The 53,479-nt window shown below is 66.6% G+C and carries 60 protein-coding genes and 1 tRNA gene; 3 read left to right on the plus strand and 58 right to left on the minus strand.

Features of this window, described 5'->3' with window-relative positions; genetic code table 11:
• Both DFQ59_RS19880 and DFQ59_RS19580 read left to right on the plus strand, forming a co-directional pair.
• The coding region (locus tag DFQ59_RS19880; protein WP_170142156.1) for a hypothetical protein at nt 1–952 on the plus strand (952 nt) is incomplete at its 5' end.
• A gap of 273 nt (nt 953–1,225) precedes the next feature.
• On the plus strand, nt 1,226–1,525 hold the full coding sequence (locus DFQ59_RS19580) for a hypothetical protein (RefSeq protein WP_147275251.1): 300 nt from the start codon (nt 1,226–1,228) through the stop codon (nt 1,523–1,525).
• Nucleotides 1,526–1,664: 139 nt separating this feature from the next.
• Here the strand turns inward: DFQ59_RS19580 and gspD are convergent, their stop codons facing one another.
• The 14 genes from gspD to DFQ59_RS13025 form a co-directional block, all read right to left on the minus strand.
• Complete coding sequence (gene gspD, locus DFQ59_RS12960; RefSeq protein ID WP_170142157.1) at nt 1,665–3,836, minus strand: type II secretion system secretin GspD; 2,172 nt, start codon at nt 3,834–3,836, stop codon at nt 1,665–1,667.
• A 50-nt stretch (nt 3,837–3,886) separates the two neighbouring features.
• A complete protein-coding gene (locus DFQ59_RS12965; RefSeq protein ID WP_114280131.1) occupies nt 3,887–4,453 on the minus strand; it encodes a hypothetical protein in 567 nt (188 codons plus the stop codon).
• Nucleotides 4,450–5,037 carry a type II secretion system protein GspM gene (gene gspM / locus DFQ59_RS12970; RefSeq protein ID WP_114280132.1) on the minus strand — a complete coding sequence of 196 codons (588 nt, stop codon included), beginning with the start codon at nt 5,035–5,037 and terminating at the stop codon, nt 4,450–4,452. Before gspM ends, DFQ59_RS12965 begins: the two co-directional genes overlap by 4 nt.
• Nucleotides 5,034–6,152, minus strand: a complete 1,119-nt coding sequence (locus DFQ59_RS12975; protein ID WP_114280133.1) for a PilN domain-containing protein — start codon at nt 6,150–6,152, stop codon at nt 5,034–5,036. The genes gspM and DFQ59_RS12975 overlap by 4 nt, the downstream gene beginning before the upstream one ends.
• 24 nt (nt 6,153–6,176) lie before the next feature.
• Entirely contained in the window at nt 6,177–7,169 is a 993-nt protein-coding gene (locus tag DFQ59_RS12980; protein ID WP_170142158.1) for a type II secretion system minor pseudopilin, read from the minus strand.
• 17 nt (nt 7,170–7,186) lie between these two features.
• On the minus strand, nt 7,187–7,843 hold the full coding sequence (locus tag DFQ59_RS12985; protein WP_114280135.1) for a prepilin-type N-terminal cleavage/methylation domain-containing protein: 657 nt from the start codon (nt 7,841–7,843) through the stop codon (nt 7,187–7,189).
• A complete protein-coding gene (locus DFQ59_RS12990; RefSeq protein ID WP_211314931.1) occupies nt 7,840–8,232 on the minus strand; it encodes a type IV pilus modification PilV family protein in 393 nt (130 codons plus the stop codon). The genes DFQ59_RS12985 and DFQ59_RS12990 overlap by 4 nt, the downstream gene beginning before the upstream one ends.
• Nucleotides 8,222–8,800 carry a GspH/FimT family protein gene (locus tag DFQ59_RS12995; RefSeq protein WP_114280137.1) on the minus strand — a complete coding sequence of 193 codons (579 nt, stop codon included), beginning with the start codon at nt 8,798–8,800 and terminating at the stop codon, nt 8,222–8,224. Before DFQ59_RS12995 ends, DFQ59_RS12990 begins: the two co-directional genes overlap by 11 nt.
• A gap of 61 nt (nt 8,801–8,861) precedes the next feature.
• On the minus strand, nt 8,862–9,293 hold the full coding sequence (gene gspG / locus DFQ59_RS13000) for a type II secretion system major pseudopilin GspG (protein ID WP_114280138.1): 432 nt from the start codon (nt 9,291–9,293) through the stop codon (nt 8,862–8,864).
• Nucleotides 9,294–9,354: 61 nt separating this feature from the next.
• Nucleotides 9,355–10,563, minus strand: a complete 1,209-nt coding sequence (locus DFQ59_RS13005; protein ID WP_114280139.1) for a type II secretion system F family protein — start codon at nt 10,561–10,563, stop codon at nt 9,355–9,357.
• A 2-nt stretch (nt 10,564–10,565) separates the two neighbouring features.
• Entirely contained in the window at nt 10,566–12,272 is a 1,707-nt protein-coding gene (gene gspE, locus DFQ59_RS13010; RefSeq protein ID WP_114280140.1) for a type II secretion system ATPase GspE, read from the minus strand.
• 296 nt (nt 12,273–12,568) lie between these two features.
• Complete coding sequence (locus DFQ59_RS13015) at nt 12,569–14,335, minus strand: oxygen-binding di-iron domain-containing protein (RefSeq protein WP_114280141.1); 1,767 nt, start codon at nt 14,333–14,335, stop codon at nt 12,569–12,571.
• A 208-nt stretch (nt 14,336–14,543) separates the two neighbouring features.
• Nucleotides 14,544–15,011 carry a single-stranded DNA-binding protein gene (gene ssb, locus DFQ59_RS13020; RefSeq protein WP_114280142.1) on the minus strand — a complete coding sequence of 156 codons (468 nt, stop codon included), beginning with the start codon at nt 15,009–15,011 and terminating at the stop codon, nt 14,544–14,546.
• Between the two features lie 69 nt (nt 15,012–15,080).
• Complete coding sequence (locus DFQ59_RS13025) at nt 15,081–16,457, minus strand: MFS transporter (protein WP_211314932.1); 1,377 nt, start codon at nt 16,455–16,457, stop codon at nt 15,081–15,083.
• A gap of 113 nt (nt 16,458–16,570) precedes the next feature.
• Here DFQ59_RS13025 and uvrA point away from each other — a divergent pair, with 113 nt between their 5' ends.
• Entirely contained in the window at nt 16,571–19,402 is a 2,832-nt protein-coding gene (uvrA, locus tag DFQ59_RS13030; RefSeq protein WP_114280144.1) for an excinuclease ABC subunit UvrA, read from the plus strand.
• Nucleotides 19,403–19,581: 179 nt separating this feature from the next.
• Here the strand turns inward: uvrA and DFQ59_RS13035 are convergent, their stop codons facing one another.
• From DFQ59_RS13035 to tuf (DFQ59_RS13250), 44 genes are all read right to left on the minus strand, one after another.
• The gene (locus tag DFQ59_RS13035) at nt 19,582–20,763 is read right to left on the minus strand and encodes a pyridoxal-phosphate-dependent aminotransferase family protein (RefSeq protein WP_114280145.1); all 1,182 of its coding nucleotides are present in this window, start codon (nt 20,761–20,763) and stop codon (nt 19,582–19,584) included.
• Entirely contained in the window at nt 20,744–21,532 is a 789-nt protein-coding gene (locus DFQ59_RS13040) for an SAM hydrolase/SAM-dependent halogenase family protein (protein WP_114280146.1), read from the minus strand. Before DFQ59_RS13040 ends, DFQ59_RS13035 begins: the two co-directional genes overlap by 20 nt.
• Before the next feature lie 66 nt (nt 21,533–21,598).
• Nucleotides 21,599–21,982 carry a 50S ribosomal protein L17 gene (gene rplQ, locus DFQ59_RS13045; protein ID WP_114280147.1) on the minus strand — a complete coding sequence of 128 codons (384 nt, stop codon included), beginning with the start codon at nt 21,980–21,982 and terminating at the stop codon, nt 21,599–21,601.
• Nucleotides 21,983–22,047: 65 nt separating this feature from the next.
• Nucleotides 22,048–23,055, minus strand: a complete 1,008-nt coding sequence (locus tag DFQ59_RS13050) for a DNA-directed RNA polymerase subunit alpha (RefSeq protein ID WP_114280148.1) — start codon at nt 23,053–23,055, stop codon at nt 22,048–22,050.
• 19 nt (nt 23,056–23,074) lie between these two features.
• Nucleotides 23,075–23,695 carry a 30S ribosomal protein S4 gene (gene rpsD / locus DFQ59_RS13055; protein WP_114280149.1) on the minus strand — a complete coding sequence of 207 codons (621 nt, stop codon included), beginning with the start codon at nt 23,693–23,695 and terminating at the stop codon, nt 23,075–23,077.
• Between the two features lie 15 nt (nt 23,696–23,710).
• A complete protein-coding gene (rpsK, locus tag DFQ59_RS13060) occupies nt 23,711–24,100 on the minus strand; it encodes a 30S ribosomal protein S11 (RefSeq protein WP_114280150.1) in 390 nt (129 codons plus the stop codon).
• Nucleotides 24,101–24,128: 28 nt separating this feature from the next.
• Nucleotides 24,129–24,485: a 30S ribosomal protein S13 gene (rpsM, locus tag DFQ59_RS13065; protein WP_114280151.1), complete on the minus strand. Its 357-nt coding sequence runs from the start codon at nt 24,483–24,485 to the stop codon at nt 24,129–24,131.
• 162 nt (nt 24,486–24,647) lie between these two features.
• Nucleotides 24,648–24,761 carry a 50S ribosomal protein L36 gene (gene rpmJ / locus DFQ59_RS13070; RefSeq protein WP_114280152.1) on the minus strand — a complete coding sequence of 38 codons (114 nt, stop codon included), beginning with the start codon at nt 24,759–24,761 and terminating at the stop codon, nt 24,648–24,650.
• Between the two features lie 45 nt (nt 24,762–24,806).
• Nucleotides 24,807–26,144, minus strand: a complete 1,338-nt coding sequence (gene secY, locus DFQ59_RS13075) for a preprotein translocase subunit SecY (protein ID WP_114280153.1) — start codon at nt 26,142–26,144, stop codon at nt 24,807–24,809.
• Nucleotides 26,145–26,582 carry a 50S ribosomal protein L15 gene (gene rplO / locus DFQ59_RS13080; protein ID WP_114280154.1) on the minus strand — a complete coding sequence of 146 codons (438 nt, stop codon included), beginning with the start codon at nt 26,580–26,582 and terminating at the stop codon, nt 26,145–26,147.
• A gap of 2 nt (nt 26,583–26,584) precedes the next feature.
• Nucleotides 26,585–26,770 carry a 50S ribosomal protein L30 gene (gene rpmD / locus DFQ59_RS13085; protein WP_114280204.1) on the minus strand — a complete coding sequence of 62 codons (186 nt, stop codon included), beginning with the start codon at nt 26,768–26,770 and terminating at the stop codon, nt 26,585–26,587.
• A gap of 5 nt (nt 26,771–26,775) precedes the next feature.
• Nucleotides 26,776–27,282: a 30S ribosomal protein S5 gene (gene rpsE / locus DFQ59_RS13090; RefSeq protein ID WP_114280155.1), complete on the minus strand. Its 507-nt coding sequence runs from the start codon at nt 27,280–27,282 to the stop codon at nt 26,776–26,778.
• A gap of 11 nt (nt 27,283–27,293) precedes the next feature.
• Nucleotides 27,294–27,647, minus strand: coding sequence for a 50S ribosomal protein L18 (gene rplR / locus DFQ59_RS13095; RefSeq protein ID WP_114280156.1), 354 nt, complete (start codon nt 27,645–27,647; stop codon nt 27,294–27,296).
• Between the two features lie 9 nt (nt 27,648–27,656).
• Nucleotides 27,657–28,190: a 50S ribosomal protein L6 gene (gene rplF / locus DFQ59_RS13100; protein WP_114280157.1), complete on the minus strand. Its 534-nt coding sequence runs from the start codon at nt 28,188–28,190 to the stop codon at nt 27,657–27,659.
• 16 nt (nt 28,191–28,206) lie between these two features.
• Nucleotides 28,207–28,602 (minus strand): 30S ribosomal protein S8, encoded by a 396-nt coding sequence (gene rpsH, locus DFQ59_RS13105; protein ID WP_114280158.1) that lies wholly within the window; start codon nt 28,600–28,602, stop codon nt 28,207–28,209.
• A gap of 59 nt (nt 28,603–28,661) precedes the next feature.
• The gene (gene rpsN, locus DFQ59_RS13110) at nt 28,662–28,967 is read right to left on the minus strand and encodes a 30S ribosomal protein S14 (RefSeq protein ID WP_114280159.1); all 306 of its coding nucleotides are present in this window, start codon (nt 28,965–28,967) and stop codon (nt 28,662–28,664) included.
• Nucleotides 28,968–28,983: 16 nt separating this feature from the next.
• Nucleotides 28,984–29,523, minus strand: coding sequence for a 50S ribosomal protein L5 (rplE, locus tag DFQ59_RS13115; RefSeq protein ID WP_114280205.1), 540 nt, complete (start codon nt 29,521–29,523; stop codon nt 28,984–28,986).
• Between the two features lie 15 nt (nt 29,524–29,538).
• The gene (gene rplX, locus DFQ59_RS13120) at nt 29,539–29,856 is read right to left on the minus strand and encodes a 50S ribosomal protein L24 (protein ID WP_114280160.1); all 318 of its coding nucleotides are present in this window, start codon (nt 29,854–29,856) and stop codon (nt 29,539–29,541) included.
• 14 nt (nt 29,857–29,870) lie between these two features.
• A complete protein-coding gene (gene rplN / locus DFQ59_RS13125; RefSeq protein WP_114280161.1) occupies nt 29,871–30,239 on the minus strand; it encodes a 50S ribosomal protein L14 in 369 nt (122 codons plus the stop codon).
• A 137-nt stretch (nt 30,240–30,376) separates the two neighbouring features.
• Nucleotides 30,377–30,637 (minus strand): 30S ribosomal protein S17, encoded by a 261-nt coding sequence (rpsQ, locus tag DFQ59_RS13130; protein ID WP_114280162.1) that lies wholly within the window; start codon nt 30,635–30,637, stop codon nt 30,377–30,379.
• Nucleotides 30,634–30,831 carry a 50S ribosomal protein L29 gene (gene rpmC, locus DFQ59_RS13135; protein ID WP_114280206.1) on the minus strand — a complete coding sequence of 66 codons (198 nt, stop codon included), beginning with the start codon at nt 30,829–30,831 and terminating at the stop codon, nt 30,634–30,636. Before rpmC ends, rpsQ begins: the two co-directional genes overlap by 4 nt.
• Before the next feature lie 5 nt (nt 30,832–30,836).
• Nucleotides 30,837–31,250 (minus strand): 50S ribosomal protein L16, encoded by a 414-nt coding sequence (gene rplP, locus DFQ59_RS13140; protein ID WP_114280163.1) that lies wholly within the window; start codon nt 31,248–31,250, stop codon nt 30,837–30,839.
• An 11-nt stretch (nt 31,251–31,261) separates the two neighbouring features.
• On the minus strand, nt 31,262–31,936 hold the full coding sequence (gene rpsC / locus DFQ59_RS13145; protein WP_114280164.1) for a 30S ribosomal protein S3: 675 nt from the start codon (nt 31,934–31,936) through the stop codon (nt 31,262–31,264).
• A gap of 11 nt (nt 31,937–31,947) precedes the next feature.
• Nucleotides 31,948–32,280: a 50S ribosomal protein L22 gene (gene rplV / locus DFQ59_RS13150; protein WP_114280165.1), complete on the minus strand. Its 333-nt coding sequence runs from the start codon at nt 32,278–32,280 to the stop codon at nt 31,948–31,950.
• Between the two features lie 11 nt (nt 32,281–32,291).
• On the minus strand, nt 32,292–32,567 hold the full coding sequence (gene rpsS, locus DFQ59_RS13155) for a 30S ribosomal protein S19 (RefSeq protein WP_114280166.1): 276 nt from the start codon (nt 32,565–32,567) through the stop codon (nt 32,292–32,294).
• Nucleotides 32,568–32,584: 17 nt separating this feature from the next.
• Nucleotides 32,585–33,412: a 50S ribosomal protein L2 gene (rplB, locus tag DFQ59_RS13160; RefSeq protein WP_114280167.1), complete on the minus strand. Its 828-nt coding sequence runs from the start codon at nt 33,410–33,412 to the stop codon at nt 32,585–32,587.
• Between the two features lie 13 nt (nt 33,413–33,425).
• Nucleotides 33,426–33,722: a 50S ribosomal protein L23 gene (rplW, locus tag DFQ59_RS13165; protein WP_114280168.1), complete on the minus strand. Its 297-nt coding sequence runs from the start codon at nt 33,720–33,722 to the stop codon at nt 33,426–33,428.
• Complete coding sequence (rplD, locus tag DFQ59_RS13170) at nt 33,719–34,321, minus strand: 50S ribosomal protein L4 (protein WP_114280169.1); 603 nt, start codon at nt 34,319–34,321, stop codon at nt 33,719–33,721. The genes rplW and rplD overlap by 4 nt, the downstream gene beginning before the upstream one ends.
• Before the next feature lie 14 nt (nt 34,322–34,335).
• Nucleotides 34,336–34,980: a 50S ribosomal protein L3 gene (rplC, locus tag DFQ59_RS13175; RefSeq protein WP_114280170.1), complete on the minus strand. Its 645-nt coding sequence runs from the start codon at nt 34,978–34,980 to the stop codon at nt 34,336–34,338.
• 149 nt (nt 34,981–35,129) lie between these two features.
• Nucleotides 35,130–35,441 carry a 30S ribosomal protein S10 gene (gene rpsJ / locus DFQ59_RS13180; RefSeq protein ID WP_114280171.1) on the minus strand — a complete coding sequence of 104 codons (312 nt, stop codon included), beginning with the start codon at nt 35,439–35,441 and terminating at the stop codon, nt 35,130–35,132.
• A 7-nt stretch (nt 35,442–35,448) separates the two neighbouring features.
• On the minus strand, nt 35,449–36,639 hold the full coding sequence (gene tuf / locus DFQ59_RS13185) for an elongation factor Tu (RefSeq protein WP_114280172.1): 1,191 nt from the start codon (nt 36,637–36,639) through the stop codon (nt 35,449–35,451).
• Between the two features lie 90 nt (nt 36,640–36,729).
• On the minus strand, nt 36,730–38,829 hold the full coding sequence (gene fusA, locus DFQ59_RS13190) for an elongation factor G (protein WP_114280173.1): 2,100 nt from the start codon (nt 38,827–38,829) through the stop codon (nt 36,730–36,732).
• A gap of 26 nt (nt 38,830–38,855) precedes the next feature.
• A complete protein-coding gene (gene rpsG, locus DFQ59_RS13195; RefSeq protein WP_114280174.1) occupies nt 38,856–39,329 on the minus strand; it encodes a 30S ribosomal protein S7 in 474 nt (157 codons plus the stop codon).
• An 88-nt stretch (nt 39,330–39,417) separates the two neighbouring features.
• Nucleotides 39,418–39,792 carry a 30S ribosomal protein S12 gene (rpsL, locus tag DFQ59_RS13200; RefSeq protein WP_114280175.1) on the minus strand — a complete coding sequence of 125 codons (375 nt, stop codon included), beginning with the start codon at nt 39,790–39,792 and terminating at the stop codon, nt 39,418–39,420.
• A gap of 148 nt (nt 39,793–39,940) precedes the next feature.
• Nucleotides 39,941–44,149, minus strand: coding sequence for a DNA-directed RNA polymerase subunit beta' (rpoC, locus tag DFQ59_RS13205; protein ID WP_114280176.1), 4,209 nt, complete (start codon nt 44,147–44,149; stop codon nt 39,941–39,943).
• A 114-nt stretch (nt 44,150–44,263) separates the two neighbouring features.
• The gene (rpoB, locus tag DFQ59_RS13210) at nt 44,264–48,415 is read right to left on the minus strand and encodes a DNA-directed RNA polymerase subunit beta (protein ID WP_114280177.1); all 4,152 of its coding nucleotides are present in this window, start codon (nt 48,413–48,415) and stop codon (nt 44,264–44,266) included.
• A gap of 274 nt (nt 48,416–48,689) precedes the next feature.
• Entirely contained in the window at nt 48,690–49,070 is a 381-nt protein-coding gene (rplL, locus tag DFQ59_RS13215) for a 50S ribosomal protein L7/L12 (protein WP_114280178.1), read from the minus strand.
• Between the two features lie 73 nt (nt 49,071–49,143).
• The gene (rplJ, locus tag DFQ59_RS13220; RefSeq protein WP_114280179.1) at nt 49,144–49,671 is read right to left on the minus strand and encodes a 50S ribosomal protein L10; all 528 of its coding nucleotides are present in this window, start codon (nt 49,669–49,671) and stop codon (nt 49,144–49,146) included.
• A gap of 267 nt (nt 49,672–49,938) precedes the next feature.
• The gene (gene rplA, locus DFQ59_RS13225) at nt 49,939–50,634 is read right to left on the minus strand and encodes a 50S ribosomal protein L1 (RefSeq protein ID WP_114280180.1); all 696 of its coding nucleotides are present in this window, start codon (nt 50,632–50,634) and stop codon (nt 49,939–49,941) included.
• Nucleotides 50,635–50,637: 3 nt separating this feature from the next.
• Nucleotides 50,638–51,069, minus strand: a complete 432-nt coding sequence (gene rplK / locus DFQ59_RS13230; RefSeq protein ID WP_114280181.1) for a 50S ribosomal protein L11 — start codon at nt 51,067–51,069, stop codon at nt 50,638–50,640.
• A 90-nt stretch (nt 51,070–51,159) separates the two neighbouring features.
• Complete coding sequence (nusG, locus tag DFQ59_RS13235; RefSeq protein WP_114280182.1) at nt 51,160–51,693, minus strand: transcription termination/antitermination protein NusG; 534 nt, start codon at nt 51,691–51,693, stop codon at nt 51,160–51,162.
• A gap of 3 nt (nt 51,694–51,696) precedes the next feature.
• Nucleotides 51,697–52,074, minus strand: a complete 378-nt coding sequence (secE, locus tag DFQ59_RS13240; RefSeq protein WP_114280183.1) for a preprotein translocase subunit SecE — start codon at nt 52,072–52,074, stop codon at nt 51,697–51,699.
• Nucleotides 52,075–52,153: 79 nt separating this feature from the next.
• Nucleotides 52,154–52,229 (minus strand) — tRNA-Trp (locus DFQ59_RS13245).
• A gap of 59 nt (nt 52,230–52,288) precedes the next feature.
• A complete protein-coding gene (gene tuf / locus DFQ59_RS13250) occupies nt 52,289–53,479 on the minus strand; it encodes an elongation factor Tu (protein ID WP_114280172.1) in 1,191 nt (396 codons plus the stop codon).

Consider the following 53,479-nt stretch of genomic DNA (forward strand, 5'->3'; position numbering starts at 1 on the left):
GACCCGCACGGTGCAGGCCGGTGACCCGGATCCGCTGCCCAACACGGTGACGGTGCACTACAACCCGGACGGGTTCCCGAATGACATCAGCGACAGCGACGGTCACTCGGTCAACCTGTTCCAGCCGGGCGTGGACGTGGCGAAGGTGTGCTACGACCCCAGCGGCCCCACCGAACCGCCGTATGACACGGTGGTTGTCCACGGTGACCCGCTGGAGTACCGGTTCACCATCACCAACGACGGGTCTTCCGACTCGCCCAGCCTGGTCCTCGCCAGCGTGCTCGACCAGGTGACGGTGGGCAGCGATCCGCCGCTTCCGGCCGACAACCTCACGGCGGCGGCCACGGCGGCAGGATGCGCCAGCCTGGCCTACGGTGAGAGCTGCAGCTTCACGGTGCAGTTCGACACCTCGGGCGTGATGGCCATGGACGATGTGACGGTCTCCGACCGGGTGGATGTGCTCTACAACCCGGACGGCTTCCCGAACAACATCACCGACTACGCCACCGCGAGCTGCACGGTGACCCCGGGACTGGAAGGGTGCACGCCCGGCTTCTGGCAGGGCGGATACGGGAGGAATCTGTGGAATGAGCCCACGGATCCCGACTGGCCCGACCGCACGGGCGAGGGCGGAACCGCCACCAACCCGTTCACTCACGATACGCTCTTCTGCGACTACTTCGGCTGCAAGGTCGGCACGAAGCTCGCGGGTCTGACGATGATCGAGATTGTGGGCACGGGCGGCGGCGAGATGCCTGAGCGCAAGGCAGCGCGCAACGTCATCGCGGCCTACCTCAACACCGCGTGGAGCATGCGCTACGACTTCGGTCTGTACGACGAGCCGGGCGAGATCGCGGCGCTGTGGACCAGTGCAGTGAGCGGCGGCATCAGCTACATGGATGTGCACCTGCTGCTGGGCGGCTACAACAACCAGGAGTGCCCGATTCCGTAAGGATTCAGGCGCGGGTTCCGGCGGCCGGGTGCGCCGGCCACCGGAACCCATATCTCCGGTAGCCTGAACCGGGCGGCCTGGCGACAGGCGCCCGGTTTTTTATTCGCCGGCAGGGCGCCCGGGGCCTGGAAAGGATGAATAATCTCTCTCGCGAAGGCGCAAAGATCGCCAAGAACGCCCGCACCACACAGGATGGGGCGGCGTGACGGTTGTTCGGTCTTTGCTCTGCGGGCGAAGAGTTGATGCAATCCCAATCCGCCCCGAAGCATCCTCATGGGCAGCTACAGCGAACACTCCGGGCCCTGCCAGGGCCCTTTCGCCGCCCGATGTGGTCTTGCGCTTCTACTGCTGCTTCTGCCGATCTTCGCGGCTGCCGAGCCAGCGGGGAAAAGCGGCGGACAGAGCCGCGCCGCGGCCCTCGCCGCATTGGCCGAAACACGAGGTTTCTCCCTCTCCGGAGCCGAGCGGCTGGGTGATGCCTCCGCGCCGGTCATGGAGGACGATCTGGCACTCGGGCAGCGCCTGCGCCTCCTGCTGCTGCGGGAGCCGGAATCACCGACTGGCGACGAATGAGGCCGGCCCGCACCGTGCAAGGACGCCCTGCCGCGGAGATCCCTCCTCCACCGCAGGAGCGGCTTCCAGCCGCGATTCACGCCCTGTGCCGCGGCCGTCGCGGCAGGAAGGCTGTTCTACACCGGGAACCGGCACCGCTTCAGCGGCGCAGCGCCTGTTCCGTCTCATGCTGGAGGTTCTTCAACCGGCGGCGGAACTCCTCGGTGATCTCGGTGGCGTCCTGCTGGCTCTCCACCACCTGGGGGGTGAGCAGCACCAGCAGCTCGGTGCGCTTGGTGGACTGCTCGGTCGCACCGAACAGCTTGCCCAGGACGGGAATGCGGTAGAGGCCCGGGATGCCGCGCTCGGAGTCGAGCTTGTTCTCGGTGATGAGGCCCCCGAGCACGATGGTCTCGCCGCTCTGCACCGCCACGGTGCTCTGGATGTTCCGCTGCAGGAACCGCCGCGACTGGGAGTTCTCGCCCACGATCTCGATGTCGCCCACGTCGGTCACCTCCTGGTTGATCTCCATGGTCACCAGGCCGCCGGCATTCACGCTCGGGGTCACCGAGAGCAGCACGCCGGTGTCGCGGTACTGCACCGCCTCCAGCACCGTGTCGCCGGTGGTCACCTCGCGACCGGTGGTGACGGGGACCTGCTCGCCCACCCGGATCTCGGCGGTGCGGTTGTCCAGCACCATGAGCGAGGGGCTGGAGAGGACATTCACCTTCGAGTCGGTGGCCAGGGCGTTCAGCACGGCGTTGACCGCGCCGGCGGAGTCCACCAGGGCATAGGAGAAGCCCGGGATGATGGAGCCGATGCCGTCACCCTTGTTCAGGTCCAGCAGCCCCACGCCGTCCTGCCCCCGGGCCAGGGAGTTGTTCTTGAAGAACCACTCCAGGCCGTAGCTCAGCTCGTCCTCCAGGGTCACCTCCACGATGGAGGCCTCCACCAGCACCTGCAGCGGCAGCACGTCGAGTTTCTTCAGCGCCGCCTCCACCACCAGGTACTCCGCGGCGGTTGCCAGCACCAGGACGGCGTTGTTCTGCTCGTCGGCCACGATGCGCACGTCGGTGCCCTCCAGCAGGGTCACCCCGGCATCCCCCCCGCCGGCCCCGCCCGCCGCCGGTGGCGTTGCCGGGGCCGCCGGCTCGCCCTCGCCCGCGGGGGCGGAGGCCAGGGCGACCGCCGTCATGCCCGGCGCGGTGCGGGGCGCGGCCGGCTCGCGCTGCCCGCGCCGGCCGGAGAAGACTTCGCTGAGGATGCCGGCCAGGTCGCCGGCCTTGCGGTTCCTGACCCGGTAGACGTGGAGCTGTGACCCGGGGCCGGTATCGGCCCGATCCAGGCGGGTGACCCAGGTCTGCACCTCGTCGAGGTAGCGGGGCTGGGGCGTCACCACCAGCAGCGCGTTGAGCCGCTCGATGGGCTCCACGCGAATCACCCCGCCCTTCTCGCCCACGCTCTCGCCGATGATCTGTTCCAGCTCGCCGGCGATGGTCTTGGGGGCGGCGTTCTCCAGCGGGAAGATCCCCACCGAGTAGCCCTTGAGCCAGTCCACGTCGAAGATGTCGATGGTGGCGAGCCAGCTGCGGATGTCCTGGCTGCTGCCGGAGAGGATCAGGACGTTGCGCCGCTCGTCCACCCGCATCAGGCCGGTCTCGCCCACGAATGGCTCGAGGATCTTCTCCATCTCGGTGGCGGCGATGTACTGCAGGGGCACCACCTGGACGTGGTAGCCGGGCCCGGCGTGGAGCCGCTGGCGACCGATGCGCGACTTCACCGCGCCCTGGGGCGCCTTGGAGAGGGGCACCACGCGGTAGAGGCCGTTGTCCTCCATCAGGGCGGCCCCGTTGACCCGCAGCATGCTCTCCACCAGGGGCAGCAGGGCCTCCCGGCTCACCGGGCGGCTGGTCTGCACGCTCACCGTGCCGCTCACCTCCGGGTCGATAACGTAGTTGACCCCCAGGAGATCACCGAAGATGACCCCCACCACCTCCTGCACGTCGGCGCGCTCGAAATTGAGGGTGATGTCCCCCTCGGCGGGACCCGTCGCCTGCACCGGCTCGGCGCCGCGGTTGCCCACCAGCATGCCGGTGCCCTTGCGGATGATGGGGCTGCGTCGAACCGGCGCCGCCGGCGCCTCCACGACCGGCCGGGGTGTCGCCGGCGCGAGCACCGGGCTGCCGGCGCTCGCCTCGCCGCCGCCGTAGTAGGCGTCCCGTTCCGGCCCGGTCTGCGGCTGCTGCGCGGCGCAGGCCGCCAGCAGCGCGGCGGCGAGCGCGGCGGCGATCGGCTTGAGCATGGTCGTGACCTCGGTCGTACCCTGGATCATGGCGATATATCCTCGGCGTCCCCGTTATCGTTGTAGGTGTGCAGCGATGTTCAATCGCCGGGCGCTTCCTGGCGTGGTGGCCGCGGTTCCTGGCGTGGCGGCCGCGTCTCCGGCGGGCGGGCGGCGGCGGGGGGCGACGAACGTTCCAGCGACAGCTCGGTGGTGTTCGGCCCCCGTCTCAACATGACCCGGTCCGGCTCGATGGACTCGATCATCCAGCCCTCGATCCAGGACTCCAGCCCCCCCCTGGCGACCTCGTTCCGCCGGGAGAGCTGGAACAGGGCCTCCTTTTTCTCCGTGGTAATGACGACCCCGATCAGGCGGAAATTCACATCCGGCGCCGGCCCCGCCTCGTGGGGCGCCGCCACCGTCGGCCGCCGATCCTCGTTGAACAGGGGTCTGTCGATGATATCAGCATATTGCCCGAGGGGCGGCAGCGTGAAGCGGGGCAGATCCCGCTCCGCGGCGGCGGGCTGGCGGGGGCTGTTGCCGGCAGTTGCGACGGGCTCCGGCTGTTCGCGCCAGCGCAACTCCCAGGCGAGCACGCCGACAAGCACGAGATTGAGCGCCACCAGCAGCAGCGCCAGTCCCCGGCTTCCGTCTCTCGCACCGCTCACGTTCCCGACCCTCCGTGAATGAACCCAGTCAGGGTGAAACGGACATCCAGCTGCCAGTCGAGCTCCACCCCGGGAGAACCGGGACGGCGGCGCTGGGGACGCCGGTTGACGGAGACATCCTCGACCAGGACCAGGGGCCGGCCGGACTCGAGACGATGGAGGATTGCCTGCAGGGCCCCGATGGAGCCGGTCATGCGCACCCGCACCGATACCCGGCTGGAAGCCTCCTCCCCCTGCTCCACCGTCAGTGGCTGGGTACTCACCAGGCTGCCCTCGGCCCCCTCCACCGTTTCGCGGGCGTAGGCCTGGAGCTCGGCCGCGGCCAGGGCGCGCGAGCTGTTGCGCAGGAAGAGATCCTCCTGCTCCCGTTCGGACCCGGCGTTTTCCAGCGCCTGCTCCAGCTGCGGCCGCTGGGCGGCCACCCGCTGGTAGCCGGCCAGCCGCTTACGCAGCACCTGCAGGGACTCTTCGCTGTCCCGGTAGGCGACCAGCAACGGGTCCACCACCACCAGGTAGACAGCGGCCAGGAGCGCGGCCAGCAGAGCGATTGCGAGTCCCTTGCTGAGCGGGGGGCTGAGTGTCATGGCGGGCCCCCTGCGGTAGCGCTGACGCTCACGACCACCTGGAAGCGGTAGCGGCCGCTGCGCGGGTCACGGATCACGGGCGAGCGGAAGGTGGCGTTCTCGAACAGCGCCGAGCCCTCCAGCAGGCCGATGAGCGCGGAGGCGTCGGCGGAGATGCCCTGGATGCTCACCTGGCCGTCCTTGAGTTCGAAGCGCTCGAGCCAGGTGTCGTCCGGTATGAGCGCGGTCAGCTCGCGCAGCACCTCGATGACGATGGCCGTCTGCCGCCGCTGCCGCAGCAGCGACCCGGTCTCGGAAACCCGCCGGTCGATATCGTCGCGGAGCGACTGGGCGGAGCGGGCATCGGCGGCTACCGCCTCGATGCGGCGCTCCACCTCGGCGATGCGCAGCTTCTGCACGGCCAGGGGCAGCGCCGCCACGGACACGGCCAGCAGCAACGCCAGGATGCCCAGGATCCTGTTCAGGCGGCCCCAGCCCGTGCTCCGGCGTTCCTGGCGGCCGGGTCGCCAGAGGTTGAATGCCGGGGGCGCGCAGGGATGCGCGGCGCCCCCGCTGCCGCTCTCGTCGAAGGTGACCGCCGTGAGGGACAACCCCCACTCCTCCACCCGTTCCCGCGCCCGATCCAGGTGACTCCGGGGAACCACGACCAGCGTGACCCGCAGCCGTCCGTCCTGCTTGTCGATGCCCTCGTTGCGATAGTCGTAGTAGACCTGATCGGCCGGGAAGGGCGTCTGCCGGTCCATCTCGAAGCCCAGCACCTCGCGCAGGTTCTCCTCCGCCTCCGCCGGCAGGGCGACCGTTTTCACCAGCACCTGGGCCCGGGGCAGCCGCACGACGACCTCGATGCGCTCCCGGCGCAGCCGCCGCAGCAGCAGCTGCAGATCGGCGGGCACCTCGCGCCGTTCGGGAGCCAGGACAAAGCGGCCGAGCTCCGAGTCACGCATTCCCCGGCACTCGGTGGCCCGCAGGTGCCCGGTCTCCATGTCCAGGATCACCCGGTGGCCTGCAGCCACGGCCTGCCCCCGCGACAGGGACGGCAGCAGGGAACGCAGCTCCGCCAGCCACCAGTGGAGGAATCCGGAGATGACACCCTGCCGTGTTGCGCTAGCGGCCAAACCGGCCCCTCCTTCCGTCGAGAATCATCCGCCCGCCACCATCGATGCCCCATCCCCGGCCTGCTGGCCGGGTTGCGGCGGCAGGGCGCGGGTCCAGCTCAGCACCTCGTAGGGCTGGCCGTTTCCGGTGCGGGCAGCCGCTCCCAGGCGCACCACCGCCAGGAGCGTCTCCACCGCCCCGCCCTCCGTCTGCGCCTCCACGCGGATGCTGTAGACCGGCCCCGACACCTCGGAGAAGTAGCGTCGGTCCGCCAGCGTCGGCAGGGGCGGCGGCAGGCCTTCGGCGGCATTCAGTTCCCGGGCGCGGATGTACTCGTCCACCTGGGCCGAATCCACGTCGGGAAGCGCCAACAGTACCCGGCGGGTCGCAACCAGCGGATTGATACCTGAAACATACGCATACAGCGTCACGGAATCCCTCAGGCAGTAGTAAAGATCTGTGTCCACCCCGAATACCAGCGCCAGTTCCTCCAGGCTCTCGAAGGGAGCGTCCTTGGCCCCGTAGCCGAGACCGGCGCGCCGGTAGTCGTCGTCCTCGGCGCCGTTCAGGTGCACCAGCGAGTCCGGATCCCGCCAGTCCAGTATCGCATCCAGGATTGCCTGGCGCGCTTCGGGTTCCGCGCCGCACTGGGACAGCAACCCGCCGAGGAGATCGGTGCGGCCCACGTTGAGGTCCACCTTGCCGGCCTCGTCGCTGACGACGATCCGCAACCGGGTCTGCCCGAACACGGTTTCGTACACCGTGCCGTCGGGACGCCAGCGCTGGGCGGGATCGGCAATCCCCGGGGCCCGCAGCAGCGCGTGGACCGCCAGGCCGACACCCGCGTCCGCCGCGCTCCGACCCCTGGCCGCCTCCAGCCAGTTGCGCGCCAGCGCGGTCTCGGTGCGGGTGGCGAAGGAGAAGGCGGCGGCAATGGTTCCGAGCAGGGCCAGCACCCAGAGCACCACCACCAGCGCCACGCCGCGCGAGGCTGACGGCCGGCGCGGCGCGGGTCTGTCACCTGTCTCCTGTCGCATTTCCGGCCCCTCCCTCCTCAGCGCGGCGCATTGCCGTGCAGGGCGATGGTCTCCGTGCCACCGGTCCCGTCGGGGCGCTCCAGCACCACCCGCACCAGCAGCGGCAGGCGATCCTCCCGCGGCCATTGGGCGACCCAGCCGGGGGCCTCCCGTCGATCCGCGGCGCCGAAGTATTCGAAGCTCCCGCCCGCCAGATCCCGCGCCAGGATCACCCGCCCCTCCGGTTCCGGCATCTCCCCCGGGGCGAAATCCGGCGCAAACAGGACATAGGAGAGCTCCAGTTCCGCCGCTCCCGGTCCCGCGTCCCGGAACTCGAGTGTATAGAGGTAGAGCCCGGCGAGTCGCCCCTGCTGGTTCGGCATCGGCGCCACGAAGCGCAGCCGCTCCCGCTCACCCCAGAAGGCGAGCCGGTGCTCCTCGTCCCGGCCGATGGAGACGGCACGCGCCTGCTCCACCTGCCGGCGCAGGAAGCCCTCGGTCATGCGCAGGCGCTCGGAGTCCTCGAGCACGGCATCGGCCGCCGCCCAGCTGCGGGCGCCCATGCGCATCCCGGCGAAGGTCAGCGCCAGGATGATGCCCAGCAGACTGAGCGCCACCAGGAACTCCACCAGCGTCAGCCCGCGGTTCCGGCGCCCCATGGCCCGGTCCGGCATCCTGGCGCTTGTGCGCATCATGGCGCCTCCGCGAGCCGCAGCGTCGCCAGGGAGACGGTGCGCGGCCCCAGCAGGCTGTCCCAGGCGATCTCCACCTCCACCCGGTAGAGACGCGCCGCGCCGGGCCCGCCGGGCTCGTCCACGGGATCCAGCTCCACCACTTCAGAGCGCCAGCGGAACGGCCCGGCGCCGGCGCCCTCCTCGATGCCCGGCGCCAGGGGCGAGGTCACTCCCAGCTCCGCCAGCCGCGACTCGGCCAGGGCCACCGCGGCGCTGTAGTCCGCGGCCAGCCGGGTATTGCGCAGGCCGGCGGAGAAGATGCCGAGCAGCACGCCGAGGGAGAGGGCGAGGATCACGAAGGCCACCAGCACCTCCAGCAGCGTGAAACCCCGGCACCGCTTACTGCGCATCCCGTTCATGAATATCGATACGTCCGCTGAGCCAGTCCACGTCCACCATCCAGCCGCCCCGCTCATCGCCTAGGGTCACCCGTCCGCCGGTGGAGCTGCCGTCGGGATAGAAGCGGATCGCGCCCACCCGCTCGTCCAGCAGCTCCTCCCGGGCCGTTACCAGCTCCAGCTCCAGCGCCCCCGGCAACTCGGTCACCCGCCCGGACCCCTGCCGCTGGTAACGCCTGTTCTCGAGATCGAATATCAGCGCCTGGTCGTGCCCCGAGAATACCGCCTCGCTGCGCGCGTTGCGCAGGCTGGCCGCCAGGCTGCGTGCCGCACCCCGGGCCTCCAGGCCCGGAAAGGCGCGGCTGAACAGGGGCGGCACCACGGCCAGGAGCAGCGACAGCAGCAGGAGCACCACCAGCAGCTCCACTAGGGTGAAGCCGCCCGGCCGCGCGCGGCTTTCGTTTGCGCTCTCGGCGCCTTGGCGAGAGGATGGAAAGTTTCTCCCGCCACGGCGCCGAGGGGGCCCGGAAAGGCGGAGCCCCTTCGACCTGTCGGCAGACGGCACACTCACGCTGCTCATTTCCTTTGCGCTCTCCGCGTCGTGGCGAGAGAACCGGGACAACTCCGGCTCCGGCTTCCCGTCACTCCCAGCTGAGAATGTCGGCGTCCTCGCCGCTGCCGCCCTCGCTGTTGTCGGCCCCGAGGGAGTAGAGATCGTAGGGGCCGTGGTCGCCGGGCGACTCGTAACGGTACTCGTTCCCCCACGGGTCCTTGGGCACGTAGCTCTTCTTCAGGTACGGGCCGTTCCAGCGGTCGGTGCCCGGGGGCTGCGACACCAGGGCCTGGAGCCCCGCGTCGGTGCCCGGATAGCGCCCCGTGTCGAGGGAGTAGAGATCCAGGGCCGCACCCAGCTCCTCGAGCTGCAGGCGCGCGGTCCTGGACTTCGACTCGCCCACGTACTTCATCACCCGCGGTCCCACCAGCCCCGCCAGCAGCCCCAGGATGACCAGGACCACCAGCAGCTCGATCAGGGTGAACCCCCGCTGCCGGACGCTCCGGCTTCCGCCGTCCATTCGCTTCTCTCTCACCGCACCCACCTCTTCGCAATTCGCCTCACATGGACTCCCGCCGCAATCAGAACACCAGCTGGTTGACGCTGAGCAGCGCCATCAGGATGGAAATGATGATGGCGCCGATGAGCAGCCCCAGGCCGATGATGATTACCGGCTCCAGCAGCGCCAGCGCGCGCTGGATGGCGAGCTTCACCTCGCGGTCGTAGATGTCCGCCACCCGCAGCAGCGCCGACTCCAGGCGGCCGCTCTCCTCGCCCACCTTCACCATGTGCCCCACCAGGCGCGGGAAACGGCCGTCGGCCAGCAGCGTCTGGGCCAGGCCGTGCCCCTCCTTGGCGTTTTCCATCACCCGGGTCACCACCTCCACCAGGCCGCGGTTGCCCAGGGTATCCCGCACGATGGCCAGCGCGCTGAGCAGCGATACCCCGTTGCTGAGCAGTGTGCCCAAGGTGCGGGCGAAGACGGCCGCCTCCACCCGGGCGATGAGCGCCCCGACCACGGGCAGCCCCAGCAGCCAGTTGTCCCAGCGCTCGCGGAAGGCGGGCTCCCCCAGTTTCCGGCGCAGCAGCAGCGTCCCTCCCGCGATGATCGCCAGCAACAGCCACCAGTAGCCCTGCAGCAACCCGCCGGCGGCGAAGACCACCCGGCTCACCAGCGGCAGCTCCTGGCCCATCTCCTCGAACAGCGAGGTGAACTGGGGCACCACGAAAACCATCAGGACGATGAGCGAGGCGGCGCTGATGAACGCCAGGATGGCGGGGTAGATGAGCGCGGTCCTGACACTGCTCTTCAGGCTGTCGTACTGGGCATGAAACTCCGCCAGCCGCTCCAGCACCGACTCCAGCGCCCCCGCCGCCTCGCCGGCGCGCACCATGTTGACGGAGAAGCGGCCGAACACCGCCGGCTGCCGTTCCATGGCCTCGGCCAGCCCGGCCCCGCCGCGCACCTGGTCCAGCAGCTCGCCGATGACCGCCGCGGCGCGTTCGTCCTCCGCCAGCTCCACCAGCATTTCCAGGGCCCGGTCGAGCGGAATGCCCGAGCCCAGCAGGTTGGCCAGGTCACGGGTGAAACTCACCAGCGACAGGGTCCGGCGCCGGCTCCACGCCGGCCGCCAGCCACGCTGCCCGGCCGCCTCGTCCCGCTCCGCCCGGATCGGGGTGTGGCCGAGCTCCTTGAGCCGCTCGATCACCGCCTCCCGGCTGGCCGCCTCGAGCCGTCCCTCCAGGACCTCGCCTTCCGCGCTGACTGCCTTGTAGTTGAAAGTGGGCATGGCTACCGGTCACGGGCGACCCGCAGGACCTCCTCCAGGCTGGTGGTGCCGTCAAGCGCCTTGAGCAGCCCGTCCTCGTACATGGTGCGCATGCCGCCCGCCACGGAGGCGGCGGCGATCTCGCGGGCATCGGCGCTCCTGAGCACGAGACTGCGGATGGCATCGTCCATGACCAGGATCTCCATCACGGCGGTGCGCCCCCGGTAGCCCGTCCCGTTGCATTCATTGCACCCCACCGGGCGGTAGAGTGTGACGGGTCCCCCGGCCAGTCGCCCGAGGCCGGTTTCCGCCACCAGCCCGGGCAGGGGCTCGTAGGTCTCCCGGCAGTGGGGGCAGAGACGCCGGACCAGGCGCTGGGCCAGGACACCGTTGACCACCGAAGTGACCAGGTAGCCCGGGATGCCCATGTCCAGCAGGCGGGTCACGCTGCCCGCCGCGTCGTTGGTGTGCAGGGTGGAGAGCACCAGGTGGCCGGTCAGGGCGGACTGCACGGCGATCTCGGCCGTCTCCAGGTCGCGCATCTCGCCCAGCATGATCACGTCGGGGTCCTGGCGCACGATGGCGCGCAGGGCCCGGGCGAAGGTCAGGCCGATCTGCGGCTTCACCTGGATCTGGTTGATGCCCACCAGCTGGTACTCCACCGGGTCCTCCACGGTGACGATCTTGCGCGTGGGCCGGTTCAGTTCGCTGAGCGCCGCGTACAGGGTGGTGGTCTTGCCGCTGCCTGTGGGACCCGTGACCAGCAGGATGCCGTGGGGCTGCTTCAGGGTCTCGAGGAACCTTGCCAGGACCCGCTCGGAGAAACCGAGGGCGGCGAAATCCCGCACCGCGCTGTCCTTGTAGAGCAGGCGCAGGACCAGGCTCTCGCCGAACATGGTGGGCAGGCTGGAGACGCGGATATCGATCTCCCTGCCCTGTACGTGGACCCGGATGCGGCCGTCCTGGGGCAGGCGCCGCTCGGCGATGTCCAGCTTGGCCATGATCTTGATGCGGGATACCACGGCCGCGTAGAGGCGCATGGGCGGGGCCTCCACCTCGTGCAGCACCCCGTCCACCCGGTAGCGGACCTTGAGCTCGTTCTCGAACGGCTCGACGTGGATGTCGGAGGCCTGCTGCTCCACGGCGTTCTGGATGACCAGGTTGACCAGGCGGATGACCGGGGCCTCGCTGGCCAGGTCCTTGAGATGGGCGATCTCCTCCTCGCTGGCCTCGTCCCCGGGGCCAGCCAACCCCTCCACGATCTGGGCCATCCGGGTCCGGCCACTGCCGTAGAGCCGCTCGATGGCGGCGTGGATATCGGCGGCGGTGCCCACCCTGCACACCACCTGCTTGCCCACCAGCAGCTCGATGGCACGGATGGCATAGTCGTCCAGCGGGTCGGCCACCGCCACCTCGACGGTGCTCTCGCCCATTTGTATGGGCAGGACCGTGTGGAGCTTGAGGAAACGCAGGGAGAAGTGGTTCTCCAGGAGGGGGATCTCGGGATAGTCCTCGGGCCCGGCGACGGCGAGATTCAGCTTTTCTGCCAGCACCTCGGCCAGGTCGCGCTCGGAAACCAGCCCGAGGCGGGCGAGGATGGTGCCGATCCGGCCCTGCTCATTGCGTTGCAGCTCGAGCGCCCGTTCCAGGTTGGACAGGCTGATCTTGCCCGCTTCCACCAGGATCTCGCCCAGCCGCTTGTCACGCTCGTGGTGTGGAACCTCTTGCATCCCCTCGTCCCCTCTCCGCCAGACCCGGCGTGCACCCGGACCGGCGCTCCAACGCCGGCGGCATTGTGCCCGTGGCATGCGTAATCATTGTTAAACACGGTGACAACGTCCCTTTTACCCGATCCCATCCGCACACGCAGGGCCCGGCGGGCGACAATGACCGTCCAGAGGTCGCTTACCTGATATTAGTGTACTGCGTCACTCCTGGAGGCACATTCAGCGGCTCGCCCGCCGGCGAGGCGGGAGAGAGGAATCGATGCCGATCCCGGCCGTTGCAGCGCATCCGGCCGGGGCAATCAGCCGGACAGATCGGCGCAGACGCGGTTGCGACCGCTGTTCTTGGCCTGGTACAGAACCCGGTCGGCACGACCAATCAACGACTCCAGGTCCTCTCCGCTCCGGCGACAGGCCACGCCGGCGCTGAGGGTGATTCGCTGCCCGGCGAGCTCACCCTCGAACCGGATTTGCTCCACCGCCCGCCGGACCCGCTCGGCCATGGTGCCCACGTTATGGGCGGACTCGCCCAGGATGAAGACCGCGAACTCCTCGCCGCCGAGACGCACGGGGAGATCGGCCTCGCGCACCACGTCACGCAACGCGGTTGCCACCCCGCGCAGCACCACGTCGCCGGTATTGTGGCCCCAGGTGTCGTTGACGCGCTTGAAATGATCGATATCGAACAGGGCCAGTCCGATGGCCGCTTTGGCATCACGGTCGTGGATGCGCATCTGCCGCCCCACCACTTCATGCATGTACAGGCGGGTGAACAGGCCCGTCAGCGGGTCGCGGATGGAACGCTCGAAGAACTCCCGCCGCTCGATATCGAGTGTGCGGTAGAGGGCTTCCCGCTCCACCGCCACCTGCAGGGGCACGCTCATCTGCTCGGCCATCTCGTCGATGCGCTCGTCGTCCGGCAACTCGCCGTCGAGGCGGACGATGGCCACCGACTCGACCACCCCCGCCGAGGGGGCGAACAGCGGGATGAGCAACTGGTGGTCGTTCCCGCCGCCATCGCCGTCGAGGGGTTGGGAGGACCCGCGGTGCCGCCCGGACCAGGCCTTGCGATCCTGGCCCAGCACGGCACGCACTTCGGGCGGCGGCTCCACCAGCGCCCCGCGGTAGCGTGAGGCCGGCGCCAGGTGGAGGGCCTGGCCCTCCTCCGCCCGGGCATAGAACTCCAGCGAGGTGGCGGGAAGGAAGCGGCGGGCGATGTCGAGCAGGGCGGCGGCGATGTCACGGAAGTCCCGGTACAGGATCATGGCCCGGGTGATATCGCGCAGCGCGGTGTTGAGCTGCGAAAGCCGATGGATGTCCGAATCGCCGCCGGCCAGCAGGTAGAGACCGCAGTCCAGCGTCTTGACCTTCTCCATCATGAACGCCACCAGGTGCTCGGGGATGATGGAGCCGTGCTGGGGCGCGATGCGGCGGATGGGCACCTCCTGCAGCCGGGTCAGGGCATAGTCGAGAATCTCCCGGCTCGGCATGTAGTGCTCGTGGAACGGGCGCAGGGCCTCGAAGTAGCTCTCGTCGCGGGCATAGAGGGAAAACCCCTCGGTGAACCCGCCGAACAGGTCGCTGGAGAAGAGCGTACCGGTCTGCTCGTCGTAGGTGCAGAAGGCGCCGGGAAAGTGGGCGTAGGGGGTGAAGATGAAGCGCAGCCGCCGCCCGCCGAGATCCAGCTGCCAGCCGTTGCGATCCACCAGCCAGAACGGCAGGGAGAGCCCGTAGTGCTTGAGCAGCGCCTCCGCGCGCCAGTGGGTGACCACCACCGCGTCATCCCGGCTCACCAGCTGGTCCACCAGCGGCAGGGCCGCGGCGATGTCCGGGTCCTGGTGGTGGCAGACGAAGTAGCGGATGTTGCTGAAGGGCGTGACCGCCTCGATCTTGCGCAGGGTGTGGCGGAAGGTCAGCGCCGAGCCGGGGTCGAAGAGAATCGACTGGTCGCCGTGCTCGATGAGGTAGACATGGCACTGGAACGGATCGCCGGGCTGGTAGTGCCCCACCCACCACACCCGCTCGGCGATCTCCACCGGGCGCCCGGGATCGAGATCATCACCCATCATGTTGTAGGGCCCGTTCGTCAGCGGATACCCACCCGGCACGAACAGTGCGCCGAATGCGGTATTTCGCCACAGGGCGCACAGGGGTCACCGATAACGGGATCGGGCATGCCGGAGAACCGTCACCCACCCCGCCGGTTCCCATGCCGATTCGGCCCCCTGCAGGCCCAGTGAACCCGGTGCGCTCCGTGGCGGAAAATCCGGCAGCCTGCTAGAACGGAATGTCGTCGTCGAAGTCGTCCATGCCGCGGCCGCCGGAGGCCGGCTGCTGCGGCTCGGAGCGCTGCGGCTGGGACCGCTGCTGCCCGCCGCTGTCCTGGGCGTCGAAATCGGCGCTGCCCGGACGACCATCGAGCATCTGCAGATCGTTGGCCACGATCTCGGTGGTGTAGCGATCCTGTCCCGACTGGTCCTGCCACTTGCGGGTCTGCAGGCGGCCCTCGATGTAGACCTTCGAACCCTTCTTGAGGTATTCGCCGGCAATTTCGCCCAGCTTGCCGAACAGGACGACCCGGTGCCACTCGGTCCGCTCCTGCTGCTCGCCGGTGTTCTTGTCGCGCCAGCTCTCGCTGGTGGCCAGGCGCAGGTTGGCAACGGCGGAACCGCCCGCGGTGTAGCGCACTTCCGGATCGGCGCCCAGGTTGCCGATGAGAATGACCTTGTTGATGCCTCTTGCCATGCATGCCTCTCCCGTGTCTTATGGTCACCGTCCCCGCACCCCCGGTGGGACCGGTCTGTCACCCGCCTCTCAGGCGACGGCGTACTGCTGCAGAGCCTCCACGTCGAGGCGGCTGCGATCCACCTTCAGGTAGGCTGTCTGGTCCTCCGCCACCACCACCGCCTCGGCCACCCCGGCCACCCCGGCCAGGCGCTCGCTCAGCAGGCGGGCCTGGGCATCGTCCACCGGTCCGACCCGCAGCAGATAGCTGCTCAGATAGCTGGGGTGCCGCATGCCAGCGGCCACCAGCCACCACAGCGCCGCCACCACCGCGGAGCCGAGAAACACCCCCTCGATGCCGTAACGGCCATGGAGCCAGCCGCCCATGGCGCCGCCGATGAAGGCGCCCAGGAACTGGGAACTGGAGTAGAAACCCATGGCCGTGCCCTTGCTGTCGGGTGGCGCCACCTTGGACACCAGAGACGGTAGCGTAGCCTCGAGGATATTGAAAGCGGCAAAGAAGACGAACAGGGCGGCGACAATGGCGGAGAGGGAGCCGTGCAGCTGCCAAAGGCCCAGCTCGGCGGCGGCGAGCAGGGCGACGGCGGCCAGGAATACGGTTTTGATCCGACGTTTCTTCTCCGCCAGGATGATGGCGGGCACCATCACCAGCAGCGATCCGGCCATTACGCCCAGGTAGACGAAACTGTGGTAGCCGGAGGCCAGGCCGGCGAAATCGCGCAGCGCCAGGGGCACCACGGTGAAGCTGGCGGTGAGCAGGAGATGGAGGCTGAAGATGCCGTAGTTGAGCCGCAGCAGCTCGCCGTTGCGCAGGACCTTGCCGAACAGCGCCGGCACCGGCTCGGTATCCCGGTGCAGCCCGCTCCGGTGGGGCGTCGGGACCAGCAGGATGACCACCGCGATGGCCGCCAGGGCCAGCGCACCGGTGAGCCAGAAAATGCCCGGCACCCCGATCCAGTGGTTCAGCACCGGCCCGGCCACCATGGCCACGGCGAAGGAGACGCCGATGCTGGCGCCCATGAAGGCCATGGCCTTGGTGCGATGCTCCTCGCGGGTGAGATCCGCGAGCAGGGCCATGACCGTGCTGGCGATGGCGCCGGCACCCTGCAGGGCCCGTCCCACGATGACCCAGTGGATGGTGTCGGACATCGCCGCGAGCACACTGCCGGCGGCGAACAGGAGGAGCCCGGCCACCATCACCGGCTTGCGGCCGATGCGGTCGGAGAGCATCCCGGCCGGGATCTGCAGCAGCGCCTGGGTCAGGCCGTAGGCGCCGATGGCCAGCCCCACCAGGGTGGGCGTCACCCCGTCCAGGTGCTCGGCGTAGAGGGCGAACACCGGCAGGATCATGAACAGGCCCAGCATGCGCAGGCCGAAAATGCCCGAGAGGGTCGCGGCGGCACGGCGCTCGCCGATGGTCATCTGTTCGTGTGCTGAGGGGGTCATGGCTCGGTGTCGGGGTAGCGCCCCCAGCCCGTGGGGAGAGGGCTCCGCTTTTGCCTGCCGGCGTCGTGAAAACGTATAGTATCAGGTTCTTCGCTGGCTACTACAAGGCATCCATGGACACCATCCGCATCCGCGGCGCCCGCACCCACAACCTGCGCAACGTCGATCTCGACCTGCCCCGGGACCGGCTCATCGTCATCACCGGCCTGTCGGGATCGGGCAAGTCCTCGCTCGCCTTCGACACTCTTTATGCCGAGGGCCAGCGCCGCTACGTGGAGTCCCTGTCCGCCTACGCCCGCCAGTTCCTCTCCATGATGGAGAAGCCGGACGTGGACCACATCGAGGGTCTCTCCCCGGCCATCTCCATCGAGCAGAAGTCCACCTCCCACAATCCCCGCTCGACGGTGGGGACCATCACCGAGATCTACGACTATCTCCGGGTGCTGTTCGCCCGCGCGGGCACGCCCCGCTGCCCCGAGCACGACTCCGTGCTGGAGGCGCAGACGGTCAGCCAGATGGTGGACCTGGTCCTGTCCCAGCCGGAGGGCAGCCGGATGATGCTGCTCGCCCCCGTCGTCCAGGATCGCAAGGGCGAGCACCAGCAGGTGATCGAGTCGCTGCGCAGCCAGGGCTTCGTGCGCGCCCGTATCGATGGCGCCGTGGTGGAACTGGACGAGGCGCCGAAGCTGGATCTGCGCCGCAAGCACACGGTGGAGGTGGTCATCGACCGGTTCAAGGTCCGTCCCGACCTGCAGCTGCGCCTGGCGGAGTCCTTCGAAACGGCGCTGGGACTGGCCGAAGGCGTCGCCCGGGCGGCGTTCATGGACGAGCCCGGGCGCCCGGAGCTCGTCTTCTCGGCCCGCTTCGCCTGCCCGCAGTGCGGCTACTCCCTGCCGGAGCTGGAGCCGCGCCTGTTCTCCTTCAACAATCCCGCCGGAGCCTGCCCGTCCTGCGACGGCCTCGGGGTGAAGCAGTTCTTCGATCCGCAACGGGTGGTGCACCATCCCGATCTGTCGCTGGCCGGCGGCGCGGTCCGCGGCTGGGACCGGCGCAATGCCTACTACTACCGCCTGCTCTCGGCGCTGGCGGACCATTACCGTTTCGATATCGAGACCCCCTGGGTCGACCTGCCGGAGGCGGTGCGTGATGTCATCCTCAACGGCAGCGGCGAGGAGCCCATCACCTTCACCTACCCTGGCGACCGCGGCCGCGTCGTGACCCGCGAACACCCCTTCGAGGGCATCCTGCCCAACATGGAGCGGCGCTACCGGGAGTCGGAGTCCACCGTGGTGCGCGAGGAGCTGGCGCGCTACCTCACCACCCGCCCCTGCCCCGACTGCGGCGGCACCCGCCTGCGCACCGAGGCGCGCCACGTCTTCATCGACACCCACAACCTGCCCCAGGTGGCCGCCATGCCCATCGGCCGCGCGCGGGATCTGTTCGCCGGGCTGGAGCTGCCCGGCCGCCGGGGCGAGATCGCCGCCAAGATCCGCAAGGAGATCGGCGACCGGCTGGAATTCCTGGTCAACGTGGGGCTCGAGTACCTGACGCTGGACCGCAGCGCCGAGACCCTCTCCGGCGGCGAGGCCCAGCGCATCCGCCTGGCGAGCCAGATCGGCGCCGGCCTGGTGGGGGTGATGTACATCCTCGACGAACCCTCCATCGGCCTGCACCAGCGCGACAACGAGCGGCTGCTGAACACGCTGTTCCACCTCCGCGACCTGGGCAACACGGTGATCGTGGTGGAGCACGACGAGGACGCCATCCGCAGCGCCGACCACGTGGTGGACATGGGCCCGGGCGCCGGCATCCACGGCGGCCGGGTGGTGGCCCAGGGGCGCCCGGAACAGATCGAGGCCAGCCCCGGCTCGCTGACCGGCCAGTATCTCTCCGGCGCCCGCCGCATCCCCCTGCCGGAACGGCTTTCCGCCCCCCCGCCGGAGCGCTGGATCCGGATCCGCAATGCCCGCGGCAACAACCTCAAGGGGGTGGACGTGGAACTGCCCGCCGGGCTGATGAGCTGCGTCACCGGGGTCTCCGGCTCGGGCAAATCCACCCTGGTCAACGACACCCTGTACCGGATCGCCGCCCGCGATCTCAACGGCGCCGGCGGGGAGGCTCCCGCCCCCTGCGACGGGATCGAGGGGCTCGGCCTGTTCGACAAGGTGGTGGATATCGACCAGAGTCCCATCGGGCGCACGCCGCGCTCCAATCCCGCCACCTACACCGGCCTGTTCACCCCCATTCGCGAGCTCTTTGCCGGCACCCAGGAGTCCCGCTCCCGCGGCTACCAGCCCGGGCGTTTCAGCTTCAACGTCAAGGGCGGGCGCTGCGAGGCCTGCCAGGGCGACGGGGTCATCAAGGTGGAGATGCACTTCCTGCCGGACATCTACGTGCCTTGCGACGTCTGCAAGGGGCGGCGCTACAACCGCGAGACCCTGGAGGTCACCTACAAGGGCAGGAACATCCACGAAGTCCTGGAGATGACGGTGGAGGATGCGCGCGCGTTCTTCGACCCGGTTCCGCCCGTGGCGCGCAAGCTGCAGACCCTGATCGACGTGGGGCTGGCCTATCTGAAACTGGGCCAGAGCGCCACCACCCTCTCCGGGGGCGAGGCCCAGCGGGTGAAACTGGCCCGGGAGCTCTCCAAGCGCGACACAGGCAACACCCTGTACATCCTGGACGAACCCACCACCGGGCTGCATTTCCACGATATCGAGCAGCTGCTGGCGGTGCTGCACCGGCTGCGCGACCACGGCAACACCATCGTGGTCATCGAGCACAACCTGGATGTCATCAAGACCGCCGACTGGATCGTCGACCTCGGCCCGGGGGGCGGTGACGGCGGCGGCGAGGTGCTGGTATCCGGCCCGCCCGAGGCCATCGCCGCCGCCCCCCGCTCCCATACCGGCCGCTTCCTGAAGCCGCTGCTGGAGCGGAACTGACCGGCACTCAGGGCCGGCGCGCAAAACCGCAGGGAAACCGGACCGTCAGCGCGCCGCCCCCTATCCGGGCGCCTCGCCGTCCCCGAAACACGGAACACGGAACCCTGAACACTGAACAGGGATTGTAGACCCCCACTGGCCCAACCCTTATCCCTTATCCCTTAATCCATCAGCCCTCCTCACGCCTCCCGGTACGCCGCGTCGGCAGCCGCCACGGCGGCGCCGCGGGTGATGTGGGCCCCCATCTCGCCGAGCACGCTCTCCAGGGCCGTAAGGCAGGTATAGACGTTCTCCGGGCGGCTGGCATAGCCCATCAGGCCGATGCGCCACACCTTGCCGGCCAGCTCCCCCAGCCCGGCGCCGAGTTCGAGGTTGAAGCGCTCCAGCAGCCGGGCGCGAACCGCCGCCTCGTCCACCCCGTCCGGAACCAGCACCGCGTTCAGCTGGGGCAACCGCGCTTCGGGGCGCACCAGCATCCCGATACCCATGGCCTCGAGGCCGGCCCGCAGGGCCTCGTGGTTGTGCCGGTGGCGCGCCCAGGCATTGGCGACTCCCTCCTCGCGCACCATCAGCAGCGCCTCGTGCAGGGCATAGAGGGCGTTGACTGGCGCCGTGTGGTGATAGGCGCGCTTGCCGCCGCCCCAGTAGCCCATCACCAGGTTCAGATCCATGAACCAGCTCTGCACCGGCGTCCTGCGCAGGCGAATGGCCTCCACGGCCCGCTCGCCGAACGTGACCGGCGCCAGCCCCGGGGTACAGGAGAGACACTTCTGGGTGCCGGCGTAGACCGCGTCCAGCCCCCATTCATCCACCAGCACCGGGCTGCCGCCCAGCGCCGTCACCGCGTCCACGATGACCAGGCAGTCGTGGCGGTGGGCCAGCTCCGCCAGTGCACGCGCGTCCGATTCCACGCCCGTGGAGGTCTCCGCCTGCACGAACGCCACCAGCCTGGCGTCGGGATTGGCCTTGAGGGCCGCCTCCAGCTTCTCCGGGTCGACCGGCTCCCCCCAGGCGTCCTCCACCATCACCGCCTGCCCGCCGCAGCGCTCGACATTCTCCTTCATCCGGCCGCCGAAGACCCCGTTGCGGCAGACGATGACCTTGTCCCCCGGCTCCACCAGGTTGACGAAGCAGGTTTCCATGCCCACGGAACCCGGGCCGGACACCGGCAGGGTAAGGGGGTTTCCGGTCCGGAAGACCTCCTGCAGCAGGACCTTGAGCTCGTCCATCATGGCGACGAAGGCGGGATCCAGGTGGCCGATGGTGGGCCGCGACATGGCGGCGAGCACCCGCGGGTGCACATCGGAGGGTCCGGGGCCCATGAGGGTGCGGACGGGGGGGTTAAAGCTCTGAATCTCCATGCTGACTCTCCGGTTCTGCCGGTCTGCCTGCCGGCATCTGGTTGTCGATGTGTATGGGCGTACCCACCTGCAGCCCGAGCGCCTGGGCCGCGTTGCCGCGGCTGACCGCCAGCTCCACCAGCCCGCTGGAATTGACGTACCAGAAGGGCGTACCCGGCCGCAGTTCGGAAAAGGTGCGCCCGTGGGCCAGTACCCGCCCGTTGACCCTGATGCGCGCGGCCGGGCTGACCGTTCCTCCCCGCAGAGCGGTCATGGCGTTGCCGTAGGGATCCAGATAGATGACTTCCGCCAGTTCCACCGGCCAGTCCGCGCCGACCATGACGCCGGGGTCCGGGGCGGCGAGGGCGAGCGGGCGCCCCTGGTGGATGCGCACGGCTGCCGGCGCGAAGAGATCACGCCCGTGAAAGGTGTCCGACAGCGATTCCGGTCGCCAGAGGATCTCCCGCCAGCGCGGCCCATGGGCCTGCCGGGCGACGATGGCGAAGAGCCCGTTGTCGGGACCCACGTACCAGCGCCCGTCCGCCTCCAGCACAACCGCCCTGCGCTCGCTTCCCACCCCCGGATCCACGACCCCGACGATGACCGCACCGCGGGGCAGTCCCGGGGCGAGAGCGGCGAGCAGGTAGGCGGCGGCGCGGGGGTTGTAGCGGGGAGCATCGGAGCAGAGCTCCACCACGGGCAGCGGACGCCCGGACGCCCGCAGGAGGGCGGCCTGCATCTGGCCCTGGTACAGGCTGCCGACGCCGAAATCGGTGAACAGGACGATCATGCCGGCTCGCGAAAAAAAAGCCGGGCGAGCCCGGCTTTTTTCTTGATGCCTTCCACCGCCTGTGCCTCAGTCCTCGGACTCCGCCTCGGCCACGGGACGATCAACCAGCTCCACGTAGGCCATGGGGGCGGCATCGCCGGCGCGGAAGCCGCACTTGAGGATGCGCAGGTAGCCGCCGGGGCGCGCCTGGTAGCGGGGACCCAGCTCGCCGAAGAGCTTGGTGACCGCGTCGTTGTCGCGCAGGCGGGCGAAGGCCAGGCGGCGGTTCGCCACGCTGTCGTTCTTGGCCAGGGTGATGAGCGGCTCCGCCACGCGGCGCAGCTCCTTGGCCTTCGGCAGGGTGGTCTTGATGATCTCGTGCTCGAACAGCGAGCTGGCCATGTTGCGGAACATGGCGGTCCGGTGGCTGCTGTTGCGGTTCAGCTGCCGTCCACTCTTACGATGACGCATGACGAATTACCTTTATAGAGTAGTTATCCTACGCGGCCCGAAGGCCCGTGGTGTGCCGTCGTGCCTCAGGCGGAGGTCTTGTCCTTGTCCCTCAGCCCGGGCGGAGGCCAGTTCTCCAGGCGCATGCCCAGGGACAGCCCGCGGGTGGCCAGAACGTCCTTGATCTCGGTCAGGGACTTCTTGCCCAGGTTCGGCGTCTTCAGCAACTCCACCTCGGTGCGCTGGATCAGATCGCCGATATAGTAGATGTTCTCGGCCTTCAGGCAGTTGGCGGAGCGCACGGTCAGCTCGAGATCGTCGACGGGACGCAGCAGGATGGGATCGAACTCCATCCCCTTCTCCTTGCGCGTATCCTCGGCGAGCTCGTCCCCTTCCAGTTCCACGAAGGTGGAGAGCTGGTCGCGGAGAATGCTGGCCGCGCGGCGGATCGCCTCGTCAGCCTCGATGGTGCCGTTGGTCTCGATATCGATCACCAGCTTGTCGAGGTTGGTGCGCTGCTCGACGCGGGCGCTCTCGACGGTGTAGGCGATCCGGGAGACGGGGCTGAAGGAGGCATCCAGCTGCAGGCGGCCGATGGGACGGTCCTCGCCTTCCACCTCTTCACGGGCGGCGACCGGCTGGTAGCCGCGTCCGCGCTCCACCTTCAGGCTCATGCTCAGCTCGCCGGACTTGGTGAGATGGGCGAGCACATGGTCCGGGTTCACGATTTCGACGTCGTGATCCAGGGTGATGTCGCTGGCCGTGACCGGCCCGGGCCCCTTCTTCTTCAGGGTCAGGGTCGCCTGGTCGCGATTGTGCATCTTGATCGCCAGGCCCTTGAGGTTCAACAGGATGTCGATGACATCCTCCTGCACGCCCTCGATGGTGGAGTACTCGTGCAGCACACCGTCAATCTCCACCTCGGTCACGGCGCAGCCGGGCATGGAGGAGAGAAGAATGCGGCGCAGCGCATTGCCGAGCGTATGCCCGAAACCGCGTTCGAGCGGTTCGAGCGTCACCTTTGCATGTGTAGGCGAAGCGTGCTGCACATGCACCAGGCGCGGCTTGAGAAATTCAGTTGCTGAACCCTGCATCTAAAGAAACCCTCCGGCGTTACTTGGAGTAGAGCTCGACCACCAGCGACTCGTTGATGTCGGAAGGCAGGTCGCTCCGATCCGGGACCGACTTGAAGACGCCTTCCATCTTGCCGGCGTCCACCTCGATCCAGCCCGGGATGCCGCGCTGCTGGGCGAGCTCGAGCGCGGCCTGGATGCGCAGCTGCTTGCGGGCGGCTTCGCGCACGGTCACCACGTCCTCGGGCTTGACCTGATAGGAGGGAATGTTCACGGTCTTGCCGTTGACCAGGATCGCCTTGTGGCTCACCAGCTGACGCGCCTCGGAACGCGTGGAGCCGAAGCCCATGCGATAGACCACGTTGTCCAGCCGGCACTCCAGGATCTGCAGCAGGTTCTCACCCGTGGAACCCTTGCGCCGATCGGCCTCCTGGTAGTAGCGGCGGAACTGCCGCTCGAGGACGCCGTAGATGCGGCGCAGCTTCTGCTTTTCGCGCAGCTGGCCGGCGTAGTCGCTCAGACGGGCGCGACGCTGACCGTGCTGGCCGGGGACCTGCTCCAGCTTGCACTTGGTTTCGAGCGCGCGAACGCCGGACTTGAGGGACAGGTCAGCGCCTTCACGCCGACTCAGCTTGCATTTGGGACCAAGATATCTCGCCACTTTGAGACTCCTACCTTAGACGCGACGCTTCTTGGGGGGACGGCAGCCGTTGTGGGGAATCGGCGTAACGTCCGTGATATTGGTGATCTTGTAGCCGGCGGCATTGAGCGCGCGGACCGCGGAGTCGCGACCCGGACCCGGGCCCTTGACCATCACCTCGAGATTCTTCAGCCCGTATTCCAGGGCCTTCGTGCCGGCACGCTCCGCGGCCACCTGGGCGGCGAACGGGGTGCTCTTGCGCGAGCCGCGGAAGCCGGAGCCGCCCGCGGTCGCCCAGGACAGGGTATTGCCCTGACGATCGGTAATGGTCACGATCGTGTTGTTGAAGGAGGCGTGGACATGCGCCACACCGTCAACAACCGTCTTCTTTACTTTCTTCCGGGTACGTGTCGTCTTCGTTGCCATGCCGGTATTCCTGGGAGTGCCTTTGCTGTTAGCGCTTGATGGGCTTGCGCGGGCCCTTGCGGGTGCGGGCGTTGGTCTTGGTCCGCTGACCGCGCAGCGGCAGACCGCGGCGGTGACGCAGCCCCCGATAGCAGCCGAGGTCCATGAGACGCTTGATGTTCATGGAGATCTCGCGGCGCAGGTCTCCTTCAACCACATACTTGGCGACCTCGTTGCGGATGGCATCGAGTTCCTGTTCGGTGAGCTCCTGGATCTTCACATCCGGCTTGATACCCACGTCCGCGCAGATCTTGCGGGCACGCGTGTCACCGACGCCGTAGATGGCGGTGAGGGCCACCCAAGCGTGTTTCTTAACCGGGATGTTGACGCCTGCTATACGGGCCATTCAAACCACTCCTAGTACTGACGCCTGAACGCTACTTGCGAAAAGCGCGAAATGATACCGTCAGATCACCATAAAATCAAGCACCGGCCGCGGCGTCCGCGTTTCGGACCCACGGCCGGCTGCCACCCTCTGCCGTTCGCCTGACGGCGACCGGCGACTTGTTCAGCCCTGGCGCTGCTTGTGCTTCGCGTCCTTGCAGATGACGCGAACCGTACCCTTGCGGCGGATAATCTTGCAGTGCCGGCAGATTTTCTTTACCGAAGCTTGTACTTTCATTTCAGACTCCAGAATGCTAACGCGCTACAGATGCCAGGCCGTCTCTCAGCGCAACAACCCGCCACGGCCCTTGAGATTGGCCTTTTTCATCAGCGAGTCGTACTGGTGCGACATCAGGTGCGCCTGCACCTGGGCCATGAAGTCCATGATCACCACCACGATGATCAGCAGGGACGTGCCGCCGAAGTAGAACGGAACGTTCCAGTACAGGATCAGGAACTCCGGCAGCAGCGACACGGCGGTGATGTAGACGGCGCCCGCCAGGGTCAGCCGGGTCATCACCCCATCGATGTAGCGCGCGGTCTGCTCGCCGGGCCGGATACCCGGGATGAAGGCACCGGACTTCTTCAGGTTGTCGGCCGTCTCCTTGGGATTGAAGACCAGCGCGGTATAGAAGAAGCAGAAGAAAATGATGGCCGCGGCATAGGACATCACGTACAGCGGCTGCCCCGGTGACATGGTGTTGGACAGGTCACGCAGCCAGCCCATGCCCTCCGCACTGCCGAACCAGCCCGCGATGGTCGCCGGGAACAGGATGATGCTGGAGGCGAAGATGGGCGGAATCACGCCGGCCATGTTCACCTTCAGGGGCAGGTGGCTGGTCTGCCCGGCATACATCTTCCGCCCCATCTGGCGCTTCGCGTAGTTCACCGTGATCCGGCGTTGGCCCCGCTCCATGAACACCACGAAGCCGGTCACGCCCATCGCCAGGGCGAACAGGACGAACAGGGTGATGATGTGCAGCTCGCCCGTGCGCGACAGCTCAACGGTGCCGCCGATGGCCGCCGGCAGACCGGCGACGATGCCCGCGAAGATGATGAGCGAGATGCCGTTGCCGATTCCGCGCTCGGTGATCTGCTCACCCAGCCACATGAGGAACATGGTGCCCGTGACCAGCGTGATGACCGCCGTGAAGCGGAACGCGAAGCCCGGATCGATCACCACCGGCAGGCCGCCCGCGCTCTGGCTCTCCAGCGCGATGGAGATGCCCAGCGCCTGGAAGGTGGCCAGGATCACGGTGCCGTAGCGGGTGTACTGGGTAATCTTCCGCCGCCCGGATTCGCCCTCCTTCTTCAGCTGCTCGAGCGTCGGCGAAACCACCGTCAGGAGCTGCATGATGATGGAGGCGGAGATGTAGGGCATCACCCCCAGGGCGAAGATCGTCAAGCGCTTGAGCGCACCGCCCGAGAACATGTTGAACATGTCCAGGATGGTTCCGCGCTGCTGATCGAACAGGGTGGCGAGCGCCACCGGATCGATCCCAGGCACGGGAATGTGCGCACCGACCCGGTAGACGAACAGAGCACCGAGGACGAACAGCAGTCGCCGCTTGAGCTCTGACAGCCGTCCCAGGCTGCCGATTGCTGACCCTGGAATGGACACTTAGGCCTCTTCCACCTTGCCGCCGGCGGCTTCGATGGCGGCACGGGCACCCTTGGTCACCGCGACGCCACGCAGGGTGACGGCCTTGCCCAGCTCACCGGAGAGGATCACCTTCGCAGTCTTGGTCTGCTGCGGCACGACACCGGCGCTGATCAGCGCCAGCAGGTCGATGACCTCGGCGTCAATGCCGTTCAGCTCGCCCAGGCGCACCTCGGCACGGGTCGCTGCGATGCGCGACTTGAAGCCGAACTTGGGCAGGCGGCGCTGCAGCGGCATCTGGCCGCCCTCGAAACCGGGCTTGACGGTGCCGCCGGCGCGGGATTTCTGGCCCTTGTGGCCGCGACCACCGGTCTTGCCCAGACCGGAACCGATACCGCGGCCGACGCGGCGACCCTCGGGACGCGATCCCGGTGCGGGCTTGAGGCTGTTCAGGCGCATGGTCATTCCTCGACTTTCAGCATGTAGGACACCTTGTTGATCATGCCGCGCACGGCCGGGGTGTCCTCCACTTCGACGGTGTGCTGGAGACGGCGCAGGCCCAGACCGGCCACGCAGGCCTTGTGGTCGGGCAGGCGGCCGCTGAGGCTCCGCACCAGGGTCACACGCAGGGTTTTCTTGTCAGTCATGGCGGTCACCCCAGAATCTCGTCCACGCTCTTGCCACGCTTGGCGGCAACCTGTTCCGGCGAGGACATGGAGGTCAGGGCCTTGAGCGTGGCGCGAACCACGTTCACCGGATTGGTCGAGCCGATGCACTTGGCCAGCACGTTGTGCACGCCGAGCATCTCGAACACGGCGCGCATGGCGCCGCCGGCGATGATGCCGGTACCCTCGGAAGCCGGCTGCATGAAGACCTTGGAGCCGGCGTGGCGGGCAGTGACCGGATACTGCAGGGTGTTGCCCTTCAGCTCCACGCTGACCATGTTCCGGCGCGCGTTCTCCATCGCCTTCTGGATGGCGGCAGGCACTTCACGGGCCTTGCCGCGACCGAAGCCGACGCGGCCATTGCCGTCGCCCACGACGGTCAGCGCGGTGAAGGAAAAGATGCGGCCGCCCTTGACCACCTTGGCCACGCGATTGACGTTGACCAGCTTTTCCTGGAGTCCGTCACTGTTCTTCTGTGAGTCGAAACTTGCCATTGCCTATCCCTTCAGAACTCGAGGCCGTTTTCACGGGCTGCGTCGGCCAGCGCCTTCACACGACCATGGTATTTGAAGCCGGAGCGATCGAAAGCGACCCGGGTGACGCCGGCCGCGCGGGCGCGCTCGGCGATGAGCCGGCCCACCACGGCGGCGGAGGCCGCATTGCCGGTGTAGGTCTCGCCGTTGCGCAGGTCCTTCTCCAGGGTCGAGGCGTTAGCCACCACCTCGGAACCGTTGGGCGCGATGAGCTGGGCATAGATGTGCCGCGGCGTGCGATGAATGCACAGGCGGTACTGGCCAAGCTCGCGAATCTTGTAGCGGGCGCGGCGGGTGCGGCGATTGCGGGATGTCTTCTTGTCCATAGCCTAGTCCTACTTCTTCTTCGCCTCTTTGAGCGAAATGGTCTCATCCGCGTAGCGGACACCCTTGCCCTTGTACGGTTCGGGGGAGCGGAAGGCGCGGATCTTCGCCGCCGCCTGCCCCACCGCCTGCCGATCGATACCCTTGACCAGAATCTCTGTCTGGCTCGGGGTCTCGAAGGTGATACCTTCGGGCGCCTCATAGCTGACCGGGTGAGAGAAGCCGAGGGTGAGGTTCAGGGTCTTGCCCTGCGCCTGGGCTCGATAGCCCACGCCCACCAGCTGCAGCTTGCGCTCGAAACCCTCGGTCACGCCCTTGACCATGTTGTTCACCAGGGCCCGGGTGGTGCCGGCGAAGGCCCAACCGTCCTTGCCGCCGTTGCGCGGCGAGAACTTGAGCTCTTCCCCGTCCCGCACCACTTCCACGCGGGGATGCACATCCCAGTTCAGGGAGCCCTTGGGACCCTTGACCGTGATGCTCTGACCGTTCAGGGTGACGTCGACCCCCTTGGGGACCGCCACCGGACTTTTTGCGACTCGCGACATTGCCTGGCTCCTCCCGTTACGATACGACGCAGAGGATCTCGCCGCCCTGGTGGGCGGCGCGAGCGGCACGATCGGTCATCACGCCCCGGGAGGTGGAGACGATCGCGACGCCGAGCCCGTTGTTCACCTTCGGGAGGTGAGCGGCGTCCTTGTAGATACGCAGGCCAGGGCGACTGACACGCTGCAGGCTTTCGATGACGGGCTTGCCCTGGAAGTACTTCAGGGCAACAGTCAGCACCGCCTTCACACCCTCTTCCGCCACGCTGTAGTCAGCGACGTAACCTTCTTCCTTCAGCACTTCGGCGATTGCCACCTTGAGCTTGGAGGAAGGCATGCTGACTTCCTTCTTAGCAGCGGCCTGGCCGTTGCGGATACGGGTCAGCATATCCGCGATGGGATCTTGCATGCTCATTGTCTGATTCCTGCTTCAGCAACTCTGTCCTGCGCGCCGGCACCCCCGGCGCGGGAAACCTACCAGCTGGCCTTCACGAGGCCAGGCACGTCACCGCGCATGGCTGCCTCACGGAGCTTGTTACGCCCCAGACCGAACTTGCGGTAGAAACCGTGAGGACGACCGGTGAGACGGCAGCGGTTGCGCAGCCGGGAGGGGGAAGCATTGCGCGGCAGCTTCTGCAGCTGCTGCTGCGCCTCCATCCGCTCCTCGATGCCCAGGCTGATGTTGTTGACGATCGCCTTCAGCTCCTGGCGTTTCGCCGCGTACTTCTGGACCAGGCGCTCGCGCTTGCGTTCGCGGTTGATCACGGATTTCTTGGCCATGGACCCCTGCCTCTCCTTAACTCTTGAACGGGAAGTTGAACGCCGCCAGCAGGGCGCGCCCCTCTTCGTCGGTCTTGGCGGTGGTGGTGATGGTGATATCCAGCCCCCGCAGAGCGTCGATCTTGTCGTAGTCGATCTCCGGGAAGATGATCTGCTCACGAACGCCCATGCTGTAGTTGCCGCGCCCGTCGAAGGACTTCGGGTTCAGACCGCGGAAGTCGCGCACACGGGGCAGCGCGATGGCCAGCAGACGGTCCAGGAACTCGTACATCCGCTCCCGCCGCAGGGTCACCTTGCAGCCGATGGGCCAGCCCTCGCGGATCTTGAATCCGGCGATGGACTTCCGGGCATTCGTGACGATCGGCTTCTGGCCGGTGATGCCCGCGAGGTCCGAGAGCGCGTTCTCGAGCACCTTCTTGTCGGCGACCGCCTCACCCATCCCCATGTTGAGGGTGATCTTGGTGATCCGGGGAATCGCCATCACGCTGGAGTAGTTGAACTGCTCCTGCAGCTTCGGGACCACCGTGCTCTTGTAATAATCCTGCAGTCTGGGCATGTTCATAACCTGCACTTAGACGTCAACGACTTCACCGTTGGACTTGTAGACGCGCACCTTCCGCCCGTCCTCCAGAGTCCGGATACCGACCCGATCGCCCTTGCCGCTCACCGGGTTGAAAAGCGCCACGTTGGAGACGTGCACGGACGCCTCCTTCTCCACGATGCCGCCGGCCTGGCCCCGCTGGGGGTTCGGGCGGGTATGACGCTTGATGATATTCACGTTCTCGACCACGACCCGGTCGTTGGGCAGCACGCGGACGATCTTTCCACGCTTGCCCTTGTCCTTTCCGGCCAGGACGACAACATCGTCACCTTTGCGAATCTTGCGCATGACTGTCTCCTGCCTCAGAGCACTTCCGGCGCCAGCGAAATAATCTTCATGAACCGCTCGCTGCGCAGCTCCCGGGTCACGGGCCCGAAGATACGGGTTCCGATGGGCTGGAGCTGGTTGTTCAGCAGCACTGCAGCGTTGCCATCGAAGCGGATGACCGAACCGTCGGCACGGCGCACGCCCTTGCGGGTCCGCACCACCACCGCGTTGTACACGTCACCCTTCTTTACCTTGCCGCGCGGAATGGCTTCCTTTACGGTAACCTTGACGATGTCGCCAATGCCGGCGTAGCGCCGGTGCGAACCACCCAGCACCTTGATACACATGACCCGACGGGCACCACTGTTATCCGCCACGTCGAGCATTGACTGCATCTGGATCATTGTTATCTCCGATACCCAGTTTGCGACCCCCTGGGGCCGCACGAGCAAAGACCGCGAATACTACCACGAAAATACGCCCGACCCAAGAGCCAGGCGCATCCCTGGAGCGGTCCTGGTAGTGCCGGTATATGGACCGCTCAGCCGGCCTTCTCGATAACCTGAACCAGGCGCCAGCACTTGGTCTTGGAGAGCGGACGACACTGCTCGACCATGACCACATCGCCCTCGCCGCACTGGTTCTGCTCGTCGTGAGCATGCAGCTTGGTGGAACGCTTGATGAACTTCCCGTAGAGGGGATGCTGCACCTTGCGCTCGACCAGCACGGTGATGGTCTTGTCGGCCTTGTTGCTGATGACCCGCCCGATCATGCCGCGGGTGGACTTGTTCTCTTCGCTCATTGTGCTGCACCTGCTTTCTGCTGCAGAACCGTCTTTACCCGGGCGATGTTGCGACGCACAGCCTTGAGCTGGTGCGTGGCGGACAGCTGACCGGTGCCCTTCTGCATACGCAGGTTGAACTGCTCGCGGAGGAGCTCGGTGAGCTCCTGGCGCAGTTCTTCTTGCGTCTTCTGCTTGAGTTCGCTTGCATTCAGTTTCATCACAGCACCGTCCGCGTCACAAAAGTGGTCTTGAACGGGAGCTTCGCGGCCGCCAGGCGGAACGCCTCGCGGGCGATCTCCTCGGATACGCCCTCCATCTCGTAGAGGACCTTACCCGGCTGGATCTGGGCCACCCAGTACTCCACGTTGCCCTTGCCGGAGCCCATGCGCACTTCGAGCGGCTTCTCGGTGATCGGCTTGTCCGGGAAGACCCGGATCCAGATCTTGCCGCCGCGCTTGATGTGGCGGGTCATGGCACGACGGGCAGCCTCGATCTGGCGCGCCGTGAGGCGACCGCGACCCTCGGCCTTGAGCCCGAACTCGCCGAAGCTCACGCGGTTGCCCGAGGTGGCGAGACCGCGGTTGCGGCCCTTGTGCTGCTTGCGGTATTTGGTACGTTTCGGCTGTAGCATCTGAGTTCCCCTTACTTGGCAGCAGCCTTGGGCGCAGCACCCTCGGCTTCGGCCTCGCCCCCGAGGATCTCACCCTTGAAGATCCACACCTTCACGCCGATGACACCGTAGGTGGTCTTCGCCTCGGCGAAGCCGTAGTCGATGTCGGCACGGAAGGTGTGCAGCGGCACGCGGCCCTCGCGGTACCACTCGCTGCGGGCGATCTCGGCCCCGCCGAGGCGGCCGCCCACGTTGATCTTGATGCCCTGGGCGCCGAGGCGCATGGCGTTGCCGACCGCGCGCTTCATGGCGCGGCGGAACATCACGCGGCGCTCGAGCTGCTGCGCGACGCTCTCGGCCACCAGCTGGGCATCGAGCTCGGGCTTGCGGATCTCCTCGATGCTGATGTGCACCGGCACGCCGATCTTCTCCGCCACTTCCCGGCGCAGCCGCTCGATGTCCTCACCCTTCTTGCCGATGACGATACCGGGGCGGGCGGTGTGGACGGTGATGCGGGCGTTCCGTGCGGGACGCTCGATCTGGATCCGGCTCACCGAGGCATGCGCGAGCTTCTTGCGCAGGAACTCCCGCACCGAGAGATCGGTGTAGAGCAGGTCCGCGTAGTTCTTGCTGTCGGCATACCACTTGGACGTCCAGTCCTTGACGATGCCGACCCGAATACCGATTGGATTAACTTTCTGACCCATGGCGCACTCGCTTACTTGTCTGAGACCGTCACGGTGATGTGGCTGGTCCGCTTCAGGATGCGGTTGGCACGGCCGCGGGCACGGGCGTGAAGCCGCTTGTGTGTCGGGCCCTCGTCAACCATGATGGCGGAGACCTTGAGCTCGTCCACGTCTGCGCCCTCGTTGTGTTCCGCGTTGGCAATGGCGGACTCGAGCGTCTTGCGCACGACACCGGCAGCCTTCTTGGTGCTGAAAGTCAGCACGTTGAGCGCCTTTTCCACGGGCAGTCCGCGGATCTGGTCGGCCACAAGGCGGGCCTTCTGGGCGGAGATGCGCGCGTAGCGATATTTTGAAAAAGCCTGCATGGCAAATCTCCTTAACGCTTCGCCTTCTTGTCCGCGGCGTGCCCCCTGAAGGTGCGCGTCGCCGCGAACTCGCCCAGCTTGTGTCCCACCATGTTCTCATTGACGTAGACGGGGACGTGCTGACGGCCGTTGTGGACAGCGATGGTCAGACCGACCATATCCGGAATGACCATGGAACGCCGGGACCAGGTCTTGATCGGGCGCTTGCTCTGGGAGGCGCGCGCCTCCTCCACCTTCTTCAGCAGAGGAAGGTCAATGAACGGTCCTTTCTTGATTGAACGTGGCACGTTACCAGCCCTCTCGTTTACTTGCGGTTACGACGGCGCACGATCAGATTGTCGGTACGCTTGTTCTTGCGCGTCTTGTGGCCCTTGGTGGGCACGCCCCAGGGGGAGACCGGATGGCGGCCACCGGAAGTCCGGCCTTCGCCACCGCCGTGCGGATGGTCGACCGGGTTCATGGCGACACCGCGCACGGTGGGACGGACACCACGCCAGCGCGCCGCACCGGCCTTGCCCAGGGAGCGCAGGCTGTGCTCGCCGTTGCCCACCTCGCCGATGGTGGCGCGGCAGTCGATGAGCACCTTGCGCATCTCGCCGGAACGCAGGCGCAGGGTGGCGTAGGCGCCTTCCCGGGCCACGAACTGGACACCGGCGCCGGCGCTGCGGGCGATCTGGGCGCCCCGCGAAGGCTGCAGCTCCACGCAATGCACGGTGGAGCCCACCGGGATGTTGCGCAGTGGCAGGCAGTTGCCGGACTTGATGGGCGCCTCGGAACCGGACATCACCTCGTCGCCGACGCTCACGCCGCGCGGAGCGATGATGTAGCGACGCTCGCCATCGGCATATTTCAGCAGCGCGATGTTGGCGGACCGGTTCGGATCGTATTCCAGGCGCTCGACCAGGGCGGAGATACCGTCCTTGTTGCGCTTGAAATCGATAATGCGGTAGCGCTGCTTGTGGCCGCCGCCCTGGTGACGAACAGTCACGCGGCCGGCGTTGTTGCGGCCACCGTTCTTGCTCTTCTTGTCCAGCAGCGGCGCGTAAGGCGCGCCCTTGTGCAGATCCGGGTTCGTCACCTTGACCACAAAGCGACGCCCCGCTGATGTCGGCTTTACCTTTGAAATTGGCATGCCCGTAACCCCTTTACTCGCTGCCCACGAAGTCGATGTCGAAACCCGGCTTCAGGGACACATAAGCCTTCTTCCAGCCGCTACGGCGGCCCTGGCGCTGACCAAAGCGCTTGGTCTTGCCCTTCACGTTGGTCACCTGAACGCACTCGACCTCGACGCTGAAGAGCTTCTCCACCGCCGCCTTGACTTCGGGCTTGGTGGCGTCGCTGACGACGCGGAAGACGAACTGGCGGTCGCGCTCGGCGGCCATGGCGCTCTTCTCGGAGACATGCGGCGCGAGCAGCACCTTCATCAAGCGTTCCTGATTCATCCCAGCATCTCCTCAAACCGACGGACAGCACCCACCGTCATGAGCACCTTCTCGTGGGCGATGAGACTCACCGGGTCGGCCCGGTTGACCGAGCAGGCATTCACCTTCTCGAGGTTCCGGGAAGCCAGGTAGAGATTCTCGCCCGTGGTCTCGGTGACGATCAGGACATCGTTGAGCCCCATGCCCTTGAGCTTCTCCACCAGGATCTTGGTCTTCGGCGTATCAACGTCGAAGTCCTCAACCAGCACCAGGCGCTCCTGGCGGGCCAACTCGGAGAGGATGCTGCGCATGGCGCCGCGATACATCTTCTTGTTGACCTTCTGGCTGTGGTCCTGGGGACGGGCCGCGAAGGTGATGCCGCCGCCGCGCCAGATGGGACTGCGGCTGGAACCGGACCGTGCGCGGCCGGTGCCCTTCTGGCGCCAGGGCTTGGCGCCGCCACCGCTTACTTCGCTGCGGGTCTTCTGGGCGCGGGTGCCGGAACGGCCCCCGGCCAGATAGGCCACCACCACCTGGTGCACAAGCGATTCGTTGAATTCACGGCCGAAAGCGGCATCTGAAACCTCGACGCTGCCGGCACCCTGCAAATTCAGCTCCATGATTCAGACCCCTCTCAGCTACGCGCTTTCACTGCGGGACGGACCAGCACATCGCTGCCGATGGAACCGGGCACCGCACCCTTGATCAGGAGAAGGTTGCGCTCGCTGTCGACACGCACCACCTCGAGGTTCTGGGCCGTGCGGCGCACGTTGCCCATTTGACCGGCCATCTTCTTGCCCTTGAACACGCGTCCCGGGGTCTGGTTCTGACCGATGGAACCCGGCGCGCGATGGGACAGGGAGTTGCCGTGAGTGGCGTCCTGGGAGGAAAAGTTGTGGCGCTTGATAACGCCTGCGAAACCCTTGCCGATGGTGGTGCCGGTGACATCCACCATCTGGCCGGCCTCGAACAGGTCAACCTTCAGCTCGGAACCCACCTCGATGCCGTCACCCTCGCCGTCGGTGAGACGGAACTCCCACAGGCCGCGACCGGCTTCGACGCCGGCCTTCGCGAAATGCCCGGCCATGGGCTTGGTAACGCGGCTAGCGCGACGGGTGCCGGTGGTCACCTGCACGGCGCGGTAGCCGTCACCCTCGGCGTTTTTCACCTGGGTGACGCGATTGGGCTCCACTTCTACGACGGTGACGGGTACAGACGCGCCAGCGTCGGTGAAAACGCGGGTCATGCCGCGCTTGCGACCAACAAGTCCGATAGTCATCTTCTGAACCTCGTTATAGTTCCCGTGCCGATTTCGATTGACCGACACGCCGAATCGTTACCCGGTACGGGAAAAAAACAAGCCGACGCCCGCCGCTCAGCGGCGGGCGTCCGGTTCACACGCCCCCGGGTTCGGGTAAGCGCGGTATATTAATTCAATTTGAGCTGGACGTCCACACCCGCGGCGAGATCCAGCTTCATCAGGGCGTCCACCGTCTTTTCGGTGGGGTCCACGATGTCCATCAGCCGCTTGTGGGTGCGGATCTCATACTGATCCCGCGCGTCCTTGTTGACGTGGGGCGAGATCAGGATGGTGAACCGCTCCTTCTTGGTCGGCAGGGGGATGGGGCCCCGCACCTGGGCGCCGGTGCGCCGTGCGGTTTCCACGATCTCCCGGGCCGACTGATCGATCAGTCGGTGATCGAATGCCTTGAGACGGATGCGAATACGTTGATTGGCCATATTTCTCTTACTCGATGATCTTGGCGACCACGCCGGCGCCGACGGTACGGCCGCCTTCGCGGATGGCGAAACGCAGACCTTCCTCCATGGCGATGGGCGCAATCAGGCTCACCGTCATCTTCACGTTGTCACCCGGCATCACCATCTCCACCCCCTCGGGCAGATCACAGGCACCGGTGACGTCCGTGGTCCGGAAGTAGAACTGCGGACGGTAACCCTGGAAGAACGGCGTATGACGACCGCCCTCCTCCTTGCTCAGCACGTACACCTCGGCCTCGAACTTCGTGTGCGGGGTGATGCTGCCCGGCTTCGCCAGCACCTGGCCACGCTCCACCTCGTCACGCTTCGTGCCGCGCAGCAGCACACCGACGTTGTCGCCCGCCTGCCCCTGGTCCAGCAGCTTGCGGAACATCTCCACGCCCGTGCAGGTGGTCTTCGTCGTGTCGTGAATGCCGACAATCGCCACCTCGTCGCCCACCTTCACCACACCACGCTCGATTCGACCCGTCACCACCGTGCCGCGGCCGGAAATCGAGAACACGTCCTCGATCGGCATCAGGAACGCACCGTCAATCGGACGCTCCGGCTCCGGAATGTAACGGTCCATCTCCGCCACCAGCTTCTCGATGGCCTGCGAACCAATCTCGCTCGTGTCGCCTTCCAGCGCCTTCAGCGCAGAACCCACCACGATCGGCGTGTCGTCGCCCGGGAAGTCGTAGCCGGACAGAAGGTCGCGAACCTCCATCTCCACCAGCTCCAGCAGCTCCGGGTCGTCAACCATGTCCGCCTTGTTCATGAACACCACGATGTACGGCACGCCCACCTGCCGGGACAGCAGAATGTGCTCGCGCGTCTGCGGCATCGGGCCGTCGGCCGCCGACACCACCAGAATCGCTCCGTCCATCTGCGCCGCACCCGTGATCATGTTCTTCACGTAGTCAGCGTGACCAGGGCAGTCCACGTGCGCGTAGTGGCGCTTCTCGGACTCGTACTCCACGTGGGCGGTGGCAATCGTGATGCCGCGGGCGCGCTCCTCGGGGGCATTGTCAATCTGATCGAACGCCTTGAACTCGCCACCGAACTTCTCACCCATCACCTTCGTGATGGCCGCCGTCAGCGTCGTCTTGCCATGGTCCACGTGACCGATGGTTCCCACGTTCACATGCGGCTTCTTACGCTCGAACTTTTCCTTGGACACGGTTAACTACCTCTATCAGCTTTGTTGACCGGCGGCGGCCGCCGGTTTTCGGTTGCGCACACCGGCTGCAGCCGGCCACCAAGTTTGGAATCAGGACGCCTTCTTGATCACGGCCTCGGCGATGTTGGTCGGGGCCTCGGCATACTTGCCGAACTCCATGGAGTAGCTGGCGCGCCCCTGGGTCGCCGAGCGCAGGTCAGTGGCGTAGCCGAACATCTCGGCCAGCGGCACTTCCGCGCGGATGATCTTTCCGGTGGGCGACTCGTCCATGCCCTGCACCATGCCGCGACGGCGGTTGAGGTCGCCCATCACGTCGCCCATGTACTCCTCGGGGGTGACCACCTCGACCTTCATGATGGGCTCGAGCAGCGCCGGACTGGCCTTGCGCGCACCCTCCTTGAAGCCCATGGAACCGGCGATCTTGAAGGCCATCTCGTTGGAGTCCACCTCGTGGTAGGACCCGTCGTACAGGGTGACCTTCACGTCCACCACCGGGAAGCCGGCGATGACACCGTTCTTCATCTGCTCCTGGATGCCCTTGTCGACCGCGGGAATGTACTCCTTCGGCACCACGCCACCGACGATGGCGTTGACGAACTCGTAGCCCACGCCCGGCTCCTGCGGCTCGATCTTGAGCCACACGTGGCCGAACTGGCCGCGGCCGCCCGACTGGCGCACGAACTTGCCTTCCTGCTCCACCGCCTTGCGGATGGTCTCGCGGTAGGCCACCTGCGGCGCGCCGACGTTGGCCTCGACCTTGAACTCGCGCTTCATGCGGTCGACGATGATTTCCAGGTGCAGCTCGCCCATGCCGGAAATGATGGTCTGGCCGGACTCCTCGTCGGTATGGACGCGGAAGGAGGGATCCTCCTGGGCCAGCTTGGACAGGGCGATGCCCATCTTCTCCTGGTCGGCCTTGGTCTTGGGCTCCACGGCCACGGAGATCACCGGCTCCGGGAACTCCATCCGCTCCAGGGTGATGATGTTGTTGAGATCACACAGGGTTTCGCCGGTGGTGACATCCTTCAGGCCCACGGCGGCGGCGATATCGCCCGCGCGCACTTCCTTGATCTCCTCGCGGGAGTTGGAGTGCATCTGCAGGATGCGGCCGATGCGCTCCTTCTTGCCCTTGACCGGGTTGTAGAGCGTGTCACCCGAGTTGAGGACGCCGGAGTAGACGCGGAAGAAGGTCAGGGTGCCCACGAACGGGTCGGTGGCAATCTTGAACGCCAGCGCCGCGAAGGGCTCCTCGTCGGAGGACTTGCGCACCGCCTCGGTCTCCGCGGCATCGTCCAGCACGCCGCGGATGTCGGGCACGTCCACCGGCGAGGGCATCAGCTCGACCACGGCGTCGAGCATCGCCTGCACGCCCTTGTTCTTGAACGCGGAACCGCACATGGCGGGCACGATCTCGTTGGCCAGGGTGCGGATGCGCAGGCCCTTGCGGATTTCGGCGGCGTTGAGGTCGCCCTCCTCGAGGTACTTCTCCATCAGCTCCTCGGAGGCCTCGCCCGCGGCTTCCACCATCTTCTCGCGCCACTCCTGGCACAGGTCGACCAGGTCGGAGGGGATGTCCCGCTCCTCGTAGGTCATGCCGCGGTCTTCCTCGTTCCAGTAGATGGCCTTCATCTTGATGAGGTCCACCACGCCCTGGAAGTTGTCCTCGGCGCCGATGGGAATCTGCAGCGGCACGGGGTTGGCGCCGAGGCGCTCCTTCATCTGCTTGACCACGCGCAGGAAGTTGGCGCCGGCGCGATCCATCTTGTTGACGAAGGCAAGCCGCGGAACCTTGTACTTGTTGGCCTGGCGCCAGACCGTCTCGGACTGGGGCTCAACGCCACCCACCGCGCAGAACACCGCGCAGGCACCATCGAGCACGCGCAGGGAACGCTCCACCTCGATGGTGAAGTCCACGTGGCCGGGGGTGTCGATGATGTTGATGCGGTGTTCCGGGTACTGCCGGTCCATGCCGGACCAGAAACAGGTGGTGGCGGCGGAGGTGATGGTGATGCCGCGCTCACGCTCCTGCTCCATCCAGTCCATGGTGGCGGCACCGTCGTGCACCTCACCGATCTTGTGCGACACACCAGTGTAGAACAGGATGCGCTCGGTGGTGGTGGTCTTGCCGGCATCGATGTGGGCCATGATGCCGAGATTGCGGTAGCGCTCGATGGGGGTTTTACGTGCCACGACTCTATCCTTTGAAAGACTGTTGTCTACCAGCGGTAGTGCGAGAACGCCTTGTTGGCCTCGGCCATGCGGTGCGTGTCCTCGCGCTTCTTCACCGCGGAGCCGCGACCTTCGGCGGCATCCATCAACTCGCCGGCCAGGCGCAGGGTCATGGACTTCTCGCCGCGCTTGCGGGCGGAATCAACCAGCCAGCGCATGGCCAGGGTGGTCCGGCGCACGGCCCGGACTTCCACCGGCACCTGGTAGGTGGCGCCGCCGACACGGCGGGACTTCACCTCCACCACCGGACGGATGTTGTCCAGCGCCTTGTTGAAGAGCTCGAGGGGATCCGCGCCCTTGAGACGCTCGCTCATGGTGTCGAGGGCACCGTAGACGATCTTCTCGGCAGTGGACTTCTTGCCATCCAGCATGAGGATGTTCACGAACTTCGCGAGCACCTCATTTCCGTACTTGGGGTCCGGCAGGATGGCCCGCTGACCAGCAACTCTTCTTCTCGGCATGGTGTCTACCTTTACTGAATACGCTCAACCGCAAACCCCGCCGACGGCAGCAACCGGGCGGGGCCTGCGGACCATAACCCTCAGGACGTCACTTCTTGGGTCGCTTGGCGCCGTACTTCGAACGCGCCTGGCGACGGTCGTTGACGCCGGAGGCGTCCAGGGAACCGCGCACGACGTGGTAACGCACACCCGGGAGGTCCTTTACACGACCGCCACGGATGAGCACCACCGAGTGCTCCTGAAGATTGTGCCCCTCACCGCCGATATAGCTGGTGACCTCGTAGCCGTTGGTCAGCCGCACGCGGGCGACCTTGCGCAGCGCCGAGTTCGGCTTTTTCGGGGTGGTGGTGTACACGCGGGTGCACACGCCACGCTTCTGGGGGCAGGCCTCCAGGGCCGGCACGTTGCTCTTTTCCACCTTCCGGGCCCGCGGCTTGCGGACCAACTGGTTGATTGTCGCCATGTTCGACCAACTCCAACCTACAAAATAAAAACGACAGGCCGGCACGGATCCCGGCCTGTCAAATAAGAAGCGGAATTCTAGACATGCACCATCATGGTGTCAAGTCCAAGCCCCTCGGGGCCCTTCCGCCCACCCAGTGTCGTTCTGCTCACGGCTCCGGCGAATTCAGCGCCTCGCTCAGGGCCTGTTCCACATCGCTGGCCGTCACCACCGGAATTTCCTCCATGGTCCGGGCCGAATCGCGCCGGCGCCGGCGCTCCTGGTGGTACGCCTGTCCGGTGCCCGCCGGGATGAGCCGGCCGACGATGACGTTCTCCTTCAGGCCACGCAGGTCATCGCGCTTGCCCTGCACCGCCGCCTCGGTCAGCACCCGGGTGGTCTCCTGGAAGGAGGCCGCGGAGATGAACGACTCGGTGGCCAGAGAGGCCTTGGTGATGCCCAGCAGAACCGGATCGCAGGTGGCCGGCAGCTTGCCTTCGGCCAGCACGATCTCGTTCTCGTCCAGCACCCGGGCACGCTCCAGCTGCTCACCGCGCAGGAACTTGGTGTCACCCGGATCGGAGACCTCCACCTTGCGCAGCATCTGGCGGACGATGACCTCGATGTGCTTGTCGTTGATCTTCACGCCCTGCAGGCGGTAGACGTCCTGCACCTCGTTGACGATGTAGCGCGCCAGCTCCTCGACACCGAGCAGACGCAGGATGTCGTGGGGGTTGGCCGGACCGTCGGAGATCACTTCGCCCCGCTCCACGTGCTCGCCCTCGAACACGTTGAGGTTGCGCCACTTCGGAATCAGCTCCTCGTAGGGCTCGCCCTCGACCGGGGTGATGACCAGCCGCCGCTTGCCCTTGGTCTCCTTGCCGAAGCCGATGGTGCCGGAGATCTCCGCCAGGATGGCCGGGTCCTTCGGCTTGCGCGCCTCGAACAGGTCGGCCACCCGCGGCAGACCGCCGGTGATGTCGCGGGTCTTGGAGGACTCCTGCGGGATACGCGCGATGACGTCGCCCACCTGCACCTCGGCCCCGTCGGTCAGGTTCACGATGGCGCCGGCCGGCAGGAAGTACTGGGCCGGGATCTCGGTCCCCGCCAGGCACAGGTCGCTGCCGCTCTCGTCGAGCAGCTTGACCATCGGGCGCAGATCCTTGCCGCTGGAGCCGCGCTGGCTGGGCTCGGTCACCACCAGGCTGGACAGGCCGGTGACCTCGTCGGTCTGCTGGGCGACGGTCAGACCGTGGATGAAGTCGCTGAACTGGATCCGGCCGGCCACCTCGGTGATGACGGGGTGGGTATGGGGATCCCAGTTGGCCACCACCTGCCCCGCAGTCACCTCCTCGGCGTCGTTGACGCTGAGCTCGGCGCCGTAGGGAACCTTGTAGCGCTCACGCTCGCGGCCGTGCTCGTCCAGCACCGCCAGCTCGCCGGAGCGGGAGACCGCCACCAGGTTGCCGTTGGCGCGGCGCACGGTCTTGATGTTGTGCAGCCGCACGGTGCCCTTGGACTTGACCTGCACGCTGTTGGCCGCGGTGGCCCGGCTCGCCGCACCGCCGATATGGAAGGTACGCATGGTGAGCTGGGTGCCGGGCTCGCCGATGGACTGCGCGGCGATGACGCCCACCGATTCACCGATGTTCACCCGGTGACCGCGCGCCAGGTCGCGCCCGTAGCAGGCGGCGCAGATGCCGTAGCGGCTCTCGCAGGTGATGGGCGAGCGCACCTTCACCTTGTCGATGCTGTGCTGATCCAGCACCTCGACCCAGTGCTCGTCGAGCAGGGTGCCCACGGGGGCCAGCACCTCGTCGGTGCCCGGCACGAGGAGCTCCTCCACCGTGACCCGGCCGAGCACGCGCTCGGAGAGCGGCTCGACCACGTCGCCACCCTCGATGTGCGGGGCCATGATCAGGCCCTGGCTGGTGCCGCAGTCGAGATCGGTGACCACCATGTCCTGGGCCACGTCGACGAGGCGCCGGGTCAGGTAGCCCGAGTTGGCGGTCTTCAGCGCCGTATCGGCCAGACCCTTGCGGGCGCCGTGGGTGGAGATGAAGTACTGCAGCACGTTGAGACCCTCACGGAAGTTCGCCGTGATGGGGGTCTCGATGATGGAACCGTCGGGCTTGGCCATCAGGCCGCGCATGCCCGCCAGCTGGCGGATCTGGGCGGCGGAGCCACGGGCGCCGGAGTCGGCCATCATGAAGATGGAGTTGAACGACTGCTGGCGGACCTGGTTGCCTTCGCGATCGGTGACGAGATCGGTACCCAGGTGATCCATCATCGCCTTGGCCACCTGGTCGTTGGTGCGCGACCAGATGTCCACCACCTTGTTGTAGCGCTCGCCGTTGGTCACGAGACCCGACTTGTACTGGCGCTCGATCTCCTTCACCTCCTCCTCGGCGGCACCGATGATGGTGGCCTTCTGCTCGGGGATCACGAGATCCTCGATGCCGATGGAGGTGCCGGAACGGGTGGCGTAGTAGAAGCCGGTGTACATCAGCTGGTCGGCGAAGATGACCGTGGCCTTCAGGCCCACCATGCGGTAGCAGGCGTTGATGAGGCGCGAGATGGCCTTCTTGTTCAGCACCTGGTTCACCAGCTCGAAGGGCAGTCCCTCGGGCAGGACCCGCGACAGCAGCGCGCGACCGACGGTGGTCTCCATCCGGCGGTAGCGCTCCTCGCGGTTGCCGTCCCGGTCGAGCACGACATCGTGCAGGCGCACGCTGATGCGGGCGTGGAGCTCCGCGGCGCCGGTCTCGTAGGCGCGGTGCACCTCGGCGACGTCGGCGAAGGCCATGCCCTCGCCACGGGCGTTCACCCGGTCGCGGGTGATGTAGTACAGGCCCAGCACCACGTCCTGGGAGGGGACGATGATGGGTTCGCCGTTGGCGGGCGAGAGGATGTTGTTGGTGGACATCATCAGCGCCCGGGACTCGAGCTGCGCCTCCACCGTCAGCGGCACGTGCACCGCCATCTGGTCGCCGTCGAAGTCGGCGTTGTAGGCGGCGCAGACCAGCGGGTGCAGCTGGATCGCCTTGCCCTCGATGAGCACCGGCTCGAAGGCCTGGATGCCGAGGCGGTGCAGCGTGGGGGCGCGGTTGAGCAGCACGGGATGCTCGCGGATCACCTCCTCGAGGATGTCCCATACCTCCGGCCCTTCGCGCTCCACCATCTTCTTGGCCGCCTTGATGGTGGTGGCGAGCCCGCGCAGCTCCAGCTTGCTGAAGATGAACGGCTTGAACAGCTCCAGCGCCATCTTCTTGGGCAGACCGCACTGGTGCAGGCGCAGCGTCGGACCCACCACGATCACCGAGCGGCCGGAGTAGTCCACGCGCTTGCCCAGCAGGTTCTGGCGGAAGCGGCCCTGCTTGCCCTTGATCATGTCGGCCAGGGACTTCAGCGGACGGCGGTTGGAGCCGGTGATGGCGCGGCCGCGGCGGCCGTTGTCCAGCAGCGCGTCCACCGCCTCCTGCAGCATGCGCTTCTCGTTGCGCACGATGATGTCAGGCGCGTTGAGGTCCAGCAGCCGCTTGAGGCGGTTGTTGCGGTTGATGACCCGGCGGTAGAGATCGTTGAGGTCCGAGGTGGCGAAACGGCCGCCGTCGAGGGGCACCAGCGGACGCAGGTCCGGGGGCAGCACCGGCAGCACGGTGAGGATCATCCACTCGGGCTTGTTGCCGGAGTCCAGGAAGGCCTCGATGATCTTCAGCCGCTTGGACAGCTTCTTGAACTTGGTGTCGGAACCGGTGGTCGCCAGCTCCTCGCGCAGCTTGGTGGCCTCGTCCTGCAGGTCCAGGGTGCGCAGCAGGGCCTGCACCGCCTCGGCGCCCATGCGGGCGTCGAACTCGTCGCCGTACTCCTCGATGGCGTCGAGGTAGGCCTCGTCGGTGAGCAGCTGGCCGCGCTCGAGCTGGGTCATGCCCGGCTCGATGACCACGAAGGACTCGAAGTAGAGCACCCGCTCGATGTCCCGCAGGGTCATGTCCAGCAGCAGGCCGATGCGCGAGGGCAGCGACTTGAGGAACCAGATGTGGGCCGTGGGGCTGGCCAGCTCGATGTGGCCCATGCGCTCGCGGCGCACCTTGGACAGCGTCACCTCGACGCCGCACTTCTCGCAGATGACGCCACGGTGCTTGAGGCGCTTGTACTTGCCGCACAGGCACTCGTAGTCCTTCACCGGGCCGAAGATCTTGGCGCAGAACAGGCCGTCGCGCTCCGGCTTGAAGGTACGGTAGTTGATGGTCTCGGGCTTCTTGACCTCGCCATAGGACCAGGAACGGATCATCTCAGGCGAAGCCAGGCCGATGCGGATGGCGTCGAACTCCTCGACCGTGCCCTGCTGCTTGAAGAGATTCAGTATGTCTTTCATCGTGTCTCCCGTCGACAGCGATCAGCCGGGTGTCCCCGGCTACCTGCTAACTGTCTGTCGTCCGTCCGCCGGCACTGGACCGGCGGACGGACACGGCTTGTGCGAACGCCTGTGTTATTCCTGTTCCAGCTCGATGTCGATGCCGAGCGAACGGATCTCCTTGACCAGCACGTTGAAGGATTCGGGCATGCCCGGCTCCATGCGGTGGTCGCCGTCCACGATGTTCTTGTACATCTTGGTGCGGCCGTTCACGTCATCGGACTTGACCGTCAGCATCTCCTGCAGCGTGTAGGCGGCGCCATAGGCCTCCAGGGCCCAGACCTCCATCTCGCCGAAGCGCTGGCCGCCGAACTGCGCCTTGCCGCCCAGCGGCTGCTGGGTGACCAGGCTGTAGGAGCCGGTGGAACGGGCATGCATCTTGTCGTCCACAAGGTGGTTGAGCTTGAGCATGTACATGTAGCCCACCGTCACCGGGCGGTCGAAGGGCATGCCGGTGCGCCCGTCGTGGAGCGTTGTCTGACCGCTGACGGGCAGACCCGCGAGCTCCAGCATGGCCTTGATCTCGCCCTCGTCGGCACCGTCGAAAACCGGCGTTGCCATGGGCACGCCGCCACGCAGGTTGGCGGCCAGGGCCAGCACGTCCTCGTCGCTGAGCTCGGCCAGCTCCTTGTGGTTGTCGTAGTCGCGGCCCTTGTAGACCTGCTCCAGGAATCCGCGCACTTCGGCCACCTTGCGCTGCTCGTCGAGCATGCGGCCGATCTTCAGGCCCAGCCCCTTGGCAGCCCAGCCCAGGTGCGTCTCGAGCACCTGGCCCACGTTCATGCGCGAAGGCACGCCCAGCGGGTTCAGGACGATGTCCACCGGGGTGCCGTCGGCGGAGTACGGCATGTCCTCGACCGGCACGATCTGGGAGATGACGCCCTTGTTGCCGTGACGGCCGGCCATCTTGTCGCCGGGCTGGACGCGCCGCTTCACCGCCAGGTAGACCTTGACGATCTTCAGCACGCCGGGAGCCAGGTCGTCGCCGGTGATGAGCTTCTTCTTCTTTTCGTCGAACTTCTCGTCGAAGTCCTTGCGCTGCTGCTTGAGCTGCTCGGTGGCGCGCTCCAGCTGGGCGTTGGCCTCGTCGTTGCGCAGGCGAATCTCGAACCACTGATCGCGCGTCAGATCGGCCAGGTAGCTCTTGGTGATCTTGGCGCCGGCGCCGAGGCCCGCGGGACCGCCCTCGGCAATCTTGCCGAGCAGCAGCTTCTCCACGCGCATGTAGGTGTCATCCTCGAGGATGCGCAGCTGATCGCGCAGGTCCTTGCGGATGCGGTCGAGCTCCATCTGCTCGATCTGCAGGGCGCGGGCATCCTTCTCGATGCCGTCGCGGGTGAACACCTGGACGTCGATGACCGTCCCGTTCATGCCGGTGGGCACGCGCAGGGAGCTGTCCTTCACGTCCGAGGCCTTCTCGCCGAAGATGGCGCGCAGCAGCTTCTCCTCGGGAGTGAGCTGGGTCTCGCCCTTCGGCGTGACCTTGCCCACCAGGATGTCTCCGGAGCGCACCTCGGCACCGATGTAGACGATGCCCGACTCGTCGAGCTTGGACAGCGCGCCCTCGCCCACGTTGGGGATGTCGGCGGTGATCTCCTCGGGCCCGAGCTTGGTGTCGCGGGCCACGCAGGTGAGCTCCTCGATGTGGATCGTGGTGAAGCGATCCTCCTCCACCACGCGCTCGGAGATGAGGATGGAGTCCTCGAAGTTGTAGCCGTTCCAGGGCATGAAGGCCACCAGCAGGTTCTGGCCCAGGGCCAGCTCGCCCATGTCGGTGGAGGGGCCGTCGGCCAGCACGTCGCCGCGGGCGATGACGTCGCCCTGGTGCACCAGCGGACGCTGGTTGATGCAGGTGTTCTGGTTGGAACGGGTGTACTTGGTGAGGTTGTAGATGTCCACACCCGCCTCGCCCGGCTCGGTCTCCTCGTCGTTGACGCGCACCACGATGCGGCCCGCGTCCACGGAGTCCACCACGCCGCCGCGCAGGGCGACGACGGTAACGCCGGAGTCCGTGGCGACCGTGCGCTCGATGCCGGTGCCCACCAGGGGCTTCTCGGTGCGCAGGGTCGGCACGGCCTGGCGCTGCATGTTGGAGCCCATGAGCGCGCGGTTGGCGTCGTCGTGCTCCAGGAACGGAATCAGGGAGGCGGCCACCGAGACGATCTGCTTCGGCGACACGTCCATGTACTCCACCTGGTCCGGGCTGGAGAAGGTGAACTCGCCCTGGTGACGGGACGGCACCAGGTCGTCCACCAGGCTGCCCGCCTCGTCCAGGGTGGCATTGGCCTGGGCGATGACGAACTCGCCCTCCTCGATGGCGGAGAGGTACTCCACCTCGCGGGTCACCTTGCCGTCGATCACCTTCCGGTACGGGGTCTCGAGGAAACCGTACTTGTTGGTGCGGGCGTAGACGGCCTGGGAGTTGATGAGGCCGATGTTCGGACCTTCAGGGGTCTCGATGGGGCAGACGCGGCCGTAGTGGGTCGGGTGCACGTCGCGCACCTCGAAGCCGGCCCGCTCGCGGGTCAGGCCGCCGGGGCCGAGGGCCGAGATGCGGCGCTTGTGGGTCACCTCGGACAGCGGGTTGTTCTGGTCCATGAACTGGGACAGCTGGCTGGACCCGAAGAACTCCTTGATGGCCGCGGAGACCGGCTTGGCGTTGATGAGGTCCTGAGGCATCAGGCCCTCGCTCTCGGCCATGCTCAGGCGCTCCTTGACCGCCCGCTCCACGCGCACCAGGCCAACGCGGAACTGGTTCTCCGCCATCTCGCCCACCGAGCGGATGCGACGGTTGCCGAGGTGGTCGATGTCGTCGACGGTCCCCTTGCCGTTGCGGATGTCGATGAGCACCTTCATGGCGTCGAGGATGTCGGAGGAGTCGCCGTGGATCTCCACCAGCCTGGCCATGGACGCATCGTCCCGGCTGGAGAAGTAGCGCCCGTCGTAGAGCACGCCGGCACCTTCCACGTCCTTGCGGCCGACGCGGCGGTTGAACTTCATCCGCCCGACGGGGGAGAGGTCGTAGCGATCATCGGTGAAGAACAGGTTGTGGAACAGGTTCTCGGCGGCATCCTTGGTGGGGGGCTCGCCGGGGCGCATCATGCGGTAGATCTCCACCAGCGCCTCGAGCTGGGTGCGGGTGCTGTCGATGCGCAGGGTGTCGGAGATGTAGGGACCGCGATCCAGATCGTTGGTGTAGAGGGTGCGCAGCTCGTTGATGCCGGCCTCGCGCAGCTTGCCCAGCAGCTCGGCGGTCAGCTCGTCGTTGGCATTGGCGATGACCTCGCCGGTCTCCTCGTCCACCACGTCATGGGCCAGGGTCTTGCCCAGCAGGTATTCCGCCGGCACCTGCAGCTTGGTCAGGCCGGCCTTGTTCATCTGGTTGATGTGGCGCGCGGTGACGCGGCGGCCCTCTTCAACCAGCACGTTGCCCTTCTCGTCCTTCAGGTCGAAGCTGGCGGTCTCGCCGCGCAGACGCTCCGGCACGAGCTCCAGGGTGATGACATCATCCTTGAACTCGAAGCGGTTCGTCTCGAAGAAGATGGCGAGCATCTCCTGGTTGGTGTAGCCCAGGGCGCGCAGCAGCACCGAGGCCGGCAGCTTGCGCCGGCGGTCGATACGCACGTACAGGCAATCCTTCGGATCGAACTCGAAATCGAGCCAGGAGCCGCGATAGGGGATCACCCGGGCATTGAACAGCAGCTTGCCCGAGGAGTGGGTCTTGCCCTTGTCGTGATCGAAGAACACGCCCGGGGAACGGTGCATCTGGGAGACGATGACCCGCTCGGTGCCGTTGATGACGAAGGTTCCGTTGTCGGTCATCAGGGGGATCTCCCCCATGTAGACCTCCTGCTCACGGATATCCTTGACCGGCTTCGGGGTGGTGGTGGCCTCCTTGTCGTAGATCACCAGGCGCACCTTCACCCGCAGCGGAGCCGCGAAGGTGATGCCGCGCATCTGGCACTCCTTGACGTCGAAGACCGGGTTGCCGAGCTGGTAGCTCACATACTCCAGGGCAGCGTTGCCGGAGTAGGAAACGATGGGGAACACCGACTTGAAGGCGGCGTGAAGCCCATTCTCGCCACGCGCGGCGGGCGAGGTGTCGAGCTGGAGAAAATCACGATAGGAATCCAGCTGGATGGCCAGGAGATAAGGCACATCCAGTATCTTGGGACGCTTGGCGAAATCCTTGCGGATACGCTTCTTTTCGGTGTAGGAATAGGCCATCAGACTTCCTCAGCTTGACCACCGCCTAGCGGGTGACGGTTCAACGAAACGGGCGAGAATCCGCCCCTCTGTTGTCATCCGGTCCATGCCCGTTGCGGATCCGGGCTCTGGTTTCAGCGCTGTAGCGCCCCGGCTCCGGTTCGGCACCGGCGCCGGAACGTCATGGGACATCACGTGCTGCAAGCAGAAAAAGGCCGGTGGCTCAAGGCCACCAGCCAATTTCCGTTTTCCTCCCTGTTCCTTGAGGCGCAAGGAAACAAGCAGGTCTTTTCTCTTACTTGACCTCGACAGTTGCGCCGGCTTCCTCGAGCTGCTTCTTGATGCTCTCGGCTTCGTCCTTGTTGACGCCTTCCTTGATGGTGGAGGGGGCACCCTCCACGGCGTCCTTGGCTTCCTTCAGGCCCAGACCGGTGACGGCGCGAACAACCTTGATGACGCCCACCTTGTTGGAACCGAAGCTGGTCATCACCACGTCGAACTCGGTCTGCTCCTCGGCGGCGGCGGCCTCGGCGCCGCCGGCGGCCGGAGCGGCCACGGCAACGGCGGCAGCGGCGCTGACACCGAACTTCTCTTCCATGGCGGAGATCAGGTCGACGACCTCCATCACGGACATGTTGGCGATGCTTTCGAGAATGTCGTCTTTGGACACGGCCATTGTATTCAACTCCTGTGTACGGTCACCCGGTCGCTGCTGCGCCCCGGGCAGAATTGCCTAGGAAACAGCAGGCTCAGGCAGCCTGCTTCTGATCGCGGATCGCCGCCACGGTGCGAACGAGCTTGCCGGGCACCTCGTTGAGCGTACGGGCCAACTTCTCCACCGGTGCACGCATAACCGACATCAGCATTGCGATGGCCTGATCGCGGGTCGGCAGTTTCGCCAGTCGGCTTGCTTCCGAAGCCGGCAGCAACTGACCCCCGATGGACACCAGCTTGATGACCAGTTTGTCGTTGTCCTTGGCGAAGTCACCCAACACCCGCGCCGCGGAACCCGGGTCCTCCATGGAGAACGCGAGCACCAGCGGCCCGACCAGTCCCTCGCTCATACATTCGAACTCGGTACCGGCCAGGGCACGACGCGCCAAGGTGTTCTTCACGACGCGGAGATAGACGCCGCCATCACGTGCGGTCACGCGCAGCTTGTCCATCTTCTCGACCGTGAGGCCCCGATACTCGGCTGCCAGCGCGGAATGCGCCTGCGCCGCGACCTCGGACACTTCGGCGACGATCGACTTCTTCTGTTCCAGGTTCAATGCCACTGGATATTCCTCCTACATGGCGGGCCGGCGCTGCCGGCACGCCCCCCTGGGTTTCGGGAACACCGTTGCCGGTGTCCACCTCCCACGGTGACCGTCACCAGGAAAACCTGTTTCGGGCTCACCGTCTGCGCAGGCAGGTCATTCCATTAAGCCTTCCGGATTCGCACCCGTCCGGCGCCTGCGGTCTTTGACAGCCACCGGCCCCTGAAGCGGGACCGGCGACCCAAAGCCTGTATGTCTCCGGAACGCCGCGGGCGTTCCGCAGCCTCATGCGTTGAGGCTGCCCTGGTCCAGGACGACGCCCGGGCCCATGGTGGTGGAGACGGTAATCTTCTTCATGTAAACGCCCTTGGCGGCGCTCGGCTTGCCCTTGTTCAGGGCGGAGAGCAGCGCCTCGAGGTTCTCGCGCAGGGCGTTCACCTCGAAATCCACCTTGCCGATGCTGCAGTGGATGATGCCGGCACGGTCGGTGCGGTAGCGCACCTGGCCCGCCTTGGCGTTGTTCACCGCCTCGGCCACGTTCGGGGTCACGGTGCCCACCTTCGGGTTGGGCATCAGGCCGCGGGGGCCGAGGATCTGGCCCAGCTGGCCCACCACGCGCATGGCGTCGGGGCTGGCGATGACCACGTCGAAATCCAGGTTGCCGGCCTTCACCGACTCGGCCAGGTCCTCGAAGCCGACGATGTCGGCGCCGGCCTCGCGGGCGGCATCGGCGTTGGCGCCCTGGGCGAAAACGGCCACGCGGACGGTCTTGCCGGTGCCGTTGGGCAGCACGGTGGAGCCGCGCACCACCTGGTCGGACTTGCGCGGGTCAACACCGAGGTTGACGCTCACGTCCACCGACTCCATGAACTTGACCGCGGAGATCTCCTTGAGGAGCGCGAAAGCCTCGTCCACGGGGTAGAGACGCCCGGGCTGCAGCTTCTCGGCGATCTGCTTCTTGCGCTTGGTCATTCCGGCCATGGCTTACACCCCCTCCACGTCAAGGCCCATGCTGCGGGCGCTGCCGGCGATGGTCCGCACCGCGGCATCCATATCGGCGGCGGTCAGGTCGGGCATCTTGGTCTTCGCGATCTCCTCGAGCTGCTCGCGGTTGACCTTGCCCACCTTGTTGGTGTTGGGGTTGCTGCTGCCCTTGGGGATGCCGGCGGCCTTGCGCAGGAGCACGGAGGCGGGTGGCGTCTTGGTGATGAAGGTGAAGCTGCGATCCGAGTAGACGGTGATCACCACGGGCGTCGGCAGACCCGGCTCGAGCTGCTGGGTCTTGGCGTTGAACGCCTTGCAGAACTCCATGATGTTGACACCGTGCTGACCCAGCGCGGGGCCCACCGGCGGGCTGGGGTTGGCCTGGCCGGCCTTCACCTGCAGCTTGATGTAAGCCTGGATTTTCTTAGCCATTGCATACTCCTGGTTCGGGTGCTGGCGCCTTGCGGCTCCCCGGTTGAAAAGCCCCGGCGCCCGCCAAGGCGGGCATCGGGGTTACTGCATTCAGCCTTTCTCGACCTGACCGAACTCGAGCTCGACGGGGGTGGAACGGCCGAAGATGAGCACCGCCACGCGCATGCGGCTCTTCTCGTAGTTCACCTCTTCCACCACGCCGTTGAAATCGGCGAACGGCCCGTCGATGACGCGGACCACCTCGCCCGGCTCGAACAGGACCTTCGGCCGCGGCTTCTCGACCCCCTCCTGCACGCGCTGCAGGATGGCGTCGGCCTCCTTCTCGGAGATCGGCGCGGGGCGGTCGCTGGTGCCGCCGATGAATCCCATCACCTTCGGCACTTCCTTGACCAGGTGCCAGGTGGCGTCGTTCATTTCCATCTGCACGAGCACGTATCCGGGGAAGAACTTCCGGTCGCTCTTGCGCTTCTGCCCGGCGCGCATCTCCACCACCTCCTCGGTGGGGACGAGGATCTGCCCGAAGTGCTCCTCCATGCCGTGCATCCTGATGCGGTCCTCGAGCGAGCGCTTGACCTGCTGCTCAAAGCCCGAGTAGGCATGGACTACGTACCAACGCTTGGCCATCCGTCAACCTCCCTGCCCGGTGAGCATGCGCACGGCCCAGAACAGGAACATGTCCAGGAACCACAGAATGATGGCCACCACGACAACCATGGCGATCACCATCAGGGTGGTCTGGATGGTTTCCTGCCGGGTGGGCCAGACCACCTTGCGCACCTCGGTACGCGCGTCCTTGAAGAAGCCGATCGCGCCGCGCCCCTTCTCGGTCTGGGAGGCGATCACCAACGCCACGGCGGCGACCACCAGCAGGCCGCCGACGCGGACCACGGTGATGGCGTCGCTGAAGTAATAGAAACCGACGATGCCGACGGCCAGCACCAGCACCGCCACAAGCAACTTGGCGCCATCGAACTTGTTGCCGCTGACCTCGGTTTTAGCGTTCATGGACCCTTAACAGAAAATAACGAAGCAGGGGGACTCCCACATGGGAAGCCCCCGCTGCCCGCATGCTTGATGCGCTGTTTGGCAGGCCAGGAGGGAATCGAACCCCCAACCTGCGGTTTTGGAGACCGCCGCTCTGCCAATTGAGCTACTGGCCTAATACTCTGCAGCACGCCGAGGCGGGATGTCGCCACCCCGCCCCGGCGGAAGCATTTCGTTACTCGATGATCTTGGCGACCACGCCGGCGCCGACGGTACGGCCGCCTTCGCGGATGGCGAAACGCAGACCTTCCTCCATGGCGATGGGCGCAATCAGGCTCACCGTCATCTTCACGTTGTCACCCGGCATCACCATCTCCACCCCCTCGGGCAGATCACAGGCACCGGTGACGTCCGTGGTCCGGAAGTAGAACTGCGGACGGTAACCCTGGAAGAACGGCGTATGACGACCGCCCTCCTCCTTGCTCAGCACGTACACCTCGGCCTCGAACTTCGTGTGCGGGGTGATGCTGCCCGGCTTCGCCAGCACCTGGCCACGCTCCACCTCGTCACGCTTCGTGCCGCGCAGCAGCACACCGACGTTGTCGCCCGCCTGCCCCTGGTCCAGCAGCTTGCGGAACATCTCCACGCCCGTGCAGGTGGTCTTCGTCGTGTCGTGAATGCCGACAATCGCCACCTCGTCGCCCACCTTCACCACACCACGCTCGATTCGACCCGTCACCACCGTGCCGCGGCCGGAAATCGAGAACACGTCCTCGATCGGCATCAGGAACGCACCGTCAATCGGACGCTCCGGCTCCGGAATGTAACGGTCCATCTCCGCCACCAGCTTCTCGATGGCCTGCGAACCAATCTCGCTCGTGTCGCCTTCCAGCGCCTTCAGCGCAGAACCCACCACGATCGGCGTGTCGTCGCCCGGGAAGTCGTAGCCGGACAGAAGGTCGCGAACCTCCATCTCCACCAGCTCCAGCAGCTCCGGGTCGTCAACCATGTCCGCCTTGTTCATGAACACCACGATGTACGGCACGCCCACCTGCCGGGACAGCAGAATGTGCTCGCGCGTCTGCGGCATCGGGCCGTCGGCCGCCGACACCACCAGAATCGCTCCGTCCATCTGCGCCGCACCCGTGATCATGTTCTTCACGTAGTCAGCGTGACCAGGGCAGTCCACGTGCGCGTAGTGGCGCTTCTCGGACTCGTACTCCACGTGGGCGGTGGCAATCGTGATGCCGCGGGCGCGCTCCTCGGGGGCATTGTCAATCTGATCGAACGCCTTGAACTCGCCACCGAACTTCTCACCCATCACCTTCGTGATGGCCGCCGTCAGCGTCGTCTTGCCATGGTCCACGTGACCGATGGTTCCCACGTTCACATGCGGCTTCTTACGCTCGAACTTTTCCTTGGACAT

Origin of the sequence: Thioalbus denitrificans, from assembly GCF_003337735.1 — a bacterium.
Taxonomy (GTDB): Bacteria; Pseudomonadota; Gammaproteobacteria; order DSM-26407; family DSM-26407; genus Thioalbus; species Thioalbus denitrificans.

Excerpts from the sequence above, each read along its gene's own strand:
- rplO (WP_114280154.1), bottom strand. The coding sequence starts at position 26,582 with ATGCGCCTGAACAGCCTCAAGCCCGCACCGGGATCGCGTCCCGAGGGT.
- tuf (WP_114280172.1), bottom strand. The coding sequence starts at position 53,479 with ATGTCCAAGGAAAAGTTCGAGCGTAAGAAGCCGCATGTGAACGTGGGA.
- gspD (WP_170142157.1), bottom strand. The coding sequence starts at position 3,836 with ATGATCCAGGGTACGACCGAGGTCACGACCATGCTCAAGCCGATCGCC.
- DFQ59_RS13050 (WP_114280148.1), bottom strand. The coding sequence starts at position 23,055 with ATGCAGGGTTCAGCAACTGAATTTCTCAAGCCGCGCCTGGTGCATGTG.
- DFQ59_RS12990 (WP_211314931.1), bottom strand. The coding sequence starts at position 8,232 with ATGCGCAGTAAGCGGTGCCGGGGTTTCACGCTGCTGGAGGTGCTGGTG.
- rplP (WP_114280163.1), bottom strand. The coding sequence starts at position 31,250 with ATGCTACAGCCGAAACGTACCAAATACCGCAAGCAGCACAAGGGCCGC.
- DFQ59_RS13025 (WP_211314932.1), bottom strand. The coding sequence starts at position 16,457 with ATGACCCCCTCAGCACACGAACAGATGACCATCGGCGAGCGCCGTGCC.
- rpsJ (WP_114280171.1), bottom strand. The coding sequence starts at position 35,441 with ATGGCCAATCAACGTATTCGCATCCGTCTCAAGGCATTCGATCACCGA.
- DFQ59_RS13005 (WP_114280139.1), bottom strand. The coding sequence starts at position 10,563 with ATGCCCACTTTCAACTACAAGGCAGTCAGCGCGGAAGGCGAGGTCCTG.
- DFQ59_RS13035 (WP_114280145.1), bottom strand. The coding sequence starts at position 20,763 with ATGGAGATTCAGAGCTTTAACCCCCCCGTCCGCACCCTCATGGGCCCC.
- rpsQ (WP_114280162.1), bottom strand. The coding sequence starts at position 30,637 with ATGAGCGAAGAGAACAAGTCCACCCGCGGCATGATCGGGCGGGTCATC.
- rpsL (WP_114280175.1), bottom strand. The coding sequence starts at position 39,792 with ATGGCGACAATCAACCAGTTGGTCCGCAAGCCGCGGGCCCGGAAGGTG.
- rplX (WP_114280160.1), bottom strand. The coding sequence starts at position 29,856 with ATGCGCAAGATTCGCAAAGGTGACGATGTTGTCGTCCTGGCCGGAAAG.
- gspG (WP_114280138.1), bottom strand. The coding sequence starts at position 9,293 with ATGGACGGCGGAAGCCGGAGCGTCCGGCAGCGGGGGTTCACCCTGATC.
- rpsG (WP_114280174.1), bottom strand. The coding sequence starts at position 39,329 with ATGCCGAGAAGAAGAGTTGCTGGTCAGCGGGCCATCCTGCCGGACCCC.
- rpsE (WP_114280155.1), bottom strand. The coding sequence starts at position 27,282 with ATGGCAAGTTTCGACTCACAGAAGAACAGTGACGGACTCCAGGAAAAG.
- rplB (WP_114280167.1), bottom strand. The coding sequence starts at position 33,412 with ATGCCAATTTCAAAGGTAAAGCCGACATCAGCGGGGCGTCGCTTTGTG.
- rplK (WP_114280181.1), bottom strand. The coding sequence starts at position 51,069 with ATGGCTAAGAAAATCCAGGCTTACATCAAGCTGCAGGTGAAGGCCGGC.
- rpsC (WP_114280164.1), bottom strand. The coding sequence starts at position 31,936 with ATGGGTCAGAAAGTTAATCCAATCGGTATTCGGGTCGGCATCGTCAAG.
- rpmD (WP_114280204.1), bottom strand. The coding sequence starts at position 26,770 with ATGACTGACAAGAAAACCCTGCGTGTGACCCTGGTGCGGAGCCTCAGC.
- rplV (WP_114280165.1), bottom strand. The coding sequence starts at position 32,280 with ATGCAGGCTTTTTCAAAATATCGCTACGCGCGCATCTCCGCCCAGAAG.
- rplF (WP_114280157.1), bottom strand. The coding sequence starts at position 28,190 with ATGTCGCGAGTCGCAAAAAGTCCGGTGGCGGTCCCCAAGGGGGTCGAC.
- rplN (WP_114280161.1), bottom strand. The coding sequence starts at position 30,239 with ATGATCCAGATGCAGTCAATGCTCGACGTGGCGGATAACAGTGGTGCC.
- rpoC (WP_114280176.1), bottom strand. The coding sequence starts at position 44,149 with ATGAAAGACATACTGAATCTCTTCAAGCAGCAGGGCACGGTCGAGGAG.
- gspE (WP_114280140.1), bottom strand. The coding sequence starts at position 12,272 with ATGCAAGAGGTTCCACACCACGAGCGTGACAAGCGGCTGGGCGAGATC.
- rplL (WP_114280178.1), bottom strand. The coding sequence starts at position 49,070 with ATGGCCGTGTCCAAAGACGACATTCTCGAAAGCATCGCCAACATGTCC.
- rplR (WP_114280156.1), bottom strand. The coding sequence starts at position 27,647 with ATGGACAAGAAGACATCCCGCAATCGCCGCACCCGCCGCGCCCGCTAC.
- DFQ59_RS13040 (WP_114280146.1), bottom strand. The coding sequence starts at position 21,532 with ATGATCGTCCTGTTCACCGATTTCGGCGTCGGCAGCCTGTACCAGGGC.
- uvrA (WP_114280144.1), top strand. The coding sequence starts at position 16,571 with ATGGACACCATCCGCATCCGCGGCGCCCGCACCCACAACCTGCGCAAC.
- rplD (WP_114280169.1), bottom strand. The coding sequence starts at position 34,321 with ATGGAGCTGAATTTGCAGGGTGCCGGCAGCGTCGAGGTTTCAGATGCC.
- DFQ59_RS12985 (WP_114280135.1), bottom strand. The coding sequence starts at position 7,843 with ATGATGCGCACAAGCGCCAGGATGCCGGACCGGGCCATGGGGCGCCGG.
- DFQ59_RS12980 (WP_170142158.1), bottom strand. The coding sequence starts at position 7,169 with ATGCGACAGGAGACAGGTGACAGACCCGCGCCGCGCCGGCCGTCAGCC.
- DFQ59_RS13015 (WP_114280141.1), bottom strand. The coding sequence starts at position 14,335 with ATGATGGGTGATGATCTCGATCCCGGGCGCCCGGTGGAGATCGCCGAG.
- rpsM (WP_114280151.1), bottom strand. The coding sequence starts at position 24,485 with ATGGCCCGTATAGCAGGCGTCAACATCCCGGTTAAGAAACACGCTTGG.
- rpoB (WP_114280177.1), bottom strand. The coding sequence starts at position 48,415 with ATGGCCTATTCCTACACCGAAAAGAAGCGTATCCGCAAGGATTTCGCC.
- rpsK (WP_114280150.1), bottom strand. The coding sequence starts at position 24,100 with ATGGCAACGAAGACGACACGTACCCGGAAGAAAGTAAAGAAGACGGTT.
- rplE (WP_114280205.1), bottom strand. The coding sequence starts at position 29,523 with ATGCCCAGACTGCAGGATTATTACAAGAGCACGGTGGTCCCGAAGCTG.
- DFQ59_RS19580 (WP_147275251.1), top strand. The coding sequence starts at position 1,226 with ATGGGCAGCTACAGCGAACACTCCGGGCCCTGCCAGGGCCCTTTCGCC.
- rplC (WP_114280170.1), bottom strand. The coding sequence starts at position 34,980 with ATGACTATCGGACTTGTTGGTCGCAAGCGCGGCATGACCCGCGTTTTC.
- rplQ (WP_114280147.1), bottom strand. The coding sequence starts at position 21,982 with ATGCGTCATCGTAAGAGTGGACGGCAGCTGAACCGCAACAGCAGCCAC.
- gspM (WP_114280132.1), bottom strand. The coding sequence starts at position 5,037 with ATGACACTCAGCCCCCCGCTCAGCAAGGGACTCGCAATCGCTCTGCTG.
- ssb (WP_114280142.1), bottom strand. The coding sequence starts at position 15,011 with ATGGCAAGAGGCATCAACAAGGTCATTCTCATCGGCAACCTGGGCGCC.
- rplW (WP_114280168.1), bottom strand. The coding sequence starts at position 33,722 with ATGAATCAGGAACGCTTGATGAAGGTGCTGCTCGCGCCGCATGTCTCC.
- DFQ59_RS12995 (WP_114280137.1), bottom strand. The coding sequence starts at position 8,800 with ATGAGCAGCGTGAGTGTGCCGTCTGCCGACAGGTCGAAGGGGCTCCGC.
- rplA (WP_114280180.1), bottom strand. The coding sequence starts at position 50,634 with ATGGCCGGAATGACCAAGCGCAAGAAGCAGATCGCCGAGAAGCTGCAG.
- rpmJ (WP_114280152.1), bottom strand. The coding sequence starts at position 24,761 with ATGAAAGTACAAGCTTCGGTAAAGAAAATCTGCCGGCACTGCAAGATT.
- nusG (WP_114280182.1), bottom strand. The coding sequence starts at position 51,693 with ATGGCCAAGCGTTGGTACGTAGTCCATGCCTACTCGGGCTTTGAGCAG.
- secE (WP_114280183.1), bottom strand. The coding sequence starts at position 52,074 with ATGAACGCTAAAACCGAGGTCAGCGGCAACAAGTTCGATGGCGCCAAG.
- rpsN (WP_114280159.1), bottom strand. The coding sequence starts at position 28,967 with ATGGCCAAGAAATCCGTGATCAACCGCGAACGCAAGCGCGAGCGCCTG.
- rpsH (WP_114280158.1), bottom strand. The coding sequence starts at position 28,602 with ATGAGCATGCAAGATCCCATCGCGGATATGCTGACCCGTATCCGCAAC.